Origin of the sequence: Enterococcus sp. DIV1083b (assembly GCF_051713705.1) — a bacterium.
Lineage (GTDB): Bacteria > Bacillota > Bacilli > Lactobacillales > Enterococcaceae > Enterococcus_D > Enterococcus_D casseliflavus.
This window is the reverse complement of the sequence record NZ_JBIOQJ010000001.1, coordinates 3,245,001-3,302,515: the sequence shown is the minus strand read 5'-3', so window position 1 is coordinate 3,302,515 and position 57,515 is coordinate 3,245,001. Positions and strand designations below refer to the sequence as shown.

Annotated in this window: 55 protein-coding genes, 1 rRNA gene and 1 pseudogene (2 of these 57 cut by a window edge); 44 read left to right on the top strand and 13 right to left on the bottom strand. The window is 44.8% G+C overall.

Annotated elements, in window-relative coordinates; genetic code table 11:
* From ribH to IGI69_RS15625, 4 genes are all read left to right on the top strand, one after another.
* Window positions 1-361: the 3' portion of a 6,7-dimethyl-8-ribityllumazine synthase gene (gene ribH / locus IGI69_RS15640; protein ID WP_086338767.1), read on the top strand. The gene continues 113 nt to the left of window position 1, outside the view; the window shows 361 of its 474 coding nt (coding positions 114-474); its start codon lies off the left edge, out of view; it ends in the stop codon at window positions 359-361.
* A 473-nt stretch (window positions 362-834) separates the two neighbouring features.
* Window positions 835-1,908 carry a FecCD family ABC transporter permease gene (locus tag IGI69_RS15635; RefSeq protein WP_005233272.1) on the top strand — a complete coding sequence of 358 codons (1,074 nt, stop codon included), beginning with the start codon at window positions 835-837 and terminating at the stop codon, window positions 1,906-1,908.
* A gap of 4 nt (window positions 1,909-1,912) precedes the next feature.
* Window positions 1,913-2,695, top strand: a complete 783-nt coding sequence (locus IGI69_RS15630; protein WP_010748955.1) for an ABC transporter ATP-binding protein — start codon at window positions 1,913-1,915, stop codon at window positions 2,693-2,695.
* Complete coding sequence (locus IGI69_RS15625; protein ID WP_010748956.1) at window positions 2,688-3,701, top strand: ABC transporter substrate-binding protein; 1,014 nt, start codon at window positions 2,688-2,690, stop codon at window positions 3,699-3,701. Before IGI69_RS15630 ends, IGI69_RS15625 begins: the two co-directional genes overlap by 8 nt.
* 149 nt (window positions 3,702-3,850) lie before the next feature.
* Here the strand turns inward: IGI69_RS15625 and IGI69_RS15620 are convergent, their stop codons facing one another.
* Window positions 3,851-4,192 carry a MazG nucleotide pyrophosphohydrolase domain-containing protein gene (locus IGI69_RS15620; RefSeq protein WP_015510530.1) on the bottom strand — a complete coding sequence of 114 codons (342 nt, stop codon included), beginning with the start codon at window positions 4,190-4,192 and terminating at the stop codon, window positions 3,851-3,853.
* Between the two features lie 86 nt (window positions 4,193-4,278).
* Between IGI69_RS15620 and IGI69_RS15615 the strand changes: the two genes are divergently transcribed.
* From IGI69_RS15615 to IGI69_RS15580, 8 genes are all read left to right on the top strand, one after another.
* A complete protein-coding gene (locus IGI69_RS15615; protein WP_176324005.1) occupies window positions 4,279-4,839 on the top strand; it encodes a TIGR00730 family Rossman fold protein in 561 nt (186 codons plus the stop codon).
* A 61-nt stretch (window positions 4,840-4,900) separates the two neighbouring features.
* Window positions 4,901-5,425, top strand: coding sequence for an SWIM zinc finger family protein (locus IGI69_RS15610; protein WP_074934166.1), 525 nt, complete (start codon window positions 4,901-4,903; stop codon window positions 5,423-5,425).
* A gap of 135 nt (window positions 5,426-5,560) precedes the next feature.
* A complete protein-coding gene (locus IGI69_RS15605) occupies window positions 5,561-6,547 on the top strand; it encodes a tRNA dihydrouridine synthase (RefSeq protein WP_005230648.1) in 987 nt (328 codons plus the stop codon).
* A 150-nt stretch (window positions 6,548-6,697) separates the two neighbouring features.
* Window positions 6,698-7,138 carry a MarR family winged helix-turn-helix transcriptional regulator gene (locus IGI69_RS15600; RefSeq protein ID WP_438741396.1) on the top strand — a complete coding sequence of 147 codons (441 nt, stop codon included), beginning with the start codon at window positions 6,698-6,700 and terminating at the stop codon, window positions 7,136-7,138.
* Entirely contained in the window at window positions 7,135-8,571 is a 1,437-nt protein-coding gene (locus IGI69_RS15595; RefSeq protein WP_254777721.1) for an MDR family MFS transporter, read from the top strand. Before IGI69_RS15600 ends, IGI69_RS15595 begins: the two co-directional genes overlap by 4 nt.
* Before the next feature lie 156 nt (window positions 8,572-8,727).
* Window positions 8,728-9,633, top strand: a complete 906-nt coding sequence (gene rarD / locus IGI69_RS15590; protein ID WP_005230654.1) for an EamA family transporter RarD — start codon at window positions 8,728-8,730, stop codon at window positions 9,631-9,633.
* Window positions 9,634-9,911: 278 nt separating this feature from the next.
* Window positions 9,912-10,754, top strand: a complete 843-nt coding sequence (licT, locus tag IGI69_RS15585) for a BglG family transcription antiterminator LicT (RefSeq protein ID WP_016608476.1) — start codon at window positions 9,912-9,914, stop codon at window positions 10,752-10,754.
* 138 nt (window positions 10,755-10,892) lie between these two features.
* Window positions 10,893-12,764 (top strand): beta-glucoside-specific PTS transporter subunit IIABC, encoded by a 1,872-nt coding sequence (locus IGI69_RS15580; protein WP_086338764.1) that lies wholly within the window; start codon window positions 10,893-10,895, stop codon window positions 12,762-12,764.
* A gap of 187 nt (window positions 12,765-12,951) precedes the next feature.
* Here the strand turns inward: IGI69_RS15580 and IGI69_RS15575 are convergent, their stop codons facing one another.
* A complete protein-coding gene (locus tag IGI69_RS15575; RefSeq protein ID WP_086338763.1) occupies window positions 12,952-13,623 on the bottom strand; it encodes a cyclic nucleotide-binding domain-containing protein in 672 nt (223 codons plus the stop codon).
* Between the two features lie 196 nt (window positions 13,624-13,819).
* Here IGI69_RS15575 and IGI69_RS15570 point away from each other — a divergent pair, with 196 nt between their 5' ends.
* The 5 genes from IGI69_RS15570 to IGI69_RS15550 all read left to right on the top strand — a co-directional run bounded on the left by IGI69_RS15570 (window position 13,820) and on the right by IGI69_RS15550 (window position 18,051).
* The gene (locus IGI69_RS15570) at window positions 13,820-14,752 is read left to right on the top strand and encodes a phosphate/phosphite/phosphonate ABC transporter substrate-binding protein (RefSeq protein WP_086338762.1); all 933 of its coding nucleotides are present in this window, start codon (window positions 13,820-13,822) and stop codon (window positions 14,750-14,752) included.
* A gap of 160 nt (window positions 14,753-14,912) precedes the next feature.
* Window positions 14,913-15,704, top strand: a complete 792-nt coding sequence (gene phnC, locus IGI69_RS15565; RefSeq protein ID WP_005230661.1) for a phosphonate ABC transporter ATP-binding protein — start codon at window positions 14,913-14,915, stop codon at window positions 15,702-15,704.
* Complete coding sequence (gene phnE / locus IGI69_RS15560) at window positions 15,676-16,455, top strand: phosphonate ABC transporter, permease protein PhnE (protein WP_438741391.1); 780 nt, start codon at window positions 15,676-15,678, stop codon at window positions 16,453-16,455. Before phnC ends, phnE (IGI69_RS15560) begins: the two co-directional genes overlap by 29 nt.
* Entirely contained in the window at window positions 16,452-17,234 is a 783-nt protein-coding gene (gene phnE / locus IGI69_RS15555) for a phosphonate ABC transporter, permease protein PhnE (RefSeq protein WP_438741388.1), read from the top strand. The genes phnE (IGI69_RS15560) and phnE (IGI69_RS15555) overlap by 4 nt, the downstream gene beginning before the upstream one ends.
* Window positions 17,235-17,238: 4 nt before the next feature.
* Entirely contained in the window at window positions 17,239-18,051 is an 813-nt protein-coding gene (locus tag IGI69_RS15550; RefSeq protein ID WP_086291559.1) for a metallophosphoesterase family protein, read from the top strand.
* Between the two features lie 69 nt (window positions 18,052-18,120).
* Here the strand turns inward: IGI69_RS15550 and IGI69_RS15545 are convergent, their stop codons facing one another.
* Window positions 18,121-18,597, bottom strand: a complete 477-nt coding sequence (locus IGI69_RS15545) for an ImmA/IrrE family metallo-endopeptidase (protein ID WP_010748974.1) — start codon at window positions 18,595-18,597, stop codon at window positions 18,121-18,123.
* A gap of 5 nt (window positions 18,598-18,602) precedes the next feature.
* Window positions 18,603-18,935 (bottom strand): helix-turn-helix domain-containing protein, encoded by a 333-nt coding sequence (locus tag IGI69_RS15540; protein WP_015510522.1) that lies wholly within the window; start codon window positions 18,933-18,935, stop codon window positions 18,603-18,605.
* Between the two features lie 163 nt (window positions 18,936-19,098).
* Here IGI69_RS15540 and IGI69_RS15535 point away from each other — a divergent pair, with 163 nt between their 5' ends.
* Window positions 19,099-19,464 carry a hypothetical protein gene (locus tag IGI69_RS15535; RefSeq protein ID WP_074934163.1) on the top strand — a complete coding sequence of 122 codons (366 nt, stop codon included), beginning with the start codon at window positions 19,099-19,101 and terminating at the stop codon, window positions 19,462-19,464.
* A gap of 42 nt (window positions 19,465-19,506) precedes the next feature.
* On the opposite strand, the gene IGI69_RS15530 is transcribed toward IGI69_RS15535, so the two are convergent.
* Both IGI69_RS15530 and IGI69_RS15525 read right to left on the bottom strand, forming a co-directional pair.
* Window positions 19,507-21,258, bottom strand: a complete 1,752-nt coding sequence (locus IGI69_RS15530; protein ID WP_438741385.1) for an ABC transporter ATP-binding protein — start codon at window positions 21,256-21,258, stop codon at window positions 19,507-19,509.
* A gap of 59 nt (window positions 21,259-21,317) precedes the next feature.
* Window positions 21,318-22,172 carry a MarR family transcriptional regulator gene (locus tag IGI69_RS15525; protein WP_010748989.1) on the bottom strand — a complete coding sequence of 285 codons (855 nt, stop codon included), beginning with the start codon at window positions 22,170-22,172 and terminating at the stop codon, window positions 21,318-21,320.
* A gap of 201 nt (window positions 22,173-22,373) precedes the next feature.
* On the opposite strand from IGI69_RS15525, the gene IGI69_RS15520 reads away from it, so the two are divergent.
* The 4 genes from IGI69_RS15520 to IGI69_RS15505 all read left to right on the top strand — a co-directional run bounded on the left by IGI69_RS15520 (window position 22,374) and on the right by IGI69_RS15505 (window position 25,202).
* Complete coding sequence (locus IGI69_RS15520) at window positions 22,374-22,979, top strand: NADPH-dependent FMN reductase (RefSeq protein WP_015510518.1); 606 nt, start codon at window positions 22,374-22,376, stop codon at window positions 22,977-22,979.
* Between the two features lie 36 nt (window positions 22,980-23,015).
* On the top strand, window positions 23,016-23,537 hold the full coding sequence (locus IGI69_RS15515; protein WP_201690511.1) for an NADPH-dependent FMN reductase: 522 nt from the start codon (window positions 23,016-23,018) through the stop codon (window positions 23,535-23,537).
* Between the two features lie 222 nt (window positions 23,538-23,759).
* Window positions 23,760-24,593, top strand: a complete 834-nt coding sequence (locus IGI69_RS15510; protein WP_438741382.1) for a glycosyltransferase family 8 protein — start codon at window positions 23,760-23,762, stop codon at window positions 24,591-24,593.
* A gap of 141 nt (window positions 24,594-24,734) precedes the next feature.
* Window positions 24,735-25,202, top strand: coding sequence for a TspO/MBR family protein (locus IGI69_RS15505; protein ID WP_438741380.1), 468 nt, complete (start codon window positions 24,735-24,737; stop codon window positions 25,200-25,202).
* Window positions 25,203-25,249: 47 nt separating this feature from the next.
* On the opposite strand, the gene IGI69_RS15500 is transcribed toward IGI69_RS15505, so the two are convergent.
* Window positions 25,250-27,055: a M3 family oligoendopeptidase gene (locus IGI69_RS15500; protein WP_010748984.1), complete on the bottom strand. Its 1,806-nt coding sequence runs from the start codon at window positions 27,053-27,055 to the stop codon at window positions 25,250-25,252.
* Between the two features lie 399 nt (window positions 27,056-27,454).
* Between IGI69_RS15500 and arcA the strand changes: the two genes are divergently transcribed.
* The 8 genes from arcA to IGI69_RS15460 all read left to right on the top strand — a co-directional run bounded on the left by arcA (window position 27,455) and on the right by IGI69_RS15460 (window position 34,989).
* On the top strand, window positions 27,455-28,678 hold the full coding sequence (gene arcA / locus IGI69_RS15495; protein WP_087628097.1) for an arginine deiminase: 1,224 nt from the start codon (window positions 27,455-27,457) through the stop codon (window positions 28,676-28,678).
* Between the two features lie 19 nt (window positions 28,679-28,697).
* Window positions 28,698-29,717 carry an ornithine carbamoyltransferase gene (gene argF / locus IGI69_RS15490; protein WP_438741378.1) on the top strand — a complete coding sequence of 340 codons (1,020 nt, stop codon included), beginning with the start codon at window positions 28,698-28,700 and terminating at the stop codon, window positions 29,715-29,717.
* Between the two features lie 17 nt (window positions 29,718-29,734).
* The gene (gene arcC, locus IGI69_RS15485; protein WP_005230702.1) at window positions 29,735-30,670 is read left to right on the top strand and encodes a carbamate kinase; all 936 of its coding nucleotides are present in this window, start codon (window positions 29,735-29,737) and stop codon (window positions 30,668-30,670) included.
* 41 nt (window positions 30,671-30,711) lie between these two features.
* Window positions 30,712-31,401, top strand: a complete 690-nt coding sequence (locus tag IGI69_RS15480; protein WP_005230704.1) for a Crp/Fnr family transcriptional regulator — start codon at window positions 30,712-30,714, stop codon at window positions 31,399-31,401.
* Between the two features lie 63 nt (window positions 31,402-31,464).
* Window positions 31,465-32,916 carry a YfcC family protein gene (locus IGI69_RS15475; protein ID WP_438741375.1) on the top strand — a complete coding sequence of 484 codons (1,452 nt, stop codon included), beginning with the start codon at window positions 31,465-31,467 and terminating at the stop codon, window positions 32,914-32,916.
* A 77-nt stretch (window positions 32,917-32,993) separates the two neighbouring features.
* Window positions 32,994-33,500 (top strand): arginine repressor, encoded by a 507-nt coding sequence (locus IGI69_RS15470; RefSeq protein ID WP_005230706.1) that lies wholly within the window; start codon window positions 32,994-32,996, stop codon window positions 33,498-33,500.
* Window positions 33,501-33,714: 214 nt separating this feature from the next.
* On the top strand, window positions 33,715-34,230 hold the full coding sequence (locus tag IGI69_RS15465; RefSeq protein WP_413159778.1) for a VanZ family protein: 516 nt from the start codon (window positions 33,715-33,717) through the stop codon (window positions 34,228-34,230).
* A 63-nt stretch (window positions 34,231-34,293) separates the two neighbouring features.
* Window positions 34,294-34,989 (top strand): YoaK family protein, encoded by a 696-nt coding sequence (locus IGI69_RS15460; RefSeq protein WP_015510508.1) that lies wholly within the window; start codon window positions 34,294-34,296, stop codon window positions 34,987-34,989.
* 33 nt (window positions 34,990-35,022) lie between these two features.
* On the opposite strand, the gene IGI69_RS15455 is transcribed toward IGI69_RS15460, so the two are convergent.
* From IGI69_RS15455 to IGI69_RS15445, 3 genes are all read right to left on the bottom strand, one after another.
* Window positions 35,023-35,199 (bottom strand): hypothetical protein, encoded by a 177-nt coding sequence (locus tag IGI69_RS15455; protein ID WP_438741373.1) that lies wholly within the window; start codon window positions 35,197-35,199, stop codon window positions 35,023-35,025.
* A 247-nt stretch (window positions 35,200-35,446) separates the two neighbouring features.
* Window positions 35,447-35,923: a VOC family protein gene (locus IGI69_RS15450; protein ID WP_275853779.1), complete on the bottom strand. Its 477-nt coding sequence runs from the start codon at window positions 35,921-35,923 to the stop codon at window positions 35,447-35,449.
* A gap of 39 nt (window positions 35,924-35,962) precedes the next feature.
* On the bottom strand, window positions 35,963-36,841 hold the full coding sequence (locus tag IGI69_RS15445; RefSeq protein ID WP_375837767.1) for an aldo/keto reductase: 879 nt from the start codon (window positions 36,839-36,841) through the stop codon (window positions 35,963-35,965).
* Window positions 36,842-36,938: 97 nt separating this feature from the next.
* Here IGI69_RS15445 and IGI69_RS15440 point away from each other — a divergent pair.
* Window positions 36,939-37,316: pseudogene (locus tag IGI69_RS15440) on the top strand (winged helix-turn-helix transcriptional regulator).
* A 53-nt stretch (window positions 37,317-37,369) separates the two neighbouring features.
* Here IGI69_RS15440 and IGI69_RS15435 read toward each other — a convergent pair.
* The 3 genes from IGI69_RS15435 to IGI69_RS15425 form a co-directional block, all read right to left on the bottom strand.
* Entirely contained in the window at window positions 37,370-37,669 is a 300-nt protein-coding gene (locus tag IGI69_RS15435) for a hypothetical protein (protein ID WP_275853782.1), read from the bottom strand.
* A gap of 154 nt (window positions 37,670-37,823) precedes the next feature.
* A complete protein-coding gene (locus tag IGI69_RS15430) occupies window positions 37,824-39,221 on the bottom strand; it encodes a L,D-transpeptidase family protein (RefSeq protein WP_438741370.1) in 1,398 nt (465 codons plus the stop codon).
* A gap of 284 nt (window positions 39,222-39,505) precedes the next feature.
* A complete protein-coding gene (locus tag IGI69_RS15425; protein ID WP_005230720.1) occupies window positions 39,506-40,489 on the bottom strand; it encodes an L-lactate dehydrogenase in 984 nt (327 codons plus the stop codon).
* Between the two features lie 355 nt (window positions 40,490-40,844).
* Here IGI69_RS15425 and pth point away from each other — a divergent pair, with 355 nt between their 5' ends.
* The 13 genes from pth to IGI69_RS15360 all read left to right on the top strand — a co-directional run.
* Window positions 40,845-41,405, top strand: coding sequence for an aminoacyl-tRNA hydrolase (pth, locus tag IGI69_RS15420; protein ID WP_015510502.1), 561 nt, complete (start codon window positions 40,845-40,847; stop codon window positions 41,403-41,405).
* An 11-nt stretch (window positions 41,406-41,416) separates the two neighbouring features.
* Window positions 41,417-44,935: a transcription-repair coupling factor gene (gene mfd, locus IGI69_RS15415; protein ID WP_438741367.1), complete on the top strand. Its 3,519-nt coding sequence runs from the start codon at window positions 41,417-41,419 to the stop codon at window positions 44,933-44,935.
* A 15-nt stretch (window positions 44,936-44,950) separates the two neighbouring features.
* Window positions 44,951-46,582: a polysaccharide biosynthesis protein gene (locus IGI69_RS15410; protein WP_010748997.1), complete on the top strand. Its 1,632-nt coding sequence runs from the start codon at window positions 44,951-44,953 to the stop codon at window positions 46,580-46,582.
* Window positions 46,569-46,835: an RNA-binding S4 domain-containing protein gene (locus IGI69_RS15405; protein WP_005230745.1), complete on the top strand. Its 267-nt coding sequence runs from the start codon at window positions 46,569-46,571 to the stop codon at window positions 46,833-46,835. The genes IGI69_RS15410 and IGI69_RS15405 overlap by 14 nt, the downstream gene beginning before the upstream one ends.
* 83 nt (window positions 46,836-46,918) lie before the next feature.
* The gene (locus IGI69_RS15400) at window positions 46,919-47,365 is read left to right on the top strand and encodes an FtsB family cell division protein (RefSeq protein WP_005230746.1); all 447 of its coding nucleotides are present in this window, start codon (window positions 46,919-46,921) and stop codon (window positions 47,363-47,365) included.
* 74 nt (window positions 47,366-47,439) lie between these two features.
* The gene (locus IGI69_RS15395; RefSeq protein ID WP_010748998.1) at window positions 47,440-47,883 is read left to right on the top strand and encodes a S1 domain-containing RNA-binding protein; all 444 of its coding nucleotides are present in this window, start codon (window positions 47,440-47,442) and stop codon (window positions 47,881-47,883) included.
* A gap of 100 nt (window positions 47,884-47,983) precedes the next feature.
* Complete coding sequence (tilS, locus tag IGI69_RS15390; RefSeq protein WP_438741365.1) at window positions 47,984-49,384, top strand: tRNA lysidine(34) synthetase TilS; 1,401 nt, start codon at window positions 47,984-47,986, stop codon at window positions 49,382-49,384.
* A gap of 19 nt (window positions 49,385-49,403) precedes the next feature.
* On the top strand, window positions 49,404-49,949 hold the full coding sequence (hpt, locus tag IGI69_RS15385) for a hypoxanthine phosphoribosyltransferase (RefSeq protein ID WP_005230750.1): 546 nt from the start codon (window positions 49,404-49,406) through the stop codon (window positions 49,947-49,949).
* A gap of 73 nt (window positions 49,950-50,022) precedes the next feature.
* Entirely contained in the window at window positions 50,023-52,131 is a 2,109-nt protein-coding gene (gene ftsH, locus IGI69_RS15380; RefSeq protein WP_010749000.1) for an ATP-dependent zinc metalloprotease FtsH, read from the top strand.
* Between the two features lie 142 nt (window positions 52,132-52,273).
* A complete protein-coding gene (gene hslO / locus IGI69_RS15375; RefSeq protein ID WP_005230756.1) occupies window positions 52,274-53,155 on the top strand; it encodes an Hsp33 family molecular chaperone HslO in 882 nt (293 codons plus the stop codon).
* The gene (gene dusB, locus IGI69_RS15370) at window positions 53,156-54,169 is read left to right on the top strand and encodes a tRNA dihydrouridine synthase DusB (protein WP_060791889.1); all 1,014 of its coding nucleotides are present in this window, start codon (window positions 53,156-53,158) and stop codon (window positions 54,167-54,169) included.
* 96 nt (window positions 54,170-54,265) lie between these two features.
* Window positions 54,266-55,759: a lysine--tRNA ligase gene (lysS, locus tag IGI69_RS15365; RefSeq protein ID WP_005230758.1), complete on the top strand. Its 1,494-nt coding sequence runs from the start codon at window positions 54,266-54,268 to the stop codon at window positions 55,757-55,759.
* Between the two features lie 661 nt (window positions 55,760-56,420).
* Window positions 56,421-57,515, top strand: a 16S ribosomal RNA gene (locus tag IGI69_RS15360) (it continues 464 nt past the right edge of the window).

The window sequence follows — 57,515 nt, the reverse complement described above, 5'->3', positions numbered from 1 at the left end:
GTTGCGTCATGGAGTCAAGTCAGAAAACATCGACGTGTATTGGGTACCAGGTGCTTATGAGATTCCGTATATTACCAAAAAAATCGTTGACCACAAGCAATACGATGGGATCGTGACATTAGGTGCCTTGATTCGCGGAGCAACGACCCACTATGAATTGATCTCAAATGAAGTGGCGAAAGGCGTAGCCCAAATTGGTCTGAATGCCGACATTCCGATCATGTTTGGTGTGTTGACGACTGAAACGATTGAACAAGCCATTGAACGGGCGGGAACCAAAGCTGGCAACAAAGGCAGCGAAGCCGCTCAAGGTCTTTTGGAGATGATTTCGTTGAATCAGCAAATCCTTGGCAACGCATAGGTTTCACGTTCGAACAAAGGGAAGCTAGCAAGAAAAAGCCTGCCTGAGCATAGGCATCAGACTGGAGACAGACTTCGTACAAAATGAAGTCTGTCTTTTTTTCATCATAAAAAAAACACTTGATTATTATGCCAAAGGATTCGCTTCTTCACGGGTACCGTATTTTCGATAGGTCAATGGAGAGGAAAACGCCCAATCAATCACGAACATTAGAATAACTCTTATTTAAGGAAATTTTCAGAAAATTATTTACATTTCACAAAAGGTTCCTTATAATGACTCTATTAATTGAGAGTGATTCTCATTTGCAAATAGATGTCAAAGCAGCACATGGCTTTGGCGCTTTTCATGAGAAGAACTGTTATAAGCGAAAAAACGCACAGATGCTTCTTTTATGATGGTGGCGAGGCAACAGTCAAGGTTGTTTTTGCTGTGAAATTAGGAGGGGGTCGTGCTGAATAAAGGAGAATCACATGTCGGTAGGGTTGATTAAATCAAATCGTTGGATGGTTTCGACAATCATTTGCTGTGTTTTAGTTGTCGCCATTCTCTTATCTGCAGGAGTTGCTTTGGCAAACGGTCAAGCCAATATCACCCTTGGCGAAGTTTACCAAATTCTCTTCTATAAAATCAGCCATGGATTGGTTGGTGATCTTTCAGGCATTTCAGACGCAAACATCAATATCGTCTGGTTTGTTCGGGCACCGCGGGTCTTGCTCTCTATTTTTGTGGGCATGGGGTTAGCGATCAGCGGGGCAGTGATGCAGGCAGTGGTCCAAAATCCGCTGGCAGATCCCTATATCCTTGGGATCTCTTCTGGCGCATCCTTAGGGGCGACCTTCGCCATCTTAGTCGGTTTTGGCGGCTCGGCGCTAGTCTTGCAGCTGGGCTTATCGTTTGGTGCCTTTGCAGGAGCGGGGATTGCCACCATTTTGGTGCTGCTGCTTGCTAGTATCGGTGGGAAAATGACTTCCACAAAACTCGTGCTGTCGGGGACGATCGTCAGTGCCTTATGCAGCTCTGTTTCAAACTTGATCATCTATCTGGCTAGCAATGCAGAAGGGATGAAGACTGTGGCGTTTTGGTCGATGGGCAGCTTAGCCTCGGCTTCTTGGAACAAATTAGGCTTTATCGTGGTTCTGGTTTCTTTGATCACGCTGTTCTTCCTGACGCAATACCGTGTTTTGAATACGCTTTTGCTGGGAGATGAAGTTGCTTCCACCTTAGGGGTCAAGCTGACTTTCTATCGTCGTTTTTACATGCTGCTAGCAGCGCTATTAACCAGTATCATCGTTGCGAATTCTGGTATGATCGGCTTTGTCGGCTTGATTATTCCTCATATCGTACGTGGAGTCAGCGGGTCGGATCATCGCCTGTTGATGCCTTTGACCGCTTTGACAGGCGCGTTGTTTTTGATTTGGGCGGATGTGATCGCCCGCTCGACTCTGCAAGGAGTCGAACTGCCGATCGGGATCATTACAGCGCTGATCGGTGCACCGATCTTTATCTATATCATTGTCAAACGGCAATACAACTTTGGGGGGTGACGGAATGAAATTAGCAGTTGAAAAGCTCAATCTGACGATCGGGGATCAGCAGATACTAAAAGACATCTCCGTCCAAACCGCACAGGGGCAATTTGTCGGCTTGATTGGTTCCAACGGCAGCGGCAAATCTACATTGTTAAAAGCTATCTACAAAACATTGAAACCTGACAGCGGCGACATTTATTTGGGTGAGATGAATATTTTGAAAAGTTCCGAAAAAAAAGTCGCCCAGCAAGTCAGCGTCGTCAGTCAGTTCAATGAGTTGAGCTTTGATTTAACAGTAGAACAGATGGTGCTTTTAGGCCGCACGCCCCACAAGGGTTTGTTGGAACAAGACACCAAAGCCGATCATGAGCTGGTCACTGAAGCCTTAGCCAAAACAGGGTTAAGTGCCTACAGAAAACGCAGCTATCTCTCATTATCAGGAGGCGAAAAACAGCGGGTCGTCCTTGCTCGTGCCATCACCCAAGAACCGAAATTTATGATTCTCGATGAGCCGACCAATCATTTGGATATCCGATATCAACTGGAGATCTTAGAAACCGTCAAGCATCTGAAGATTGGCTTGTTGGCGGCGCTGCACAATTTGGAACAAGCAGCTAACTATTGCGACATCATCTATGCCTTAAAAGATGGTCGGGTCGTAGGGTATGGCGAACCAGAAACGTTGCTGACAGAAGAACTGATCGAAGAAATCTATGGCGTGAAATGCAGTATTTACCATCATCCGATCACAGGCGGATTAGGGTTTCATTATTATTTTGAAAAGGAGCAAACAGATGAATAAATGGGGAAAAATGATTGGGGTAGGATTGGCAGTCTTTACATTAAGCGCTTGCGGCAATACGAAGGATGAAGGAACTTCGGCTTCTTCCTCACAGACAGAAAGTACGTATCCCTTAACCATCAGCAACTACACCAAAGCAGAGGGCGGCACGCAGTGGACTGCCAAGGACCAAACCTTTAATGAGGCACCAAAAAAAGTCGTAGCCAACACACGACCAGCAGCGGAATTGCTGCTGCATCTCGGCCTCAAGGATCAGATTGCGGGTGTCGGTGCAACCTTTGGTGCCGCCGATGAGGAAGTTGCTGCTGATTATGCAGAACTAAACGACCTTGGCAGTGACTATATCAGTAAAGAAACGGCGCTAAGTGTGGATCCAGATTTGATTTTTGGTCGCGGGGGACTTTTCGATAACCAAGATTGGGGCGTCGGCACCGTTGATTCCTTGAACGAGATGGGTATTCCGACTTACGTCCAAGAAACCTCTGTCACTGGGGCGACATTTGATTCCGTTTATCAAGACATTGAAAACCTTGGTAAGCTCTTCAATGTCCCTGAGGCAGCCGCTGCTTTTGAAAAAGAATTAAAGGATCGCCAGAGTGCCTTGGAAGAAAAAGTAGCAGACAAAGAAGAGCAAACCTTTGCCCATCTCTTTATGTCTGATCCAAGTGTGGTCAGTGTCTATGCCGCTCAAGATGAGTCTTTTTTCAACAGCAACTTTGACATGATCAAACTGAACAATGTGTTTCAAGACTATTCAGGAGAAGTCAGTGTCGAAACCTTGATCGAAACGGATCCCGATGTCTTGATCGTCGGCGACTGGTCAACGATCGAAGGCAGTGTTTCTGGTCAAGAAATCATTGAAGGCTTGTACAAAAATGACAAACTCTCCAGCATGAAAGCCATCAAAAACAAACAAGTCTACAGCATGGACTACAATTATCTCTTTGGCTACGGCTACCAAGCCTTGACTGGATTGGAAGAACTGGTAGAGCAAATGGCACAATAAGCACCTCCTACTGCATAAAAAGGAGAACCAACTTTTTATATAATAGAAGAAAACCAACGTTTCACTGGCCGATCGACCACAGAAACGTTGGTTTTTTGTATTTGGGAAAAGCAACCTTTGCCGCTGCCCGTTCCGCAACAAGTAGCCCGTTAGCTGTTTTTTTCTGTCACGTGGTCCATTTGATAGCGAGATAATAGCTTCTCTTTGTGTTTTTGCATGATCGTTTCTAGAGAAATATCATATTTATCGGCGAGAATAAATAAGTTATCCAGTACATCACCCAATTCTTCCGTCAGGTTTGCCAGTTTTTCTTCTGGCAAGCCTTCTTGTTCATCGGGACGGTCGCGACCGATCTCCAATGTCCGAATGGCACGGCTCACTTCACCGACTTCCTCTGCTAAAAAATTCGCCCGAATAAACGGATCGTACTGATACCAGTTGCGGGCTTTGTAGAAGTCACTGATAAATCGTTGATACTCCTCAATGTTCATAAATTTTTTTCCATCCTTTCCCAGAACCTTTATCAGAATCATGATATACTATTTCAAAATGATTGAGAAGGATGATGGAGAGTTTTATGAAAATTGCAGTCTATTGTGGTGCCAGTGTCGGTAATGAACCTAGTTTTGCAACAGCCGCCCAAGAATTGGGGCAGTGGATCGCCTCACGAAAAAATACGCTGGTTTATGGTGGCGGAAAAGCGGGCTTGATGGGCGTATTGGCAGATGCTGTCTTAGAAAATGGCGGTCAGGTGATCGGGGTGATCCCAATCTTTTTAAAAGATCGGGAACTAGCACATCCTAGATTGACCGAGCTCCATGTCGTCGAGACGATGTCAGAAAGAAAACGGAAAATGTTCGAATTATCTCAGGCCTTTGTCGCACTACCAGGCGGTCCTGGTACGCTGGAAGAAATCACGGAGATGATCTCATGGTCAAGAATCGGTCAGAACCCGAATCCGTGTGCTTTTTATGATGTGAACAATTTTTACCGCGCAACGAGAGCCTTGTATGACAATATGGTGGAAAATGAGTTCTTGACGCAGGCCGATCGCGAAAAAATTGGCTTTGCGCAAACAACGAAGGAGCTTGAAGCCTTTATTCAAGCCTACGAACCGCCAGTTATTCGGCAGTATTAATAAGCAATCGATTAAATCCTATCATAGTTCTCTAGTTTAATGAATGAGGAGGAGAGAAGTAATGCTAGAATGGCAAGATTATTTTGAATCCCATATTTTGGAAAGAGGAAAAGAGTATTATTTAAGCGGTTGTGTGGCGCGACTGAGAGCGGATGATCAGCTTATTCTGGCCGAAGTATTCGGCACAGAGCTTTATGAAGTAGAAATTGCGCTAAAACAGGGCAAGGTCGTGGAGGAATTTTGTAATTGTCCTCACTTTGCGGCTGGTTTTAATTGCAAACATCTTGCGGCTGTTTTATTCGCCTATACGAGAGCGAAAGAAAAGAATAAGCCGCTGACTCCCCCAAAACGTAAAGGACGCCGTGAGGTCTATCAGAAGCTGGTGGATCAGCTAGATGAAGCAGATATGCGGCAGATTTTACTCAGTTTGATGGTTGACGATACTTCTGTAGCCCTTTTTGTGAAGAACGTTGTATCGGATAGCGAAGATGATTTCGCTGAGGAGAAAGAAGTAGAAGCTTGGGATGACTGGGATGAAGAAGAGGAAGATTGGGAAGAAGAATGGGAGGATGACTGGGAAGCTTAAATGGAAATTTCGTACTAGGTCTGATACGCGTATCTTGCTCTTTTGCTTCTTTGACGCATTCTTAGTATAATGGGGTTTGTTTTGCAAGTGGGGTCATAAGATAAGATCCTTGGACAAAGAAATGGAGCGTAAATCATGACAACAAATTTTTGGGCTGAATTGCCGAAGCCTTTTTTTATCCTAGCACCAATGGAAGATGTCACCGATGTCGTTTTTCGGCATGTCGTTCAAGCTGCCGGCGCACCAGATGTTTTCTTTACGGAATTTACCAATTCCGATAGTTACTGCCATCCAGAAGGACGCGACAGTGTGCGAGGACGTTTAGTCTTCACCGAAGATGAGCAACCGATGGTGGCCCACATTTGGGGCGACAAGCCAGAGTATTTCCGTGAGATGAGTATCGGCTTAGCGGAGATGGGCTTTAAAGGGATCGACTTAAATATGGGCTGTCCAGTGCCGAACGTTGCTGGACGAGGCAAAGGTAGCGGCTTGATCTTGCGACCAGAAGTTGCTGCTGAGCTGATCCAAGCAGCCAAAGCTGGCGGTCTGCCGGTCAGTGTCAAGACTCGTCTGGGCTATACCGAACTAGGGGAGATGGAAGCTTGGTTGACCCATGTCCTGCAACAGGATATCGCCAACCTTTCGATCCATTTGCGAACCCGCAAAGAAATGAGCAAGGTCGATGCCCATTGGGAATTGATTCCTGAAGTGGTTGCCTTGCGGGATAGAATCGCCCCACAAACGAAGCTGACGATCAACGGCGATATCCCTGATCGTACCAAAGGTTTAGAGCTAGCAGAAAAATATGGCGTAGACGGAATCATGATCGGTCGGGGTATTTTCAAGAATCCCTATGCCTTTGAAAAAGAACCGAAAGAGCATACCTCAGAAGAGCTATTAGGCTTGTTGCAGCTGCAATTAGACTTGCAGGACCATTACGCCAAAATGGTGCCACGCTCGATCGCAGGATTGCATCGTTTCTTTAAAATCTATGTCAAAGGCTTCCCTGGAGCCAGTGATTTGCGGGCAAAATTGATGAATACTAAATCAACGGATGAAGTTCGGCAACTGCTGGCAGAGTTTGCTGAGAAAAAGAACCACGAGGAAAGTATTGAAGCGTAAGTTTCAATGCTTTTTTTGTTTTTGGTTGCTGTACCCGCTCTCATTGTCAATCCTTTCTTGACAATAGATAGGTACCTATGTAAAATGGAGAGCGGACTTTTAACTAGGTACCTATCTAAATAGTGAAGAGGCGAAAGGAGCTGAAGGTCGATGGTTTCCGAACAAGAAATCGTGGAACGATTGTTTGAAGTGTATAAATTAAATCGGCGGTATGCGGAACAAAAATATGGGCGTTTTATGCCAGGTCGGGGACAGTTCAATTGCCTACTGGTATTGGACGAAAAAGGGACGTTGACCCAAAAAGATCTCGCCGCGTATTTAGCGATTCGCTCGACATCCACTGGCGAGCTACTAAAAAAACTGGCTGAAAAAGGGCTGATCCAAAAAGAAGTCGATCCGACAGATAAACGCAGCCATCTGATTTCGCTGACGGAAGCAGGCAAGGAAGAGGCACAGCGAATGAAAGAAAAACGCAGTAAGGCGCACCAAGAAATGCTGACCTATTTGACGGCAGAAGAAAAACAAGCCTTTGGTCAAGCCTTAGCAAAAATCGAACAGTTTTATCTTGAGAAGGAGGCGGACGTTGATTGAGTGAAACAGTCCAACGAACGGAACGTCAGCGGACGCTGATTTTTATTAATTTAATGATTACATGTATTGCCGTATCCATGTTGGCGACTGCCTTGACGACGGCTTTACCCGCCATCGTCACTGACCTGCAGATTTCCGTCACTACGGGACAATGGCTGACTAGCGGTTATTCCTTGGCGATGGCGATCGTTATGCCCTTGACGGCATATCTTATGAATCGTGTGGCAACCAAAAAGCTGTATCTCGCTGCCTTAGGAATTGCGTTGGTGGGCTTGCTGCTTTGTGCTGCAGCTCCCAATTTTCTAGTCATGATGCTTGCTCGTATTTTGCAGGCCGTAGGCAATGGAATCTTGACCGCAATGGCGCAAGTGATCCTCTTATCGATCTATCCGATCAATCGTATCGGTGTCGTGATGGGCTGGTATGGACTATCGATCACCGCGGCACCCGTGATCGCACCGACTCTTGCTGGGGTGATCGTGGACCGCTTGAACTGGCATGCGATTTTTTATATCGTTGCCGTGATCGTTTTGATTTCACTGATTTGGGCCATAAAGGTTTTTGATGATGTGTTGCCAGTAAGCAACAGCAAATTTGATCAGACCTCTTTTGTTTTGAGTGCCTTCGCCTTTGGTGGGATTACTTTAGGTTTTGGCAATATCGGCAGCTATGGCTTTTTCAGCTTACCCGTTTTAGGAACCTTAGGGCTCGGTTTGGTAGCAGGGATCTTCTTTGTCTTCCGTCAGTTAAGAGCGGAAACTCCATTTTTGGATCTGCGGGTCTTAAAAACAAAAGAGTATGCCATCAGTGTCTTTGGCAGTATCATGCTTTACTTGGTCTTGATGGGTTCGGCGATGCTGATGCCGCTATACGTGCAGTCGATTTTAGGCAAATCAGCGACGATTTCGGGATTAGTCGTTTTGCCAGGCTCTCTGGTCTCGGCTTTCTTAAGTCCCGTGGCTGGGCGAATCTATGACAAAGTCGGCATCCGTTTGTTGACGCTTTTTGGCGGCGGCTCACTGGTCTTGAGCAACATCGGCATGTATTTTATCCATATGCACACGGGTATTTGGGTAGCAGTGGTTTTGAACATGCTGCGCTGTGCCGCCACAGGTTGTTTGTTGATGCCCTTCGTGACATGGGGAAATAAAAATATTCCGCCGCAGCTGACGGCGCATGGAACAGCGTTATTGACTTCTTTGCGGACTGTGGCAGGCGCCATCGGGACAGCACTATTTGTCGGGATCATGAATAGTGTGGCGCAAAAAAGCACGACCTTAACAGGAACAAGTGCACTGCTTCATGGGATGAATGTTTCTTTCTTATTGATGACGATCGCTTCTGGACTGCTGTTTGCAACGGGGCTATTCTTGATTCGTGATCAGAAGCCAGAAGCCGTTTGGCTAGAAGGGGCAGAAGAACCACTGGAATAAAGAGGGGCACCTTTCTTTGAAGGGTGCTTTTCTTGATTTATTTCATGAAACTCTATGAAAAACCAAAAAATTCGATATAATAAGATAACTTATGGTTTAGGAGGAGTATTTTTTTTCATTAAAGGCTTGCTTTAATGGAAAAAAATCAGGGAGAAAATGAAGAATAAAGGCGTTTATTTTGGATTGTCTGCCTATGTCTTGTGGGGCTTGGTCACACTATATTGGAAAATAATCGTTGGGGTTTCGCCATTAGCAACGATGTGCTACCGAATCGTGTGGTCCTTTGTTTTTATGGTGTTGTTTATCGTGCTTTCTGGGAAGAAAACGCAATTTTTACAAGAAGCGCGTCTGCTGTGGAAGAACAAAGCATTTGCTGGACTGATCGTTTTAGCTTCTGTGCTGATCTCCATCAACTGGTTCACCTTTATCTTCGCGGTGAGTGCGGGCCACGTGATGCAAGCCAGCTTAGGCTATTATATTAATCCGCTTGTCAATGTCTTGTTAGCGACCGTTTTTTTGAAGGAACGTCTTAGTCGTACTGGCATGCTGGCGTGTCTGCTGGCAAGTATCGGGGTGATCTTATTATCGATCCAAACAGGAACGATTCCTTATGCCTCACTGATCATGGCCTTTTCCTTTAGTACGTATGGCTTGATCAAAAAAAGGATCCCCATTAGTTCGGTTACTGGGTTAACGATCGAAACGATGGTGATTTTCCCCTTTGCGCTCGTGTATATTTTAGGATTTTCAACCGTCGGCTTTATGAATTATCCCTTGCAAACCAATCTCTTATTGATGGGTGCTGGGATCGTGACGGCTATTCCGCTGCTTCTGTTTGCGGAAGCCGCGAAAAATGTTTCTTACATTACGCTTGGGTTTATTCAATACGTCAACCCGACAATCATGCTTTTGTTAGCCATCTTTTTGTTTCACGAAACCTATTCACTGGCCCAATTTTCCGCCTTTGCGTTTATTTGGCTGGGGATCGCTGTCTTCACCTATGGTACGTTAGGAACGGCGATGAAAGAGCGGCGCATGGGACAGCAAAGAAAGCAACTTTGATACATCAGGAATGGCTGCAGCTGGGCCGTTCCTTTTTTTATTAAAAAACAAAGCATTTTAGGTAGTGAAGGATGTTGCAAGGAGAACCCTTCAATGGTATAACAAAGGAAAAACCCGTTGTAGAAATTCTGCTTGAAAAGGGTTGCATCTGCCACAGGGGTGTGTTATTATTCTTTCAGTTACAAGGATTGTTACTGTTCGGCAGGCAAAACCAGAATTGACCGCAGCGCGCTAACGGGGAGATTCTAGGTTTTTTTATTTTGGAGTGAGGGAAAGCGATGATTATTGGAAAAATTTTAAATAATAATGTCGTCATCTCGACCAATGATGCCGGTCAGGAAGTGATCTATATGGGTCGCGGCATTGCGTTTAAGAAAAAAGTCGGCGATCCAGTGGATGAAGCCTTTGTCGAAAAAGAATTTGTGTTAAAGGATACCTTTACTGCAAATCAGTTTCAGCAATTGTTTTCAGACATTCCTGTGGAAGAAGTCGAAGCTGTCAAGCAAGTGGTGGATGATGCGGAAGCATCCTTGGGGATCGAGCTGTCGCCAAATATTTATTTGACCCTGACCGACCATATCCATTATGCGCTGGTTCGGGCACGTGAAGGCATTGAGCTGCCGAATCCATTGTTGTTTGAGACCCGCAAGTTTTATCCGAAAGAGTATGCGGTTGCAGCAGATGCCGTTGCTTATTTTGAAAAAGTCTTCGGGATTACATTGCCAGAATCGGAGATCGGCTTTATCGCCTTTCATATCGTCAATAGCGAACAAGCCAATGGCACGATGGAAACCACGATGCAAGCGGTAGAAATCGTACGTGACGTACTGGCGATCATCAGTCGCTTTTATGGACGAGTCTTTAACCCAGATTCCTTGAATTATCAACGGATCACCACGCATTTGCAGTATTTTGCGCAGCGTTATTTAAGCGATGAACTTTCAGGGGAAAAAGATGAGTTTTTATTTGCCCTTGTGCAATCGAAGTACCCTAAAGCGTTTCAAACGGTCCAACGGATCAACGAGTACTTGATCAAAACCTACGACAAATCGATCGGTGAATCAGAAATGATCTACTTAACGATCCACATCGAACGTGTCGTCAATGATCAAACCAATTAACATTCAATCATTAACGGATTGTTACTGTCAGGCAGGCAATACCCAGATTGAAAAGACAACAGTCAGCGAGGAAAAAACTCGTTAGACGGTCGTTTTTTCAATCTGGGTTTTTTTATAAAAAAAAGGAGTGTTGAAAAAATGAGTTCAAATAAAGAAATTGCCGTTCGCGTCCTTGATGCGGTGGGCGGCAAAGAAAATGTCAACAGCGTGGTGCATTGTGCGACCCGCTTGCGTTTCAAATTAAAAGATGAGCACAAAGCGGATACGGCACGCTTGAATCAAGACGACGATGTGATCCAAGTCGTTCAAAGCGGCGGACAATACCAAGTGGTGATCGGCAGTCATGTCAGTGACGTTTACCGTGAATTGAATGGAGTAGCGAACTTTGATGGCGAAGCAGACAGCAAAGGCGACAAAGGCAATTTGTTGAATCAACTGGTGGATATTATTTCGTCGATCTTTACGCCATTTTTAGGCGCAATGGCAGGTGCCGGGGTCTTAAAAGGATTCTTGACGCTGGCAGTCACCTTGAATTGGTTAGCGGCTGATTCTGGGGTCTACACCGTATTGTATGCGATTGCCGATGGGTTATTTACCTATTTACCAGTGATGTTGGCTTTTACTGCAGCGAAGAAGTTTCGTACCAATGAATTTCTAGCGGTTTCCTTAGCGATGGCGTTGGTTCATCCAGACATCACCGCTTTAGCTGGGCAAACCTTGAGTTTCTTAGGCCTTCCGGTCATTATTGGTGCGAGTGCTTATACGTCTTCCGTCATTCCGATTATATTAGCGGTCTTTTTACAAAGCTATGTGGAGCGTTTCTTTAAAAAAGTCATTCCTAGCTTCTTACAGATCATCTGTGTGCCTTTAGCGGTCTTCTTGATCATGGCGCCATTGACCTTTATTGTCGTCGGTCCACTAGGAACGATTTTAGGAAACTTGTTAGGTAGTGCCTATGACAGCATTTACCACTTCAGCCCACTGATCGCTGGGGCTGTCATGGGTGGTTTATGGCAAGTCTTTGTGATGTTTGGCATGCACTGGGGCTTTGTACCGATCATCATGTTGAATCTCAGCCAAACTGGTGTCGATACCATGGTACCAATGCTATTGCCAGCTGTCCTTTCTCAAGGGGGTGCAGCGCTAGCAGTGTTCTTTATGACAAAAAATGTGAAATTGAAAGGCTTGGCCCTTTCTTCAACAATCACCTCAATTTTTGGGATCACAGAACCGACGGTGTACGGGGTGACTTTGCCATTGAAAAAACCATTTATCGCCGCGTGTATCAGTGGTGCCCTCGGTGGTGCCTTCATTGGCTTCAGCCAAGTCGAAAACTATACCTTTGGGTTAGTCAGCTTACTAAGTCTGCCGTCCTTTATCCCACAAGATACGAAAGATCTAAGTGGTCTGATCGCAGCTTCGATCGGCACGGCTATCGCTTTTGGCGCAGCGTTTGTCTTGACCTTCTTCTTACGTTTTGAAGATCAGCCAGCAACTGATGCCAGTGCAGCACCAGCAAAAGAGCCAGCAGCACCCACAGAGAGTTCGTCTAAAGAACGAGTGATCCTCAGCAGTCCGTTAGAAGGCAAAGTGGTTCCCTTAGCAGAAGTCAAAGACCAAGTCTTTTCTTCTGGTGCATTAGGAAAAGGTATCGCTATCGAACCGACCGTCGGGGCTTTATATGCGCCAGCAGATGGCACCATCACGACGCTCTTTCCTACTGGCCATGCCGTTGGTTTGACCACCACGGATGGAGCCGAAGTCTTGATGCATATTGGTATGGATACTGTGGAACTAGACGGCAAAGGCTTTGAGGTCTTTGTTAAACAAGACGATCAAGTCAAACGCGGCGATTTGTTAGTGAAGTTTGATCTAGATACGATCAAAGCAGCTGGCTTATCCACGATCACACCGATCGTTGTGACGAACACCCCGCAATATTTAGATGTGATGGATATGAACCAAACCGATGTCTTGCAAGGAGAAGACTTCTTAGCCATCGTGAAATAAGCAAAAGAAACCCGATCCTCGACTGAATATCAGCAAGGATCGGGTTTTTTGTAAGAAAATAAGGCGCAGTTGCCCTTCTCGCTTGCCTGACACGGTGGCAAACGCTTGTCACAGCGCGAGTTAAGAGCAAGACCAACATCAGGAATGCCTACTCAGGGAAAACCCGAACATTCTTGGGAACTGATCCTTACACATGGCTTAAATTTTCGGCAAGCGACTCTAAAGCGGGGAAATCGAGAATTGCATAGCCCTGTTTTTGTTTTTCAATCAGCTTGTCTTCTCGAAAGCTGGTAAAGGTTCGCAGCAGGTGGCGATAGCTGACATTCAAGATCGCCGCACAGGTGGTCAACTGGAAGGAGAAGTGTTGATTTTCTTGATGCGCAAGAATAAATTTGGCCAACCGTGTCTCTACAGGTTCCGTCAATGAATTCGCTAAGTTGATCCCCGAATTCAAGCGGGAACTGAGCAACTGACAGATGGTTTGCAAAAAGCGGACGTCTTGTTGCAAGGTGTTGCGGTAGCGATTCAAAGGGATGCAGACACAGACGCAAGCAGAAGCGGCTTTGACACTGCTTTTCGGCAAGAGTTCCCATAAAGAGGAAGCTTCTCCTAAAGGTGCAGCTGGCTTGGCGTAATCAATACAAATCGTTTGGGTATCCGAAGAGAAGGAATAGACCATCACGGTTCCTTCTACGAGAAAATACAAGTATTCAGAAGGCGTACCCGTTCGAATCAGGTGCTCTTCTTTTTCAAAGGAATGCAAAGTGGCCATCGCTAACAAATCATTGTCCATATAAGATTGCAGATCGAAGGTGTCAATGTAATTACTGAGGCGTACGGTATCATCGATTTTTTTCATGGAAATCAGCCACTCCTGAATGGTTTTCTTTAAGTATAGCTTAGTTCCCCTTTCGACTCAACACGAACGATAAATAAAATCTAATGTAAATTGTATGTAAAAATAAGGTAAAATAGGACATGTGTCACTTCATTTTGATGGGATACTTGGTATGATTTGAATGTAAGAAAGCGTCAAACCATTAGGAGGAGAAAAAATGCCATTGAAACGAATTGTTAAAGGAATGTTAGGAATTGCGTTAGTTGCCGCATTGACCGGCTGTGGGAATGGGAGCAGCAGCAGCGACAGCAGTGCCGCAGCCGAAAAAGAAAAGCTGGTGGTACAATTCGTACCGACCAATAATGACGGCTCGATGCAAGCCCAAGCAAAACCGTTTGCTGAGTATTTATCAAAAAAATTAGACCGTGAAGTAGAAGTAACGTTAGCAACGGATTATTCGACGATCGTAGAAGCGATGGCTTCTGGACAAGTTGATTTAGGGATCATGCCGCCAGCCGCTTATGTTCAAGCCAAAGACATGGATGCAGCTGAAGCGATTTTGACTTCTCAATTAGGTGCTTATGATCCAGAGACGGGCTTGCCATTAGAAGGGGAAAAAACCAATACCTTCAAAGGGGAAATCTTGGTCCGTGCGGATAGCGACATGACAGAATTGACGGACTTAAAAGGGAAAAAAATCGCCACATTGAGTCCAAACTCTGCCAGCGGCTATATTTACCCAGTTGCCGAGTTGAAAGATGCAGGAGTTGATCCAACGACGGATGCTACATTAACGACGGTGAATGATATTCCAAGTGAGATCACTGCAGTCTTGAATGGTCAGATGGATGCCGCCTTTGTGTTCCAAGGGGCACGAAATGTCTTTGCATCAAGCTTTCCAGACAACGATTTATTCAAAGACCTAAAAGTCCTTTACTTGACTGAAGGGGATATTCCAAATGACGCCATTGCCGTCCAACCATCAATGGATGCTGAACTAAAAGAGCAGATCAAAGAAGTGTTCTTGAACATGGCAGATGATGAAGAGGGTGCCGAAGCAATGAGCTTGTGGGGACACCAAGGGTATGAAGAAGCAGCAGATTCTGCTTACGATACCATTCGCGATTATACACAACGAGCAGCAGAGTAAAAAATCAGGGATTGCGGTAGAAGGATAACGGGACACGGAGATGTGCAGCGATTTACTAGGGGAATAGGTGGAATACGCAGTACCAGTGCATTTTTTAGTGAAATAGACCGTGACCGATTGGGGAAACTTTGCCGCGGTCCCTACATAATGGAGAAAACAGATGATAACTTTTGAGAATGTATCCAAAGTCTACCCAAATGGGGTCAAAGGATTACAGAACATAGATGTGACGATTGAGCAAGGTGAATTTGTGGCCATCATTGGCTTGAGCGGTGCTGGTAAGAGTACCTTTTTACGCTCGATCAATCGCTTAGTGCCAATCACTGAAGGAGATATCCGGGTAGACGGCAAATCAGTCACGAAAGCCAATAAAAAAGAATTGCGCTTGATTCGTCGACAAATCGGATTGATCTCGCAAAGCTTCAATTTGGTCAAACGCAGTACCGTTCAAAAAAATGTTTTGTCTGGGCGTTTGGGGTATTACGGGACCTGGAAAAGTATTTTAGGGTTGTTTACGAAAGAAGACTACGAAAGAACGAAAGAAGCGCTAGCGACTGTCGGCTTGTCAGACAAACTGCAAACGAGAAGCGACCAGTTGAGTGGGGGGCAACAGCAGCGGGTATCCATCGCCCGTGCCTTGGTCCAACAAGCGCCGGTGATTTTAGCAGATGAACCTGTGGCATCACTAGATCCCATCACGACAGAGAAAGTGATGGAGGATCTGAAGAAGATCAATCAAGAAATGGGCAAAACGATTGTCATCAATCTGCATTCGATTCCCTTGGCTCGTCAGTATGCGACAAGGATCATTGCCTTAAAAGCAGGTGCGATCGTTTTTGACGGCAACGCAGCCGCTTTGACAGATCAGCGTTTAGAACAAATCTATGGCAAAGCAATTTTTGAAGAAAAGGCAGGAGAAATCGATGAAACTGAAAGAAACAGTTCATTTTAATTGGTACAAACACCTGCTGCTGGTTCTTTTATTGCTGCTCTTTTTTCAAAGTAGTGCCTGGATCACAGGGGCTGATTTTGCACAAGTGTGGTCGAATCGCAGCCAGATGACGGCTTTCATGGCTCGCTTTTTGCACCCAGACTTTAGTTATCTACCGCAACTGATGATGCCCTTGATCAAGACATTGCAGATGTCCTTTTTAGGCACCGTTTTAGGAGTAGTCGCAGCGATACCGGTGAGTCTGTTGGCGACAACAGTCGTGACAGAAAGCCGTTGGGTCTCGGTGCCGATGCGTTTTCTCTTAGGGCTGGTGCGGACGATCCCCAATCTATTGTTGGCGGCATTGTTCGTAGCGATTTTTGGGATCGGTGAAGCCACTGGTGTTTTGACCATCGCGGTCTTTACCTTTGGTATGGTTTCACAGCTGATGTTCCAAGCGATCGAAACCATTGATTTTGCGCCGATCGAAGCAGCAGCGGCGGTAGGAGCGAATAAATTTCAAGTGACCGTTTGGGCGATCATTCCCCAAGTCATCAGCCAGTTTGCCAGCTATACTTTTTATGCCTTTGAAGTCAATGTTCGAGCTTCGACGGTGTTAGGGTATGTGGGTGCCGGCGGGATCGGGGTCATCTTGAACGCCTCATTGGCATTGTTGAATTATGAGCGGGTCTCGATCATTATCTTGACGATTTTGCTGACGATAGCGATCGTTGATTTTCTCAGTGAGCGGGTAAGGAGGTCTTTCCTATGATGATCAGAGAAGTGAAGAAAACGACTTGGCTGTTATGGGGGCTCTTTGCTGTTTTATTAGCTTTATCTGCTGCGACGCTGGATTATTCTGGATTAAGCACCTTTTCCTTAGCGATGGGAAGAGATGTCTTGCAAGGGCTGAGTCAGCCAGACTGGACCTTCTTTTATGACGGCAGTGGGGAAGATCTGTGGAGCTTGTTGTTACTGACGATCGGGATCGCTTGTCTAGGAACGATGATCGCAACAGTCTGCGCGATTCCAGTGACCTTGCTGAGTGCCGCCAACCTATGGACCTCGACACCCTGGGTCGCAAAAATCGGCAAAATGATCTGCAATATCTTGCGGGCATTTCCCGAGCTGGTTTATGCGATTATTTTTGTCCGTGTGGTAGGTCCAGGACCTTTTGCTGGAGTTATGGCGATCGGTGTCCACCAGATCGGTATGCTGGGCAAGTTGTTTACCGAAGAAATGGAAGCCATGGATGAGCGCTTGACGGAAGAGATGCAAGCAGTCGGTGCCAATTTTTGGCAGACGATGTTTTTCGTGCGGGTCCCTTACTTAGCACCCATCTATAGTTCCTTTGCATTGAATCATTTTGAAATTGCGGTCCGCAGTGCGGCAACATTAGGGTTAGTCGGTGCTGGCGGGATCGGTGCACCATTGATTTTTGCTATTCAAACCAGAACCTGGAGCAAGGTAAGTATTATTTTGTTGGGCGTCGTTGTGACCGTCTTCTTATTAGACCAGTTGACTGGAATCATCAGAAAGAAATTGAGATAAACCTATGAATGTATTGCATATATCAGATATCCATTTTCGAGAAAGTTACCTGCCTTGTGAAGAAGGGTATCAAGGAATGCTGGCAGCCATGCAAAATCCTTTGATTCCTCTTGAAGAGTGTATCCAAGATGCCAAGGCGCGAGGGGCGATCGATTTGGTGGTGATCAGCGGCGATTTGACCGAAGATGGCGCGCCTGCCGATTATGCCTCTTTGAAGCAATATTTAGAAAAAGCCTTTGGCTCAGTGCCCATCGTAGTAACGCTAGGTAATCATGATATCAAACGGCATTTTCGCCAAGGCTGGCAAGGCAAGTCAGTAGAAACCGCCAGTGATACACCTTTTAATCAAGTCTATGAAACGGAGACATTGGCGATCGTGACTTTCGATAATTCCTGCTATGGCTATGCCGACGGTATCGTAGATGAGCGACAGTTTGAATGGCTGCAAGCCACGCTGGCGCAGCTCAAAGAGAAAAAGATCGTTTTTGTGACGCACCATCATTTGTTGCCCGACCAAGCAAGCACGCCGGCATGGGCCGGTGCCAATCGTTTGGTGGCATTATTGCAGCAGTATCAAATCTCTTGTATTCTCAGTGGACATACCCATCATGCGTTTACGGGAACGATCGCAGGGATTCCTTACTATACTGTGGCAAGTATGTCGTTTGTCGGGGAAGATGAAGGCGATGGGATGGTCCGTTTTGAAGAACGCTATGGATACAATTTGTATCGTTTTGAGGAAGGTGCATTGGTTCATCAATCCTCAGAAAACTATCGACCGAACCGTGTATTGATGCGGGTCAACATGCAAGGATAAAAAACAGACGTTCCGTCAACGCTGCCTTTAGCAGCAGGAAAGGAACGTCTGTTTTTGTGTGAAAAAGGCTTAACTTTGATTGCCAAAGGTTTTGACAACTTCAATCGTGCCGTCGATATGAAAAAACAAGGTATAATTTTCTTCGGTTTTGATACCGTCAAAGCGGCGGGCATAATAGGTGACCGCGTCTTTGAAGGTTTGTGGGGGAACCCCTAAAAAATCAGCGCATGCCGCCAATGTTTTGCAGCCTTCTTCAAAACAAGCGATGATATCATAGGGCGTGACCACGATCGCAGAACCAATGTCGCGGGCTTTGCGTTCTTGTTTGCGTTTTTCGTTGGTGTCTTGGGCGGTAATGTCGCCAGCACTGGTCAGATAATGACCGATTTCTTCACCGATGGTGCTCAAGAGGTCTTCTTGTGATTGGTCAGGGTTCAAGTAAATATGGTGATCGATGTACAATCCTTGCTGACCATCAGGCATATTTTTATCGAAAATAAAGTGCAAGTCTGGGTAGGCGGCCATCAGTTCTTCTACTTTATCCATTTCCATCATTCCTTTTGGGCGTGCCGCTGTTTTATAAATTCAATATAGCTGAGGATATCTTCCATCTGCTCATCGGTGACGTCATCATCAATATGGGCCGCAACGGTTTGAACTTTTGCAGAGGGCTGCGTAAAGCCTGCCGGGACTTGTCTGCCTAATAAAAAATCGGTGGATACTTGAAAAATCTCCGCGAGTTTGACGATGGTCTCGCCATCGGGTTCGTTACGATCATTTTCGAAATGAGAATACGCTGCGCGGGTGATTCCCAGCTGATCTGCGATCTGCTGTTGGGTTTGATTGGTTCGTAGTCTGAGTGTTCTTAGCCGTTCGCCAAGCATGAGTGATCGCCTCCTTTTTTGTAGTATAGCATGTTAGATATAATTTGTATCTATTTTTGTATTATTTGATATAAAAAATATCACATTAGTTGACGATACGAATCGTATCTTTTATACTGGAAACAGATGATATGAATCGTATCGAAAAGAATGGGGGAGGATCATGGATACATCGATCGTAACAGTTGTCTTGCCGTCACTCATTACTGGTGTACTTACTTATTTGGCTACCCGAGTATCCAGCAAAGCGAATTTGGAACAAACGAATATCGAAAATGCCCAGAAGCTTTACCTAAAATATGAACAGATCAATCAAGAATTGACCCATAAAATCGATCAGTTAGAAGAAGAAGTCCAAAAGACCACTAAAACCTACCAAGAAGAAGTCTTAGTTTATCAAGGAAAACTTGCTACTGCCCAAAGCGAACGGGATTTTTTGCGGGCAGAAAATCAGGTGCTGAAAGAATTACAGCGAGTAAATCAAGTGCCTGGCACGCGTGAAGAGAAGCAACATTCAGCCGTTGGCTAATCGAAAAAAACTGCTTATCCGTCAATAGGCAGTTTTTTTCGATTAGTTGATCATTTGTTCATTGACATAGGCAGCATAAAGCGGGTGGTTGTTGATCAATTGTGCATGGGTACCTTGACCGGTAATGGTGCCTTTTTCTATAAAGTAGATTTGGTCGGCATCCACGATGGTCGATAAGCGATGAGCGATCACTAATGTCGTACGTCCTTCCATCAGATGATCCAACGCCCGCTGGACTTTTTCTTCTGACTGAGAATCTAGGCTGGCAGTCGCTTCATCCAGCATCAGCAGCTTGGAATCCCGCAAGAATGCTCGAGCGATGGCGATCCGTTGTTTTTGACCACCAGATAGTTTGACGCCGCGTTCACCGATTTGTGTTTCTAGTTTTTCGGGGAACTCTTGGACGAACTGATCGGCATAAGCCAATGCCAGTCCTTGCCACAATTCCTCCTCTGACAGTGTTCGGCCCAATCCGTATTGCAAGTTTTCCCGAATCGTACCAGCAAAGACCGCACTGTCTTGGGAAACATAGCCGATCTGTGCCCGCCAGTTTTGCAGATCAATGTCAGCTATCGGCTGATCTCCAATCAGCAAGCGCCCGCTGGTGGGCTCATAAAAGCGTTCCAGTAAAGCAAAAATTGTGGATTTTCCGCCGCCGCTTGGTCCTGCAAAAGCAATCACGGTGTTGGGTTTGGCTTCAAAAGAAATGTTTTGCAAAATCGGCCGTTTGGGATCGTAACTGAAATCGATTTGTTCTGCTCGTAAGACTGCGCCATCGATGGCGGCTTTGGGTGCTGCCTGGATCGGCTCCAGCGGCGTATCCAAAATTTCTTGGATCCGTTCCGTAGCACCCATCGCTTTTTGGACTTGTGAAAAGAACATCGCAAAGGTCGTTACAGGCGCAATAATATTAAAGAGATACAGTAGAAAAGCGATCAATGCGCCGCTCGTCAAGGTGCCGGCTTGCACACGGATCGCGCCATAACCGAGGATTCCTACGAGTAAGCCCAGCATGGCCGTCGTCATGATTGGCTGCAAAATCGCACTGACTTTCGCATCCTTGACCCCGAGGGTAAAAATTGCCCCAATGTTGCGCCGACCGTTTTCTTGTTCACTGGCTTCTCCGTTGCTGGCTTTGATCAAACGGATCTCTGAGAGCTTTTCGCTGGCATCCGCATTGAAATCGGCGGTCGCTGCTTGCAACTGGCGTCCCAGTTTTGACATGATCTTGCCGATTGGCCACATGATCAAGGTGATCAAAGGCACCGCACTGAACATGATCGCAGCCATCTTCCAGTCCATCAAAAACAAGATGATCATCGAACCGATCAATTGGATCAAGCCAGTGACAAAGCTGGGAAATTGCGAGGTGACTAGTTCTTTGATCACTGACGTATCATTGACGAGTCGCGAACTGCTTTCCCCCGACTTGTGGTCATCAAAATAGCTGACTGGCAAATGCAGCAGATGTTTCCAAAGACGTTCCCGCAACGTTTTCACAGCACTTTCTCCCACATAGCGCAAGAGAAAGCCGCCTAAAGTCCCTACGCCTAATTGCAGCACAAAGGCTAGGATCAAAACGACCAGCATGGAGGTGCTGAACGTGGGGGTGCCGCTGGCATCGACCAGTGTTTTCGTCAGCTGCGGCACGACCAAACTGGCGGCACTTGTGATCAGGCTAAAGAGCATCCCTAAAAGAAACAAGCCTTTTTTAGGATTGACACTGACGATCAGGTGGATAAAGTCTTTCATTTTAAATTTGTTTTTGTTCACTGTTGGTGTCGTTGTTTCCATTCGTTTTCCTCCGCAGCAAGCAAGATGGCTCACCGCTTTTTCTTTTTAATTAGGTGTTATTAGAAATCCTGCCAATCCTCCTCGGCTGCTTCGTCTTTAGAAGCGGAAGTCGGTCTTGCTTTGCGGTCTTGTCCAAACCCGTAGGCATCAAAAAAGTTGCCTTTTACCCATGTGTACCGTGGATCATTCGCCTCGCTATTATCAAACGGCCCAAACGGCCCAAACGGCTCAAATGGTCGATTGCCAACCATGCCGCGATGTCCAGGAAACGGCATTTGCCGCATGGCTTCCTCGATCTGTTTTTTCATTTTGCGTCGCTCATCAACGCCCATTTCTTGCCAAGTATCTTTCATTTGTTGCCTCATTTTTCGGCGCTCGTCATTCGACATTTCCTGCCAATTTCCGCCCCATTGCTTCACCATTTCTTCCCGAATCTCTTGCATGGCTTGCAAACGATCCATTGGGTCAATAAAGCGTTGTGCCTGCTGTTGGAAGTCCGTCTCCCACCCAGCGGCAATGTTTTCAAGCAGACGAGCAAATTCGGTTTGTTCCTCCTCTGAGAGCCCTGCAAAAAACGACTGACTGCTGGTGGCTTCTTTTTGTGCCAGTAATTTTTCTGCTTTTTTTCGGCCAGTTTCTGTCAGGTAGATTCGTTTGATCCGTTTGTCAGCAGCATCTTCTTTGCGCTGAATATCGCCACTATTTTCCATTTTCTTCAATAGTTCCGCTAGAGAGCTTGGCCGTAGGTCTAAGACTTCTGCAAGATAACTTTGCACCAAGCCGTCTTCTAAATTTAAAACGGCCAGGACACGTTGCTGTCCCGAAAGGCGCTGGTTGTTTTGACTCATAAAGGCATTGCTGGCTTCGCTGATAAAACGAAGCTGTTTCATTAAGTGGTCGGTCATTGTACTCATGGTGTACACTCCTTTTGGTTTATCGTTCGGTACCTAACGATATCGATGAGTTGATTATAGTTCGGTACCGAACGAATGTCAATAAGAAGCAGCTGAGAGTTTTTTCTAACAAAAAGTAAGCAGAATGATTGACTTACTAAAAGTAAGCTTGGTATGCTGAGTCCATCGTTAAAGAAACCACAACAAAAGGAGTACAAAAGAATGGTCTTTGGATTTGGGAAAAAAGAACAAATAATTGAAAAAGAAGTAATGAAAGAGGTGTATCGCACCCCTGAAAAGAAAAAAGCGCAAAAAATCGGGATCATCGTTGGCAGTACGAGAGAAGGCCGCGTGAGTCCGCAAGTAGCCAATTATGTTTTACAAACAGCACGCGCGCATAGCGACCGCTCGTTTGAAATCATTGATATCAAAGACTATGACTTGCCATTTATGGGTACAGGTGAAGTGAACCAAGCGTGGAACGAAAAAATCGCTGAGTTAGACGGCTACCTCTTCATCGTACAAGAATACAATCATGGCATATCAGCTTCCTTGAAAAATGCGTTGGACAGCGCTCGAGAGGAATGGTTCAACAAAGCAGCAGCGATCGTCAGCTATGGTTCGGCAGGAGGGATTCGTGCCGCTGAGCAAGTTCGCTTGATTTTGGCGGAACAAAAAGTAGCCACGGTGCGCACCAATCCTGCCTTCAACTTATTTACTGATTTTGAAAACTTTGCCACCTTTACCCCTGGCGAGCATATGACTGCAGGAATGAACGACATGTTGACGGAATTATTGGACTGGGCAGACACATTTGCCAATCGTTAAAAAAACAAACGAAAACAATCTTAGGAGGAACCTATCATGAAATTTGGTATTATTTTAGGCAGTACAAGAGAAGGACGCGTAAGTCCGCAAGTCGGAGCATATATTCAAGAAATTGCTAATCAACGGTCAGAGCATCAGTTTGAGATCGTTGATGTAAAGGCATTTGATCTACCGTTTATGGGAACAGCTGAGCCAAACCTGGCATGGAACAAAAAAATTTCTGAATTAGATGGCTATATCTTCATCGTGCAAGAATACAACCACGGTTTTGCAGCTTCCTTGAAAAATGCCGTAGATTCTGCTCGGGAAGAATGGTTTGATAAAGCTGCTGGGATCGTCAGCTACGGTTCTGGCGGTGGGATTCGGGCCGCTGAACAATTGCGCAACGTATTAGCTGAACAAAAAGTTGCCACCGTGCGGACTAACCCAGCCTTCAATCTCTTCACAGATTTTGAAAATTTCAGTACCTTCAAACCCGGTGCGCACATGGCTGCAGGTGTCAATGACATGCTGGATGAATTGTTGTTGTGGTCAAAAGCTTTTGCCACGATTCGCTGATCTGTTTTAGGAGGTCACCATTTATCATCGATCATTTGCTGTTTCATTCATTGAATGGAGCAGCATTTTTTTGCGTTTCCAAGGAATGGTTTTCACTGGAAAGGCTATTTCACTGAAAGAATGACTAAAAATCGGGTATACTAGAAGAACAGAAGATGCGGGCAACTGCGTTCGATTTTTTGCCCAACGAGTGCATCCAGCAACAGAGGAGTGAACAAGAGCATGAATCTACTTTTTGCGATTGATGATCGATTCAGTGAACAATTAAAAACAACGTTATATTCAATCAAACGTCATACGACAGCAGCATCTTTCGATGTCTATGTCTTACAAGAAAAAGAATTGAAACAAGGTGCAGAGCTCAAGGCCTTTTGTCAAAAATTGGCGATGACCTATCATCCCGTCATCATCGGTTCTGGCTCGATTTTTAAAACCGCGCCTGTCAGTGATCGCTACCCTGAGTCGATCTACTATCGATTATTGGCACAAAATTACTTGCCGCAGCAGGTGGAAAAAATCTTGTATCTGGATGCGGATATTTTGTGCATCAATGATTTGCGCCCCTTGTATGAGCTGACGTTAGGGAATTTTCTGTATGCCGCCGCCAGCCATTCTAAGCTGACAGAAGTGACGACGGTCATCAATAAAGTCCGGTTGCGCAATTATGAGTCGGAAGGCTACTATAATTCAGGCGTTTTGCTGATGAACGTGCACCAGCTACGGCAAGAGGTCAAAGAAACAGAGATCGCTGCGTTCATTGAGAAAAATCATTTGAACCTCTTTTTGCCAGATCAAGACATTTTGAATGGGTTGTACGGCGATCGGGTGCTGGCGATCCCTGATCAGCTCTATAACTATGATGTACGGAAAAACCGTACGTATGAGACGATTAGCCTAGGGGAATGGAGTTTGGATTGGGTCATCGAGCATACCGTTTTGTTACATTTTTGCGGCAAAGAGAAGCCATGGAAAAAAGGCTACCGCAGCCGCTACGGGGCGCTATACAAGTATGTAGAAAATGAACGACGGAAGTTTGAAGAGGAACAATCAAAGTAGCTGTCATTGAATATAATCAAAATTACCTTGAAAGAAACGTCCACACGGCCGTTTCTTTTTTTAAGCGTTCTATTCTGCTTTTTTTCGATTCGATGGTACGATGAAATGAGAGAGTCATGAAAAAAAGAAGGAGTGGAGAACATGAAATTTTTGATTTGGCTGGTCTGTGTGATCGGCATCGAAGCAACAGGAATCATCTCGAGTTTGTTTGCAGGAGACATCGCTGAAACGTATGCGCAAATGGAAAAACCCTTTTTAGCCCCTCCTGGTGGGATCATTGGGATCGTTTGGACGATTTTGTATGCCTTTATGGGAACAGCATTGTATCTGTTGATCGTAGCCAAAGTCAATCCAGCGCTTAAAAAGAATGCCTATATCTTCTTTGCGATCCAGCAAGTACTAAACTTCTTGTGGAGTATCGTTTTCTTTGGCTGGAATGCTTACTGGGCAGGAACGGTCATTATTGTCTTGTTAGTCCTATCAGTGATTATTTGTATGATCCTCTTTGCTCGCATCGACAAAAAAGCAATGTACTTGTTTATTCCTTATTTGATTTGGTGTCTGTACGCAGGCTACTTAACGATTGGCTTAACTTTATTGAATGCCTGATAGAAAAACCCTCTTCCAAGCGTCGTGTTGGAAGAGGGTTTTTTCTTTTAGATATAGTCTTCAGTCAATTCCATAAAGCTGGCAACATCTTTTAGGACCATATCGATCCCTGCTTGCCAGAAGTCTGGTTTTGTTAAATCAACACCAAGGTGTTTTTGCGCCAGTTCTTCCGTCGTCATTGAAGCAGTATCTTGCAATAAAGCAATGTATTCTTCTTCAAAGCTAGACCCTTTTTCATTGGCATACGCATAGATCCCCATGCTAAAGAGGTAACCAAAGGTGTAAGGGAAGTTGTAAAACGGCACATCATCAATAAAGAAGTGCAATTTGGCTGCCCAGAAATGTGGATGATAAGTCGCTAACCCATCTGCATAGCTTTCTTTTTGCGCCGCTGTCATCATTTCCGTGATTTGCTCCGCTGAAACTAAGCCGTTTTGACGGGCTTGGTAGAAGCTGTTTTCAAAAATAAAGCGTGCGTGGATGTTCATGAACATCGCGATCGCATTTTGCATTTTGGCATCCAATAGATTGATTTTTTCTTCCTTCGTTGTCGCTTCTTTGAGGGTTGCATCAGCAACGATCAATTCAGCAAAGGTACTTGCTGTTTCGGCGACGTTCATGGCATAGTTGCGGTTTAATTCTGGTAGCTCCCAAAGAACGCTGCTGTGAAACGCGTGACCTAACTCATGGGCAAGCGTCGCTACTTCGTTGACTGAATTGCTGTAGGTCATGAATATACGTGACTCTTTGGTTTCTGGCAAGCTGGTGCAATAGCCGCCAGGACGTTTGCCAGGACGATCTTCTGCTTCGATCCAGCTTTTTTCAAAAGCAACTTGGGCAAAGTCAGCCATTTTCGGACTGAACTTACGGAAGTTTGTCAAAATAAAGTCAGCTGCTTCATCAAAGGTGTAGGTTCTTTCTTCCATGTCCCCAAGGATGATCGGCGCATCTTGATCTTGCCATTCCATTTTTTCTTTGCCGAAAAGCTGGGCTTTGCGGGTCAAGAAATCAACGATCGGCTGTTTGTTCTTTTGGATCGTGCCCCACATAGCATCCAATGTCGCTTTTTGCAGACGATTGTATTCTAATGGTTCTTTCAAGTAATCAGTGACCCCGTGAAGCTTGAAGGTAGAAAGGCGGAAGCCGTCTAAATGGTTCAAGGTATCTGCAAAGAGGTCTTCTTTTTCTGCCCAAGTCTTTTCCCAAGTGTCAAATAAACGTGCACGAACTTCTGGATCTGGATCACCCATCATTTTATTGAAGGCTTGACCAGCGGACAAGTTGATCGTCGTGCCGTCTTCTTGAAGGAAAGGAATTTCGATCGAGGCAACGATCGTATCGTAATGTTGGCTCCAAGCATTTAAGCCATCTAAATTTAACGTGTTGATGATGGTTTCTTCTGCTTCAGATAACAATTCTTTGCCGTCGCGACGAATCTCGCTTAGACGAAAAGCGATTGGTGCTAAGTTTTCCGCTGTAAGTAACGCAGTCCAATCATCCTCAGAAATTTCTGTCAATTTTTTCGAGAAAACGGTTTGTGCTGCTTGCAATGCTGGCAGTTTTGCGTAGAGGTCGCCTGTCAGGATTTTGGCTTTGCTGTCGTTGACATTCGCTGAAAGCAAGGCATTGATAAAGCTGCCACATTGTGAAAATCCCTGATTGATTGTGCCAGAAAGTTCGATTAATTCCTCTAATTTTGTCGCATTGTCTGTAGCGTTTGGTGCCCAAGCGTCAACTTTTTCACGGTAAGTTTTGATTTCTTCTTCCAGCTGGCTCATGCGTTCTTTTAATTGAACAGAATCACTGCCTCCTGGAAAAATTGTTTCTAGATCCCAATTGATTGAATAGGTCATTCCTATCAAACCCCTTTCTTTTCCTACGATCTTATTAAGTATAGCATAGCCACATTTAGTCGCAACCATCGGATTTTTTTAATCAAAAAGGAAAGCTGTTGGTTGAAAAAGTTCTTTTCTTTCGTAAACTTTGCCTGCATTGGTCGGGGACGTCAAAATTAAAGAAAAGAACAAAATCGATCATTTTTTCATTCTCATCAAATTCTTATTTAAAAATTGCTGAATAAATATTACATAAAAAAAAATAACAACGAGTTAAAAAACGCTCGCAAGAAGATATTCACTCTTTATTGCATAATGACAAATGCTTTGCATAATGAAGGCGAAATACGTCGCTTGGTAAGCGCATACATTCTTGTACTATGTAGGCGTAATCAAAACAAAGGAGGATGTAAAGAAATGTCAAATGCTATTCATGTTTTTTCAGAAATCGGCCGCTTGAAGCAAGTCATGCTCCATCGCCCTGGTCGAGAATTAGAAAACCTCGTGCCCGATCATTTAAATCGCTTGTTATTTGATGATATTCCCTTTTTGGAACAAGCAAGGGCTGAACATGATCAATTTGCCGATGTATTGCGTAATAATAATGTGGAGGTGTTGTATTTAGAAGATTTAGCAGCAGAAGCGTTAACTAGTCAAGAAATCAAAGAGCAGTTTATCAAGGAATATTTAGAAGAAACAACGTTACAAAGTCCAGAAATCATTGCTGAAATTACCGATTATTTCTTATCTTTTGAAGATAACCGTCAATTCATCGATAAAACGATGGCAGGTCTAGCGAAAAATGAACTGAAATTGCCCCATAGTCAAAGCTTAGCTGGTGCTGTGGATGACCAGTATCCGTTTTTGATCGATCCAATGCCGAATTTGTATTTCACTCGTGATCCGTTTGCGACGATCGGTAACGGGGTTTCCTTGAATCGCATGTATTCAGAAACAAGACGTCGTGAAACATTGTATGGCAAATACATTTTTGCTCATCATCCAATGTTCCAACAACAGCCACCGCACTTGCTTTATGACCGTGATCAGCCAACACGAATTGAAGGTGGCGATGAATTGGTTCTGTCAAAACGAGTGTTAGCGATCGGGATCTCCCAACGAACAGATGCCACTTCCATTGAACAGTTGGCTCGTAATGTGTTCCACCATGAACCAAGTTTTGAGTACGTCTTAGCTTTTGATATTGGTCAAGAACGCAAATTCATGCATTTAGATACGGTATTTACAATGGTTGATTATGACAAATTTACGATCCATCCAGAAATTGAAGGCGAACTGACCGTTTATTCAATCTCACGTGACGGGGATGGCGTAACCATCAAAGAAGAAAAAGATACGTTAGAAAACATTTTGTGCCGCTACTTAGAATTAGATGCAGTGGAATTGATTCGCTGTGGGGGTAACGATTTGGTCGCTGCAGCTCGGGAACAATGGAATGACGGTTCCAATACCTTGACGATCGCACCTGGTGAAGTCGTGGTCTATGACCGTAACACGATCACCAATCAAAAGTTAACTGAAGCCGGCATCAAATTGCATAAAATCTCCGGCAGTGAATTGGTTCGCGGCCGTGGCGGCCCTCGCTGCATGAGCATGCCATTTATCAGAGAAGATATTTAATCTAGAGGAGGAATTACTAATGAAACAAGTATTTAAAGGAAGAAGCTTCTTAGCAGAAAAAGATTTTACGAAAGCCGAGTTAGAATACCTTATTGATTTTTCCATCTATTTGAAACAGTTGAAAAAGCAAAATATTTCTCATCGCTATTTGGAAGGCAAGAACATCGCCCTCTTATTTGAAAGAACGTCGACTCGGACACGGGCGGCATTTACGACGGCTGCCATCGATCTTGGTGCCCATCCAGAATTTTTAGGTGCGAATGATATCCAGCTAGGCAAAAAAGAATCCGTTGAAGATACCGCCAGAGTTTTAGGCAGTATGTTTGATGGCATTGAGTTCCGCGGGTTCAGCCAACAAGTCGTTGAAGATTTAGCCAAATTCTCTGGCGTTCCTGTTTGGAATGGCTTGACCGATGAATGGCATCCAACCCAAATGATCGCTGACTTCATGACGATCAAAGAAAACTTCGGTACATTAGAAAACATTACGTTAGTCTATGTGGGCGATGGCCGAAACAATATGGCGAATAGTTTGTTAGTGACGGGGGCGATTTTAGGTGTCAATGTTCGCATCTGTGCACCAAAAGAACTTTTCCCAGCTGAAGAAGTGACAGACTATGCCAACAAATTTGCCAAAGAATCTGGCAGTCAGCTGATGGTAACAGACGATATTCAAAAAGGCGTCAAAGATGCCGATGTTCTGTATACCGATGTTTGGGTTTCAATGGGGGAAGAAGACCAGTTTGAAGAACGGGTGAAGCTGTTGAAAGATTACCAAATCAACCGCGAAATGGTAATGGCGACTGGAAAACAAGACGATGGCTTGATCGTGCTTCACTGCTTGCCAGCGTTCCATGATACGAATACGACGTATGGAAAAATGATCGAAGAAAAATTCGGCATTTCTGAAATGGAGATCACAGACGACATTTTCCGCAGTCAATGGGGCCGTCAATTTGAAGAGGCTGAAAACCGAATGCACTCGATCAAAGCAATCATGGCAGTAACCTTAGGCGATCTCTTTATTCCTAGAGTGTAAGAAGGAGCAGTGAGCAGATGAGTGAAAAGAAACCAACGATCGTTGTCGCCCTTGGCGGCAACGCTATCCTAGCAGATGATGCCAGTGCCAAAGGGCAAAAAGAACGGCTTAAACAGACCGTCGAGTATTTAATTCCCCTGATCCAAAAAGACGTTCATTTGATCATTACCCATGGGAATGGGCCTCAAGTGGGAAATTTGGTTTTGCAGCAACAAGCCAGTGATTCTAGCAAAAACCCAGCGATGCCTTTAGATACCTGTGTGGCAATGACGCAAGGCAGTATTGGCTATTGGTTACAAAATGAGCTGAGAATCCAGTTGAAAGAAGCCCAAATGGCTAAGCCGGTAGTGACAGTGGTGACGGAAATTACAGTCGATGCCCAAGATCCAGCATTTGCCCATCCGACCAAACCGATCGGTCCTTTCTTAACGGAAACAGCTGCCAAAGAAGCCATGGCGGCAACAGATGCCATCTATCGTGAAGATGCTGGTCGTGGTTGGCGGAAAGTCGTTGCCAGTCCAGCGCCACAAGCGATTCAAGAAGTTGCCAGCATCAAGGCGCTGATTGAACAAAACACGATCGTTATTTGCGCAGGCGGCGGGGGCATTCCCGTGTTAGATAATGGGCTGGGGGTTGAAGCCGTGATCGATAAAGATTTTGCTTCTGAAAAATTGGCTCGTTTAGTCGATGCGGATCAGCTGATCATTTTGACGGGCGTGGAAAAAATCGCTTTGAACTTTGGCAAGGAAAATGAGCAGTGGTTGGATCATGTGACCGCCGCTGAATTGGAAACCTATGTCGATGAAGGACATTTTTCACCGGGAAGCATGTTACCGAAAGTACAAGCAGCTTTGAATTTTGTCAAAATGGGCACAGAGAAACGGGCAGTGATTACTTCCTTAGATAAGCTGGCAGAAATTGAAGACGCTGGTACACAGATCACCTGGAAATAAGCGAAGTAGCAAAGCAAGTCCAAAACATTGGAGTGAGAGAAATGATCGACTACCAAATAAAAGATCCATCAACAAGAGCGAATAGCTTTCAATGGCTGGAAGAAGAAAATCAACAGCGATTGAAGGAGCATATTTACTGCCGTACGTACAAAAAAGGCCAAGTGCTTTTTTATGAAGGCGACGTAAGAGATCGGATATTCCATGTGATCGAAGGTCTCGTACGGATCGAAAAAACCGACGGAACTGATTCCTATTGTTATGTAGATTTTGTTGGGCCTGATCAGTTATTTCCTTTGATTGGCTTGTTTGAAAGAGACAACTATGATGTATCGGCATTCGCTGCAACAGACATTGTCGTGCAGTTTGCAGCGATGTCGCTGTTTGAACCGCTGGTTGTTTCATCTACAAGTCAGTTGCTGTGGCTGAATCAGCAAATGAGCCAGCAGTTGGAGAAGCAAAGACGCCGAGTGGAGTACTGTGTCACCTCTAGCGCGCAGACAAGAGTCGTCAATACGATTGGTCTCTTGATGATTGAGCACGGACAGTCACAAGGAGAGCAGATTCGCATTCCTTTTCCAGTTTTTATCAATGATATTGCTAAATACAGTGGAACGACGCGAGAGACGGTCAGTCAAACCATCAAGGCGCTCGTGCATAAAAGAAAGATTTATTATCGTTACAAAGAACTCATTATTTATGACAAAGATTATTTTTCCCATGTTGCGAATTGACCACAGACAGACTAGCTGTTGGCAATTTGCACCTAAGACTGATTCAATAGAGGAGGAACGAAGATGAAAAAAAAGCAAAAAGAAAAAAAGTCGCTGACATCGTTCAGTATCTTATTTCTGATCATTATTGCGTTGACGGTCGCTTCTTGGCTACTAGCTGGTCAGCCCTTTGCACCTTCATTACCAGCAGGCCAAGAAGAGATGGTCAGCCAAGTCGTCGGTGCCAAGTTTTCTGATTTCTTTATGGCGCCTTTTAACGGATTTCGTGATGCGATCGAGATCTGTGTGTTTATTCTTTGTTTGGGTGGCTTTTTGAATATTGTCACACGAACAGGCGCTTTAGAAGCTGGTATTCAGCATTTAGTCAAAAAACTCAAAGGCAACGAGTTGATATTGATCCCGATTTTGATGGTGTTGTTTTCAATTGGTGGCTCAACTTATGGAATGGCGGAAGAAACGATTCCGTTCTATTCCTTATTAGCAATCACAATGGTGGCATCGGGCTTTGATACGATCGTCGCAGCAGGAACCGTCATGCTGGGGGCGGGTGCCGGTGTGATCGGCTCCACCGTTAACCCTTTCGCTACTGGGGTGGCAATGGATGCCTTACGAAGCATCGATATTGCTCCGAATAATGGCACGATCCTAGTAGTTGGCGCATTGCTTTGGCTAGTCACGACCGGGTATTGTATCTTTGTGGTGATGTCTTATGCCAAAAAAGTTAAAGCCGACAAAGGCTCCACGATCTTATCGCTGCAAGAGCAAAAAGAAATGGAAGAGCATTTTGTCAAAGACACGAACGAAGCCTTGGCGTTTACGCAAAAGCATCGCCTGATTTTGACGATTTTTGGCTTATCCTTTGTGATCATGGTGGTTTCCTTGATTCCTTGGGGCGACTTTGATATCCATGTGTTTGACGGTTGGACCGCCTTTTTGACCGGGAATAGCTTCGGTGAATGGTATTTTGGTGATTTGGCTATGTGGTTCTTCTACGTCAGTATCATCATTGCATTGATTCAAGGATTCTCAGAAAAAGAAATCGTGACCAACTTTATCGATGGGGTCAAAGACATTTTATCCGTTGTCTTGATCATCGTTGTGGCACGGGGGGCTTCCTACATTATGCAAACGACGTACTTGGATCTGTTTATTTTGGATCGGGCTTCCCATCTTTTAGAAGGGTTATCACCTGTCCTGTTCGTAATTGGCGCCTATATTTTGTATCTGCTCTTATCGTTCTTGATTCCATCGACTTCAGGACTGGCATATGTATCGATCCCTATCATGGGTGCCTTGGCGCAAAGCATCGGACTCAATCCGAACGTCATGGTCATGATCTTTACTGCTGGTTGCGGATTAGTGAATTTGATCACACCAACTTCTGGCGTCGTGATGGGCGGATTGGAGCTTGCGCGGGTCAACTATTCTACTTGGACTCGCTTTATGCGCAAACCGTTACTGGTTATCGGAATTTCCAATCTTGCCATTTTAATCTTCTCGATGTTGTTCTTGTAAGCTGCGTTTCAAGAAGTGAACGAGACGGATCAACTATTTCAGTAAGCGAGGCGACTTGAGAGGAGCGGATCAAGTAAATGAAAAAAAAAGAGCGACAAGCAATTATCAAAAAACTTTTTGTCCTACATCGGATTGAGTCTCAAGAAGAATTGATGAATTTATTAAAAAAAGAAAATGTTTCAGCTACCCAAGCCACGATTTCTAGAGACATGCGGGAAATGAACATCGCTAAAACGTATGCCAAAAATGGGCGACCGTATTATTCAATTTTTGAATCCAAAGAGCAGGATCTAGAAGACAGAATTGCGTTTTCGATGTATGAGTATCTAAAAAAGATTACGCAGATTGACTTTTTAGTTGTCGTTCATACGGCTGAAAATGGCGCCGATGTGATCGCCAATTATCTTGATGAAATGGAGCTGCCAGAAATTGTCGGCACGATTGCAGGGTTTGATATTTTATTGATCATCACGCCGTCACAAGAAGCGGCAGCAGAGGTCGTCGAGCGGTTGAATCATTATGTAGAAGGCTACGAGATGGGTTCGTCATTATTTACTGGAGAAAAAAACGCAAAACAGCCCTGAGAATCGTTGAGGAAGCTGAACGTCACAAGCCCAAAGATCTCACAACCAAACGGGTGACGGCTTTTCATACCGATGGCTATTTTTAAAAAGAAAGAGTGCTTCTAATCTTGACGGAAGCACTCTTTTTTTGTGTGCAATGTCTCCATGGTTTGCTGGAAAAACAGTTGCATCACCAAATGAAAATGGTAAGATAGGAAAATGAGGAGTGAAAACTATGAAAAAATTACTGAAAGAACCGAATTTTTACTTTTGTATCGCAGTTGCGGTAATGGTCATCCTCTTTATCAGTTCTTCACAAACCTATGAGCAGCAATCGCAAATTGGGTTGCTTTCACGAATCTTAAAAAACGAACCATTGAAAGAGTGGCTAGAGAAGATTTCTTTTTCCTATGCTGGTTCGGAGATCAGCATTGCGGAAAAAGGCTATTTCTCATTTGTGGAATTTTTCATTCGTAAAGGCGCGCATTTCTTTACCTATTTTGTCCTAGGTGGCAGTTTGTTCTTAACGCTTGTTTTTCGAAAACAGCCGTATTGGCTAGCCGCTTTTTTTGCTTGGTTAGCAGCTACCGGCTACGCTGGGATCGATGAATACCATCAAATGCTGACGGGAGGACGGACGCCGCTTTTTCAAGATGTCATGCTGGATTCAGCTGGAGCACTGACCGCCGTTCTTTTGGGGTGGTTGATTTGTCAGCTATCGAAAAAGTCACCTAAACGCCGCAAAACATAACGAGTTGTCGGCGTTTTTAAGCAGTAAGCTGGCAGAAAGTATAAAAAACAAGAGGCGAAACCAATGGAAAAAAGTTTGAGCAGTGTCAAAAGCAAATCGGAGTTTGTCGTGCATGAAAGTTTACCAGTGGGGATTCTTCTTGCTATGGCGGGCGGTTTTTTAGATGCGTATACCTACTTGTTTCACGGGGAAGTGTTTGCAAGTATGCAGTCGGGGAATGTCATTTTGTTAGGGATCAATCTTTCAACGGGGCAGTTTGAACAAGCCTTTCGATATCTGCCACCAATCTTCATGTTTTTAGTGGGGATCGTAGTGACGAATTATCTGCAGCATCATTTTCCGACAGGGGGCTGGATCGTTTGGCAAAATGCCGCATTGATCTTTGAAGCAATCGGTATTTTGGTTCTGGGCTTTTTTGCTCGATCATTACCCAATGTCATGATCGATTCGGGGTTATCTTTTTTTGCAGCGATTCAATATGCCGCCTATCGTCGATTGGCAGGGATGCCCTATGCCACCACGATGACCACCGGCAACTTACGTTCACTGGCTGATTATTTGTACATGCGCTGGTTTAAGAAGGACCGATCAGTGACACCCAAGATCATTTCTATTTCCTTGATCATCGGCGGCTTCTTTTTTGGTGCAGTCTTAAGCAGCTTGCTAGGGATTTTCTTATTCCACCGCACCATCTGGGTGGTTTCAGGGATTTTAGCCTTGGTGTTGGGGATCACGATCCATCATCAAAATAAACAATAGAAAAAAGACATTCGCTGGAATGTCTTTTTTGTCTTACTTTTTGGTGCTTGTGCGTGAATCTTTGAGATACAGTGCCGTTTCTACGAGTAGCGCTGCTAGAAGATAGCTGCCAAAAACGGCTACTTGGTAAAAAGCCTCTGCGATCAGCTCGTTGCGCTGCAATAAAACGACCCCGCCTAGAAAGAGCATCGCTAACAAGGAGAACCACATTGGGTTCTTCTCGGTAAAAGCACCAGAAGACGATGAAAAAAATACCCGTAAAAATCAACAACAAAAGTCCAATATCGATCGAGATCACTACCTTTCACGTGCGATTTGTTGGATAAGTAAGTGAAGCCGCTAAAGATGAGTACATACTTATTGTATCCGCTATGAACGCTTCTATGAAGGGGAACAATCGAAAAATACGTGCTTCTAGCAAAAAAATGGATGGCGATTTGCAGCGCCATCCATTTTTTTATCCCCGTTGAAAAGGGCCTTTTGGTGCAATCAATTCAAGATTGGTGCCGTCTGGATCTGTAAAGTAGGCGACGCCTGTCCCAAAGCCGCTTTTCAAACCGTCTTGTGCTTCAAAAACGATGGGGGTGCCGTCAGGCTCAACGCCAATGGCTTTTAGACGAGCAACGGCTTCATCGATCGCTTCTACTTCAAAACAAAGATGCATCGCGCTGATTTGCTCATTGGAATAGCTAGCTTTGTTGGATCTTGGTTCGACGTATTCTAAAAGATCGATGTTGAGATTGTCTAAATGAAGATTGGCATATTTGATCAGTGTATCTGCTAATCCTTGCGTTTGCGCCATGCGTTTGCCGCCGATCGTATCTTGATTGGCGATTTTCTTTCCAGTTAATGCTTCATAAAATTGGATGGAACGTTCGAGATTGCTGACGGTGATTCCAACGTGATTGACCATTGAAAAGCCTGTGTTTGTCATTATACTTCCTCCTAAGGTTTTGTTTAGTATATCGTTTGGTTAATGAAAATCGAATGTGTCTGGATCTGGACCCACTCGTAAGTCTTCATTTAATGCGTTCAAGCGGGCTATGTCAGCTTCTGATAAATGGAAATCAAAAATCGCTGCATTGGCGATCATTCGCTCAGGGTGTGTCGATTTGACATTGACTAAGATCCCTTGTTGAATAGCCCAGCGTAAAAGCACTTGTGCCGCTGATTTTTGCTGTGCATCGGCGATCGCCAAGACGGTGTCATCTTTCAGCAGTTTGCCTTGCATCAATGGCGACCAAGCTTGGATCGCAATTGCTTTTTCGCCACAAAAAGCCCGCAGGTCTTGTTGCGTCAGTTTGGGGTGCAGCTCGATCTGATTGATAACAGGAACGACCTTAGCAATGGCCAATAATTGCTCCAGATGATGGATCTGGAAGTTGCTGACCCCGATCGCTTTGATTTTTCCTGCCGCATAGAGATCTTCCAAGGCACGCCAGGACTCTTGAAATGCTTGATTTCCTGGCCAATGGATCAAGTACAAGTCGAGATACTCGAGGTTTAAGCGGGCCAGACTTTCATTGAAGGCGTGGATCGTTTCATCATAAGTTAAATGATCGTTCCAAAGTTTGGAAGTGACAAAGAGTTCTTCACGAGCCAACCCCGTTTCTTGTAAGCCTTGTTTGATTCCTGCCCCTGTTCCTGTTTCATTGCCGTAAATCGCTGCTGTATCAATCAGGCGATAGCCATTGATAATCGCTTGCTTCACGACCTCTGCTGTGTCAGCTTCAGGGATTTGAAAGACACCTAACCCCAACCCGGGGATTTCACTGCCGTTGTTCAGGGTGACGGTATCTGATAATTTTTCGATCATAAAAACATCTCCTTTATTTTTTTCTGGTATCATCATATAATGAGGTGGTAATACTGTATAGTACGTACTTTTTTGTTTGATACCCACCTTTTGGTAACCTTTGTGTGATATCAAGCGTAATGAGGTGAAAAAAATGGCAGAAAAAATTTATAATATCGGTGTTGAAGCAACCATGGATGTCATCGGCGGGAAGTGGAAACCAATCATTCTTTGTAATTTACGCCATGGGGCATTACGTCCCAGTGATTTACGGCGGAAGATCCCTGGCATCAGTCAAAAAATGTTGACCCAGCAATTGCGGGAATTAGAAGAGTCTGACATCGTTACTCGCAAGTCCTATAATCAAGTACCACCTAAAGTTGAGTATTCCTTGAGTGAATAAGGAGAAACCTTAGGCGGCTTATTGGATACTCTTTGCCAGTGGGGCACGATGCACGTTGCTGCACTGCAAGACAAAGGGGAACCCGTTGTTTTGCTGGAACAAGAAGAGACACTTGTCTCGCAGAGCTGAGTTTGAGTGAGAAAAAGCATGCAGAAACGCTTGGTTTCTGCACGCTTTTTTTGTTATGCTTGTTGGATCAATTCTAGAATGGCTTCAGTATTCATCCCGCTGTAATGATTGACGGGAAACGAAAGGCGCTTGATGCGTGGTGGGATGGCCTGCTTGATCATCGGATCTGTTAAAGAAATCAAGGGATCGACCAAAACGAGTTTTTCTTGCGCAAAACGATAATTCGCCAGACGTTCTGGTGTCACAACAGTTACACTGATTTGATCCTCGGACAGCAGCTGGATGTTGCGGGCGAAAATTTTGATCAAACTTCCAGCCAAAGTAGAACGATCAATAAAAACGACTTTTTCCAAAATGATTCTCCTTATTAATTAAAGTGGTTAATTAAGTATATTAATTAAAGAGATCTTTGTAAATAGGAACATTTGGGAGACAACAAAAAAGCCGCAAAAGATCTTTCTTTTGCAGCTTTTGGTTCGTCTATAAAAAGGTTTGATTCTTTTTCGATTAAATCACGATCACGGGTGTCCCGACTTCGGCTTTGCTGTACAATTCTTTCATCACGCCTGGCGGAGTATTGATACAGCCGTGAGAACCACGGGTTTTCCAAAGATCGCCACCGTATTCCGTTTGCCAATCAGAATCATGGATACCGACACCAGTCCAATCGATGGGCATCCAGTAATCAACAGGGGACGCATAATCTTCACCAGTCAAGGTTGCATCTTCTTCTTTGTTCCAGACATAGAAGACGCCAGTTGGCGTTGGTGTGGCTGGTTTCCCAGAGATAATTTTCGTATCCAACACTAACTCGCCATCTTTGTAATACCACATGTGTTGGTTTTTTAGATCAACTTCGATATAGGTGTTGCCAAACAGCGGGCTGCCTGCATCGGTGCTTCCTTGAGCGATCGGTGTGCGGGTGAAGTCTTCGCCTGCTTTTAACGCCTCGATCAATGCTTCTGTTTCCGCATCGGTTTGGATCGTCCAGCTAAGAGTACCAGCTGGGACTGTCACTTCGCCTTGCTTGGTACTTTGGAAGGTCGAAGAATTGGTGCTAGTATTGTATTGTTCGCCGATCGATGTGACATAGTTTCGTACTTTGTCTTCGTCGATCGTTGTGTTGCCGTCTTTATAAGAGAGCCAATCCATGATCGTTTCTCTTGGGATTTGAAACGTATTTCCGTTGATCGTATAATTGCCGGTTACTTTGGCGATTTTATTCAACGAATCCATTTCTTTCGTTAAGTCTGGATCATCGGCGGTCACACTTGGTTTTGTGACGTAATCAACGAGATTCAGTTCCTGTTCGCCGCTGACAATGGCTTCTTGCAAGTCTGCCACTGCTTTGTCAACATCGATGGCATCGCCGTCAACTTCTGGTTTGATAGAAAAGCCGTCTTCGCCTTTTTCCAACGTGGCATCAGCCGATTTGGTACGATCTTCATTTAAGGTTTCGAGTTCTTTTTGGATCGTGTTGGTCTCGCTAGTCAAGGTGTCTTGGTCTACTGAGAGATTGTCTAGCTTCTTTTCTTCGGCAGCCGAAACATAAGCCATTCCCCAGCTCCACTGGTTTTGTTCATCTTTTAACGATTGCAGCTCATCGGTGAAATCCGTCTGCAAACCAAATTGAGCAAGGTTGACTGTTTTCCATTCGCTATCACCATCTTTGATGGTAAAGTCTTCTTGGGAATAGCGATCATGCAGCAGGGCGTTGGCCTCGGCAACGGTTTTGTTGCTGATGTCGATCCCATCGATTTCAGTCTTTGGTAGAAAACGGTTTGCATAATATGTACTTCGGTAGGTATAGCCGCCAGCGATCACGACGAGTAAAGCAGCCACAACGATCAGAACAATTTTCTTCGTATTATTCTTGGCGTCAGTATGTTTGTTTGAACGAGTCATTCAACTACTCCTTTTTTCTAATGGCATAATAGATAATAACGCTTAAATCATACCATATTCCCACGGGAAAGCGAATATGGCAAATGAAACTTCCATGAAAAATAGAAAATTCTTAAACTATCTTTAGGCAAGCTGTAGAAACGCATTTCTTACGATAAAAAAACTGAACGAATCGGCAGCAAGCCATCTTGATCAAAGGATTCTGAAAAAGAGTGAGCTGGAGGATTCGTTCAGTCGCATAATTGACTAACTAAAATTGACTATTTAACACGAGGGAAAAGAAATTATTGATTGTCTTCCGCATCTAATTTTGCAAAAGCTTCATCAAGAATATCTTTTAATTGTTTTGCCGAAGCGGCCATCCGGTCTTTTTCACCATCTGTTAATGGGATCTCAATTACTTTTTGAATCCCTTGGGCATTGATGACTGCAGGCGCACCGATGTACAAGTCGTTTAAGCCGTATTCGCCGTTCATGTACACAGATAATGGGAGAACAGCATTTTCATCGTCTAAGATCGCACGAGTGATCCGTGCTAAGGCTACTGCGATCCCGTAGAAGGTCGCACCTTTTTTCTCGATGATGGTGTAGGCTGCATCACGAACACTAAAGAAAATGTTGACCATTGCTTCTTCATCGATGTCTGGGTTGTTTTTGACCCATTCATAGATTTGTAGGCCAGCTACGTTGGCATGAGACCAAACAGGGAATTCTGAATCGCCGTGTTCCCCTAAGATATAGGCATGGACGTTACGGGCATCGACATCGACCAATTCAGCCAATGCTTGACGGAAACGGGCAGAGTCTAATGAGGTACCTGAACCGATAACGCGTTCTTTCGGGAAGCCTGAGAATTTCCAAGTAGAATAAGTCAAAATATCGACTGGGTTTGCTGCAACTAAGAAAATTCCGTTAAAGCCTGAATCAACGATTTGGGTAACTACTTCACGGTTGATTTTCAAGTTTTTATGAACTAAGTCTAAACGGGTTTCGCCTGGTTTTTGAGGCGCACCAGCAGTAATAACGACTAAATCAGCATCATGTGCATCTTCATAAGAAGCGGCATAGATTTTTTTAGGGGAAGTAAATGCCAAAGCATGGGACAAGTCAATTGCGTCGCCTTCTGTTTTTGCTGTATTTATATCAATGATTCCGACTTCTTGCGCAATGTTTTGGGTCACCAGCGCAAACGCGTAACTAGAACCAACCGCACCGTCTCCAACAAGAATTACCTTTTGGTGATCTTTTTTGTTCGTTTTTGCAGTCATCTGTGTATCATTCCTTCCGCATAATTGTTTTACTCGCTATCATCCTACCATTTTCAAGTATGTTTGTCATGTGATTTGCACAACAATATTACACAAAATATCGCTGTTTCAGTTGTAAATGCTTTCTTTGTTATTACGTCAAAAAGAAGATATATCAAGGTTTTATTAAGATTCGTTAAGAAAGATAAAAACTGAGCAAGAGGGTGCCACCATAACAGTCCATTTCGTGTTATAATTACCTAAGCAAAAGAACTGGGCGCATTTGTGTGCCCAGTATTTTGTGTTTGGATAAGAAAACCGATAAAATAGATGAAGAATCAGCTTGAAACTAGAAATAATGGAGCGTAAATAAAAAATGAAAATGATTGTAGGCTTGGGAAATCCTGGCAAAAAATATGAAAAAACCAAACATAATGTTGGCTTTATGGTAGTGGATGCGTTGGCACAAAAGTACCAAGCAACCTTTAAAAAGTCGGCTTTTGAAGCAGAGGTGGCAGAGTTTTTCTTGAAGGGTGAAAAAATCCTTTTGGTCAAACCACAAACCTTCATGAATGAATCCGGTCGTGCGGTAGGCCCGTTGATGACCTATTTTGGCATCTACCAAGAAGAACTAGTGGTGGTCTATGATGACCTCGATTTAGCGTTAGGGAAAATTCGTTTGCGCCAAAAAGGCAGTGCAGGTGGCCACAATGGAATCAAGAGTTTGATCGCTCATTTGGATTCAACAGTCTTTGACCGTATCAAAATCGGGATCGATCGTCCACGTCCAGGACAAACCGTGGTCAATCATGTCCTGAGTCCTTTTGCAAAAGACGATCTGCCCATCGTTTTACAAAGTATTGATAAAGCGGTCGAGGCAAGTAGTGATTACTTGACCAACGGCGACTTTCTTGCCACAATGAATCGATTTAACTAAGGAGGGCCGAGATGGATTTAATTGAATTAATAAATAAAGTGCCGACAGTGGCGGCTTGGCATACAGGTTTACGTGAACAGGCCCCCCGGCAATTACTGACCGGTCTAGCTGGATCGGCAAAAACATTAGCGATCACTGGTATGTATCAGGCATTTCAAAAACAAGTGATCGTCGTGACACCTAATCTCTATTATACAAATCAACTAGCCGAAGATCTGCGCAATGTGACGGAAGATGTCTACGTTTTTCCAGTGGATGAAGTGTTGTCAGCCGAAATGGCTTTTTCTTCACCAGAAGCCAGAGAAGAACGCGTGGCAGCGCTGAATGCTGTTTCTCAAGGGAAAACGGGGATCTATGTGTTGCCGGTGGCGGCTTTGCGAAAGTATTTGCCTGAAAAGAAAACCTGGTTAGCCAATCAATTTCAATGGCAGATCGGCGATGAGATCGATTTAGAGCGTTTGCCGCAACAATTGATCTTGATGGGTTACGAACGTCAGTCAATGATTGGCAAACCTGGCGAATTCAGTATTCGTGGGAGCATCCTCGATATTTATCCATTAAACGCCGAATATCCCGTACGGATCGAGTTATTCGATGTAGAAATCGACTCGATGCGTTCTTTCAACGTGGAAACGCAACGCTCAGTGGAAACGCTGCAGCAAGTGGCTATTTTACCCACTACCGAATTGGTTTTCTCAGCGGAAGATTTAGCTGCGGGGCAAAAGCAGCTGCAAGAATTATTGAACAAACGGTTGGCAGTCACCAAAGAAGCAACCGATCGCGCCTTTTTAGAAGATTATTTTGGCCAGTTGGCTTCTCAATGGCAAGCGGGGATTCCTGGTGAAAGTGCCCGTTATTACACGGATTTACTGTATCGTCAGCAAACGAGTGTCTTAGATTATTTTTCTGAAGATGCCTTTTTGATGATCGATGATTATGCTCGGATCATGGAGACCAATCGTGAGATCGAACGGGAAGAGGCGGAGTGGCATACCCAAAAATTAGCGGAGCTGCGGGTCTTTTCTGAACAGCAATTCGGGATTGATGTCCATCAGCTGCTGCAAAAAGAAACCTTTGTGACCAGCTTCTTTTCTTTATTCCAAAAAGGAATGGGGAACATTCGCTTCCAAGCGATCCATCAATTCCAATACCGGCCGATGCAGCAGTTTTTCAGCCAAATGGGTCTCTTGAAAGTTGAAATCGATCGCTGGGAGAAGCAGCAGCAGACGGTGATTTTTCTGGTCAGTGACCAAGAGCGGGCCAAGAAGTTAGAGCAAGATCTGCGAGATCATGATATCTATGCCGTGCAGACGCAACAAGACCGCCTGTTTACAGGACGCACCCAAATCGTGGTGGAACGTTTGCAAAGCGGCTTTGAAATGCCGCAAGACAAGCTAGTGGTGGTTACGGAAAAAGAAATTTTCCAAAAGATGAACAAAAAAAGAGCCCGCAGGCAAAATGTCACCAATGCGGAACGGCTCAAAAGCTACAATGAGTTAAAAGCGGGCGATTATGTCGTCCATGCGAATCATGGGATCGGGAAGTACATCGGCATGGAAACCTTAGAAGTCGATGGCGTCCACCAAGATTACATGACGATCTTGTACCAAAACGAAGACAAGCTCTTTATTCCAGTCACCCAACTGAATTTGATTCAAAAATATGTGGCTTCCGAATCGAAAACACCGAAAATCAATAAATTAGGTGGCAGCGAGTGGGCGAAGACCAAGCGCAAAGTGACGGCTAAAATTGAAGACATTGCAGATGATTTGATTTTATTGTATGCCAAACGCGAATCAGAAAAAGGCTATGCCTTTCAACCAGACGATGCCTATCAAAAAGAGTTTGAAGATGCCTTTCCGTATTCGGAAACCGATGATCAGCTGCGCAGTACGGCAGAGATCAAGCGGGATATGGAAAAAGAAAAGCCGATGGACCGCTTGTTAGTCGGGGATGTCGGTTTTGGGAAAACAGAAGTGGCGCTGCGGGCTGCTTTTAAAGCGATCAAAGAAAGCAAACAAGTGGCTTTCTTAGTACCGACAACGATCTTGGCGCAGCAGCACTATGAAACGATGGTCGATCGTTTTGAAGGATTCCCCGTCAATGTTGGGGTACTGAGTCGTTTTCGGACGAAAAAACAGCAGAATGAAACGATCGAGCAAGTGCGCAAAGGGCAAGTCGATATTTTGGTGGGGACCCACCGATTATTGTCAAAAGATGTCGAGTTTGCTGATTTGGGCTTATTGGTGATCGATGAAGAACAACGGTTTGGGGTCAAACACAAAGAGCGCTTGAAACAACTGCGTTCGCAAGTCGATGTGTTGACGTTGACGGCAACGCCGATCCCACGAACATTGCATATGTCGATGCTGGGGGTACGGGACCTATCTGTGATCGAAACACCACCAGAAAATCGTTACCCGATCCAAACCTATGTGATGGAGATGAATCCAGGAGCAGTGCGAGAAGCGATCCAACGGGAGATGGCACGGGGAGGTCAAGTGTTTTATCTCTATAATCGTGTCGATACGATCGAGCGAAAAGTCGAAGAACTGCAGGCGTTAGTGCCAGACGCACGAATCGCGTATGCCCACGGGCAAATGACCGAGATTCAATTGGAAAATACCCTGTTTGACTTTATTGAAGGGCAATACGATGTGTTGGTGACGACGACGATCATTGAAACCGGTGTGGATATTCCCAATGCCAATACGTTGTTTGTGGAAAATGCCGATTACATGGGGCTTTCGACGTTGTATCAGCTGCGCGGCCGTGTCGGTCGGAGCAATCGGGTCGCCTATGCGTATTTCATGTACGAACAGCAAAAAGTGTTGAATGAAGTCAGTGAAAAACGGCTGCAAGCCATTAAGGACTTTACCGAGTTGGGGTCAGGTTTCAAAATCGCGATGCGAGATCTTTCGATTCGTGGAGCGGGTAATCTATTGGGGGCGCAGCAGCACGGCTTTATCGATGCAGTCGGGTTTGACATGTACTCGCAAATGCTGTCTGAAGCAGTCACTCGGAAACAAGGGAAAAATACCCAAACAGAAAAAACGACCGTCGAGATCGATCTGGGGATCGATGCCTACTTACCGACTTCGTATATTGAAGACGAACGGCAAAAAATCGAGATCTACAAACGAATTCGTGAGCTGGAATCCCAAGAAGCAGTTGATGAACTTCAAGATGATCTGTTAGACCGTTTCGGTGAATACCCTGTAGAAGTGGCGCATCTCTTAACGGTGGGCGAGATCAAGATGAACGGCGATCGTGCCTTGTTAGAAACTATCCGTAAGCAGCAGCAGACGGTGTCGTTTATTTTGAGTAAAGTCGGCACGAAAAATTATTCGGTGGAGCAGCTGTTTGAAGCATTGAAAGCTACTAAATTAAAAGCCACGATGGGTGTCGATCATGAGCAAATGACCATCAAATTACAGATTCCGCCAGTGATGAAGGAAAGCACCTGGCTATTAGAAATCCAAGATTTTGTCAAAGCGTTACGGGAACAAAAATACGCCAGCCAAGGCTAGAAAGGAACCAGAGGGATGCCGAAATCACAATTGAAGCGTACGATGGAAGGGGCGTTTATTTTAACGATCGCTTCCTTTATCGCAAAAATCTTAAGTGCCGTTTATCGGGTCCCTTTTCAGAACCTGGTAGGGGACGAAGGGTTTTATGTGTATCAACAAGTCTATCCGATTTATGGATTGGCGATGACGTTAGCGTTGTCAGGGTTGCCACAGTTTATCTCCCGCATCGTCGCTGAAGAACCCGATCCTTTGAAAAGCAAGGAACGGCTGCAAGCGTTGACGCCTTTCGTGCTTTGGTCTGCGATCAGTTTATGGGCGGTGACCTTTTTATTTGCTGGTCCGATCGCGCAAGTGATGGGGGACCACCAACTGGCGGGCTTGATTCGAGTCGTTTCTTTTACCTTCTTATTTGTCCCGCCTTTGACCTTTTATCGAGGAATGTTTCAAGGAAATTTGCAAATGGTGCCGACAGCAGTTTCCCAAGTCGTAGAGCAGCTGCTTAGAGTTGGTGTGATTTTAGGTGCTGCGGCAGCTTTCCAGCAATTGGGCTGGACGATTTATCAAACGGGGACTGTCGCCATGATGGGTGCCTTAGTCGGGGGCCTTGCGGCGTGGTGGATCTTAAGTTATTATAGCCGACAAATCAACGGCAAACGCTTATCGCTATGGCATAAACCAGTCACCAGTACAGGAGAAAATCCCGCTGGTTTATCCGCCTCGTTGAAGAAACGCTTCTTCTTAGAAGGCGGTCTGTTGACGATTTATAGCGGCTATTTGATCTTGTTCCAGTTAGCGGATTCGTTTTTATTGACCAATGCGCTAGAAGCGGGGGGGATGACGGCACAAGCAGCCCGAATTTCAAAAGGGATCTATGATCGCGGACAACCCCTCGTCCAACTAGGTCTTGTGGTGGCGATGGCGTTAAGCTCGACGTTTTTGCCAACGTTGACCAAGTATTTGACGGTAAAAAATCAGCAGCTGTTTGAAAAGTCGGCAAAAATGTATTTGCGCCTAACGATCGGGATTGCTTCGGCTTCTGCCGTGGGCTTAGCGATTTTGCTGCCTTATATTAACTTTGCCTTATTCAAAGACGGTTCTGGCAATGCGGCGCTGGTATTGTTTGTCTTTTCTATCGCTCTGATGGCGACGATCCAAGCCTATCAAAGCATTCAACAAAGTCGCAATACCTATACCTTCGGCTTGCTCGCTGCGGGGATCGGTCTTTTGATCAAATGTCTATCGATGTGGCCGCTGACTGCTTCGTATGGGACTGCAGGAGCGAGTATCAGTACACTGTTGGGGTTAGGCGCGACCTTATGCTGTTTTGTGGTTTCCGAACAGCGTCGAGCACAAAGCAGCATCAATCACTTTTGGCATGAAGGAAATTATGGAAAAAAACTATTTATTTGTTTAGGGATCATGGCAAGCGTGCTATTCTTATATTATAGCTTCGTTGCGATCTTATTGAACGGTCCTTTGACCCATCGACTACAGGCACTGCTTTTTTGCCTAGGCGGTGTCGGTCTGGGAGGCGCAGCCTTTATCGGGGCAGCGATCAAAATCAAATTGTTAACGATTCGCGAATGGCTGTTAGTTCCATTTGGAAAGAAACTATTAAGAAGAGGTGAAAAACATGAGATTAGATAAATTTCTTAAAATCTCCCGCATCATCAAGCGTCGCTCTGTGGCCAAAGAAGTGGCAGACAAGGGACGCATTCAGATCAACGGCAAATTAGCCAAGTCAAGCAGTGACGTCAAAGTAGGCGATACCATGCGCATTCAATTCGGGAATAAGGTCTTGGAAGTAAAAGTCAATGAATTGCATGAATCGACGAAAAAAGAAGACGCTGCAAAAATGTATGAGATCGTTTCAGAGGAAAGAATCTCAGAAAATGCTTGATTTTTACGGCATTTTCAGTTAGACAAGCTTTGCGGATGTTGGTATAATGTAAAAAACAAAGACAGCGACGGGAGCGAGTTCAGGTGGCAAAAGAATCAAATAAAAAAATAGAACTATTGCAGACCGATTATGCGAAAGAGCAATTTGCCAAGTTTGAAAAAGAGCGGCGGCAAGTCGTGTTTCGCCGACGTCGGCTGGTGGCGTTTTTCGTGGCGGCATTAGCGATATTTGCGATCGTAGGGATTCAAATGTTCAACGATCAAATGCGCCTGCAAAAGCTAAAGGAATATAAGGCGGAAACAGTCGCCGAACAAAAAGAAGCAGAACAAAAGGTGGCTTCACTGGAGCGAGACGTTGCCTTGCTGCAAGACGATGAGTATGTGGCAAAATTGGCCCGCAGCCGATTCTTCTACTCAAAAGATGGCGAAAAAATCTATCCAGTCTTGCCAGATGGGACGGATTCTCAAAACACCAATGAGCGTTCTTCGCAAAGCGGACAAGAATCATCATCCACAGAGTCACAAGATTAAGCAATGTCATACCTACTCAGCGCAGTAGTTTGAATTATTTTAAATGGGTAAAAATTAGGAGGAACATTTTTTATATGTCAATCGAAGTTGGAGCGAAACTAAAGGGCAAAGTGTCTGGTATTACAAATTTTGGTGCGTTCATTGATCTTGGTGAAGGGAAAACTGGTTTGGTGCATATCAGTGAAGTATCAAACGGATTCGTCAAAGACATTCACGACGTGTTGTCTGTTGGGGATGAAGTGACAGTACTTGTTACGGCAATCGGCAACGATGGAAAAATCGGCCTATCGATCCGCAAAGCAGAAGATAAACCGGAAGAAAAACGTGAATACCCGAAAAAAGAATTCAATCGACCAAATCCGAAAAAATCTTTTTCACGCAATCAAAATACGAATGTAAATAAACAAGACTTCGATTCATTGATGAGTTCTTTTCTAAAAGATAGTGATGATCGTCTTTCGTCATTACGTCGAAATACAGAAGGAAAACGCGGTGGCCGCGGCGGACGCCGTAACTAAACATGAATAGCAAGTTGGAAAAAGCTGGAACAAAACTGTTGGTTCGTTTTGTTTCAGCTTTCTTTCTTGTGGGATTACCAAATGAGAAGGAGGTCAAACGATGGTCATTCAAACCGTTCGAGGGCAACTCACTGCCATCGATCCTGAAAAAAAACGCCGCTTTTTGCTGGCGGTATCGACGGGCGTCGATTCGATGGTCTTGTTGCAGATCTTTTGTCAGTTGTTTCCTGAAATGCAAAAAGAGCCATGTTTTGGTGTGGCACATGTGAACCATCAATTGCGTCCAGCATCTGCCAAGGAAGCGGCTTTTTTACGGCAGTACTGCCAAGAATGCGGCATTCCTTTTTATGAACGGTGTTGGGAAAACCCGCCAGAAACCGGCGTAGAAGCTAGCGCTCGAAACTTTCGCTATACGTTTTTTGCCGACGTCATGTCTCAAGAAGGCTATGATGTTTTGCTGACTGCTCACCACAGTGATGACCAAGTAGAAACGATGTTGATGAAGATGATGCGAGAAGGTCGCTTGCGATCGGCTGGCGGGATGAAACAGCAGCAGCCTTTTCACACAGGGATCTTGTTGCGTCCACTGCTTACTGTCAGTAAGGCAGCGATTTACGACTATGCGCAAGCACAGCAGATTCCCTACTTTGAAGACGAAAGCAATCACGAACCGCTGTATTTGCGAAACCGACTACGCCAGCAAGTAGTGCCAGCCTTAAAAGCGGAAAATCCGCAGCTGCTGCCGCATTTTCAACAGCTTTCTGAAGAAGTACAGTTCGCCAATCAGCTGATCCAACAAGAGCAGCAGCAATGGTTGTCTGCGTTCGTTCAACAGCAAGCTGCTCGCTTAGTGATCAATCTGCAGCAGCTGCCGACGTTTTCGCCAGCGCAACGCTATTTTTTCTATGCGGGTTTTTTACAGCAAGCAGAGGCTTTTACGAAACAGCCCCTCAATCAAAAACAGCTGCCGCAGGTATTGCGTCTGCTAGATGAAAAGAAAGGGCAATGGCAATTGGCGTTGCACAAACAGTGGCAGCTACGGCGCAGTTATGACCAATTGTTATTGGAACCTGTTACTGTTCCCCAAAAGCCTGCAGCGCCGTTGACAGAAGTCAGTCAGCGACTGGTTTTAGGGGAGGGGATCTATCTTTCTGAAAAGGAATGGATTGGGTATTTTCCGATAAATGAACAGCATATTCCCAAAAAAATCACAAATTGGTCAGAGTTTTCCCAAGATTTACCGCTAAACTATTCCTCTGAGCTGGTGGTGCGTAAGCGCCAGCCGGGAGACCGAATCCGCTTGGCGCGTGGTCTGACCAAAAAGATCAGTCGTTTTTTTATCGATTCAAAAATTCCTAATGAAGTGCGAGAAAAAAGTTGGGTCGTCACAAACCTTGAAAAAGAGGTGATTGCCTTACTACCTCATACATTTTCCTATTTGAGTATTGCGCCAGAAACTGATAAAATACACTACATACTTCTTTATAAATACCAGGAGTAAGAGTTGGAAGGAGAACTTTATGCTAGATAAAGATATTGAGAAAATTTTGATTTCCCGTGACGAAATCAAAAATCGTTGTGTGGAACTTGGTCAAGAATTAACGGCGGCTTATGCGGATAAAAATCCTCTAGTCGTAGGTGTGCTGAAAGGTGCCGTTCCTTTCATGGCAGACATCGTTCGTGAGATGGATTGTTACTTGGAGTTAGACTTCATGGATGTCTCAAGTTATGGCAATGCCATGATTTCATCTGGGGAAGTCAAGATCATCAAAGATTTAGATACAAATGTTGAGGGCCGTGATCTCTTGATCGTTGAAGACATCATTGACAGCGGTCGCACATTGGCTTATCTGGTGGATCTATTCAAATACCGTAAAGCGAAATCAGTGAAAATCGTAACGTTATTAGATAAGCCAGAAGGTCGTGTCGTTGAGATCGATGCAGATTATGTCGGCTTCGATGTGCCAAATGAGTTTGTTGTTGGATATGGACTGGACTATGCAGAGCAATATCGAAACTTACCTTACGTTGGCGTCTTAAAACCTAGTGTTTATCAGTCAAATTAGTGACTGTTCTAAATCAATTGTGATACAATTAAATGGTCAGGATTGATAAAACAAAATAGCCAGGGAGGTACGCATGAATAAGAAAAATAACGGTATGGTAAAAAATACCTTATATTATGTACTTGTCTTGTTGGCGATGGTCATGGTCGTATATTTCATTTTTGGAAATGGCAATCAGCAGACCCCAACGATCGAGTACTCCACGTTTACAGAGCAGCTGAAAGACGGGAAGATCAAACAGTTTACTGTTCAACCCGCTAACGGTGTGTATCGAATCGTGGGTGAATACAATGAAGAACAAACCGTCAGCAATGACAACAGCTTGTCTGTTTTAGGTAATACACAGGCGAGTTCGACCCGCTTTTCAACGATCATTTTACCGAATGATTCCACACTAAGCGAAGTCACCAGTTTGGCCTCGGCAGAAGGGGTCAAAACCACGATCGAAGAAGAATCCAACAGCGGCATTTGGTTATCGCTTTTGGTTAGCTTCTTACCACTTGTGATCATCATTTTCTTCTTCTACATGATGATGAGCCAACAAGGTGGCGGCGGTGGCGGTGGCGGCCGTGTGATGAACTTTGGCAAATCAAAAGCCAAAGAAGCGGATAAAAAAGCCAACCGCGTGCGTTTTTCAGACGTAGCCGGTGCAGAAGAAGAAAAACAAGAGCTTGTCGAAGTCGTGGAATTCTTGAAAGATCCTCGACGCTTCGTTGAATTAGGTGCTCGTATCCCAGCAGGTGTCTTACTTGAGGGGCCTCCAGGAACCGGGAAAACGTTACTAGCCAAAGCCGTTGCTGGTGAAGCTGGCGTACCGTTTTACTCGATCTCTGGTTCAGATTTCGTTGAAATGTTTGTCGGTGTCGGTGCAAGCCGGGTGCGTGACTTATTTGAAACAGCGAAGAAAAATGCACCAGCCATCATCTTTATCGATGAAATCGATGCAGTCGGTCGCCAACGTGGTGCCGGTATGGGTGGCGGACATGATGAGCGGGAACAAACATTGAACCAGTTGTTGGTTGAAATGGATGGTTTTGATGGGAATGAAGGCGTGATCGTCATTGCCGCAACGAACCGTTCGGATGTTTTAGATCCAGCGTTGCTACGTCCAGGTCGTTTTGACCGTCAGATTTTGGTTGGTCGTCCAGACGTGAAAGGTCGTGAAGCGATCCTCCGTGTCCATGCCCGCAACAAACCTTTATCAGATGATGTTGATTTGAAAGTCGTTGCCCAACAAACACCAGGCTTTGCCGGTGCGGATCTGGAAAACGTCTTGAACGAAGCGGCATTAGTTGCTGCTCGTCGTAACAAGAAAAAAATCGATGCTTCAGATATCGATGAAGCAGAAGACCGCGTGATCGCTGGTCCAGCGAAGAAAGACCGGGTCATCAACAAACGCGAACGTGAAATGGTTGCTTACCATGAAGCAGGACATACCATTGTTGGGTTAGTCTTGAGTCGTGCCCGTGTGGTACACAAAGTAACGATCATCCCTCGGGGACGTGCAGGTGGTTACATGATCGCCTTGCCGAAAGAAGATCAATTCTTGATGACCAAAGAAGATATGTTTGAACAAATCGTTGGGTTGCTTGGTGGTCGTACGGCTGAAGAAATCATCTTCGGTGTACAATCAACGGGTGCTTCCAATGACTTTGAACAAGCAACTGCGCTTGCAAGAAGCATGGTGACAGAATATGGAATGAGTGACAAGTTAGGTCCAGTTCAATATGAAGGAAACCATCAAGTCTTTGTTGGTCGTGATTATGGTCAAACAAAAGCTTACTCTGAACAAGTTGCCTTTGAAATCGATCAAGAAGTTCGCAAGATTTTAATGGATGCTCATCAAAAAGCCCATGAAATCATTGAAGAACACCGTGCACAGCACAAATTGATCGCTGAAAAACTGCTTGAACATGAAACATTAGATGCCAAAGCAATCAAATCCTTGTTTGAAGAAGGCAAAATGCCTGAAGGAACCGAAAGCTCTGAGTATCCTAGTGAAAAAGCTCAAACGTTTGAAGAAGCGAAACGTGCGCTGGAAGAAAAAGATGCAGAGAAGCAAGCTGCAGAAAAACACAGCGAAGATGCACCATCAAACGATTTTGATCAACAATTGGAAGACGTTCGCCGCAATAGCGAAAGCCAACCGACTGATCAAGAAAACAAAGATGATAACGCCTAAAACAAGACGTATCAAGGCACCGAGGGAACTCGGTGCCTTTTTGTTTCTATTTAAGAAGACTTTCCTTAAATTCAAACACATTCAGTTGAAAAAAGCGGCGCTTCCTAGTATGATTCATTAATGAATAAAAAGGAGAATCAAGATGAAGGATTATTTAGTAAAAGCACTAGCATATGACGGCTTCGTCCGAGCATATGCAGTATCGGCAACAGAAACGATCGCCGAAGCACAACGACGCCATGAAACATGGAATACGGCATCCGCTGCTTTAGGGCGAGCGATGGTGGGAAGTTTGTTATTAGGCAGTACCTTAAAAGGGGAAGACAAATTGACCGTCAAAATTCAAGGAAATGGTCCTGCTGGGGCAATCGTCGTAGACAGCAATGGCCGTGGGGACGTAAAAGGATACATAAAAAATCCGCAGATCAGTCTGCCGTTGAACCCTCAAGGAAAATTGGACGTTCGGGGCGCAGTGGGTGACCAAGGGATCTTTACCGTGATCAAAGACTTAGGGCTAAAAGAACCCTTCTCTGGACAAACACCGATCGTCTCTGGGGAGCTTGGGGAAGACTTTACTTATTATTTAGCAGTGTCAGAACAGATTCCTTCTGCTGTTGGTCTGAGTGTATTAGTAGAAACCGATGATTCAATTCGGGCAGCCGGTGGGTTTATGCTGCAGATCATGCCTGGTGCCAGTGAAGAGATCATTGATGCCATCGAAAAACGTTTGGGAGAATTGCCTCGAGTATCAACCTTGATCGATGAAGGACAATCACCAGAAGAGATCTTAGCGACATTGTTGCCAGACACGACGATCGAAGTACTAGAAAAAATGCCAGTCCAGTTCCATTGTGATTGCACGAAAGAAAAATTTGCGACGGCGATCATTACCTTGGGGGCTGATGAGATCCAAGCGATGATCGATGAAGACCACGGGGCAGAGGCAGTCTGCTCGTTTTGTGGCAACAAGTATCATTTTGATGAAACGGAATTGGCGGCATTGAAGAAAGAGGCGGAAGCGTAAGTGAAAGATAGACAAACATGGCAGATCGGCTCGGTTGAGATTCCCAACCGCGTCGTCGTTGCGCCAATGGCAGGGATCACCAATTCTGCGTTTCGTGTGACAGTCAAAGAATTTGGCGCGGGTTTAGTCGTCTGTGAGATGATCAGTGATCGAGGGATTCAACTGCGGAACAAGAAGACCCTTGAGATGCTATTTATTGACGAGACCGAGCATCCTCTTAGTATTCAGATTTTTGGTGGGAATAAAGCATCCTTAGTAGAAGCAGCGCAATTTGTCGCAGAAAACACAACTGCCGATATCATTGATATCAACATGGGGTGTCCTGTAAACAAAATCATCAAAGCAGAAGCTGGTGCGAAGTGGCTTTTAGATCCCGACAAGGTTTATGAAATGGTCCATGCTGTTTCCAGTGCGATCGACAAGCCCGTTACCGTAAAAATGCGGATCGGCTGGGATGAGCAGCATATCTTTGCGGTTGAAAATGCCCAAGCCGCAGAAGCAGCGGGTGCCGCAGCGATCGGTATGCATGGCAGAACCCGTGTACAGATGTATGAAGGATCGGCTGATTGGGACGTGTTGAAACAAGTGAAGCAAAGTATCACGATTCCCTTTATGGGCAACGGCGATGTCAAAACCCCTGAAGATGCCAAGCGAATGTTGGAAGAAGTCGGTGCAGATGCAGTGATGATCGGACGGGCAGCGTTAGGCAATCCATGGATGATCCACCGCACCAAGCAATACTTGGAGACAGGCGAGTTATTGCCAGAACCAACACCGCGAGAAAAAATTTCGACAGCGAAACTTCATTTAGAACGTTTGGCTGATCTAAAAGGGGAAAAAATCGCTTCGCGAGAATTTCGTCAACATGCTGCGTACTACTTAAAAGGTATTTCGCGGGCAGCCAAAGTGAAGGCAGCTATCAACCAAGCGGAAGATAAGCAGACGATTTTTGATTTATTAGATGCATTTGTGGAAAAGACCGAAAAACAGCCGCTAGCAACTCTTAAGGAATAAGAAACAAATCAAGTCGATTCGAAAGTTCGGCTTGATTTTTTGCGTCATCATTGGCATTATAAGAAGGAAACCCAAGTTAAGAATGGAGGAAAACTCGTGACAGAGGAACGACAAACACAAGAAGAATTGAATGATCAAATGTTGGTTCGCCGTGAAAAGATGGAAAAACTACGGGAAGAAGGCATTGATCCTTTTGGCAAGCGATTCGAACGCACCCATAATTCTGCCGAGTTACATGAGTTATTTGATCAAAGAACCAAAGAAGAATTAGCCGAAATGAATCTTTCAGCAAGCATTGCAGGAAGAATCGTTACAAAACGTGGAAAAGGTAAGGCTGGTTTTGCGCATTTACAAGACCGCGAAGGCCGTATTCAAATATATGTACGTAAAGACCAAGTAGGGGATGAACCTTACGAAGTATTCAAACACGCAGACTTAGGTGATTTCTTCGGCGTATCTGGTGAAATCATGAAGACCGATACCGGTGAAGTGACCATCAAAGCCAAAGAAATCGTGATCTTATCAAAAGCATTGCGTCCATTGCCTGACAAATACCATGGCTTGACGAACGTAGAACAACGCTACCGTCAACGTTACTTGGATTTGATCAGTAATAAAGAAAGCTTTGATCGTTTCATGAAACGAAGCCAAATCATCAGCGAAATTCGTCGTTACCTTGACGGTCATGGGTATATCGAAGTCGAAACGCCAGTATTGCATAATCAAGCAGGTGGTGCAGCGGCTCGTCCCTTCATTACCCACCACAATGCCTTAGACATGGATCTGTATTTACGGATCGCTCTTGAGCTTCACTTAAAACGATTGATCGTGGGCGGCATGGAAAAAGTCTATGAGATCGGTCGCGTTTTCCGAAATGAAGGGATCGATACGACCCATAATCCTGAGTTTACAATGCTAGAAGCGTATACGGCATATACAGATTTCAAAGATGTGATGGATCTGACCGAAGGCATTATCCGTAATGCTGCTGAAAAAGTCTTGCATACAGCAACGATCCAATACGATGGACAAGAAGTCGATCTAGCTAGCGACTTTGCACGAATCCATATGGTCGATGCAATCAAAAATCAAACAGGTGTTGATTTCTGGCAACCAATGTCCGTTGAAGAAGCCCGCAGCTTAGCGAAAGAACATCATGTTGAAATCACTGATGCCATGACTGTTGGCCATATCATCAATGAATTCTTTGAGACATTTGTTGAAGAAACGTTACAGCAGCCAACCTTTGTCTTCGGTCATCCAGTGGAAGTTTCGCCATTAGCGAAAAAGAATCCAGAAGATGAACGCTTTACCGACCGCTTTGAATTATTTATCGTTGGTCGTGAATTTGCGAATGCCTTCACGGAACTAAATGATCCAATCGATCAAAGAGAACGTTTTGAAGGGCAAGAAAAAGAGCGCGAAGCAGGAAATGATGAAGCCCATGGGGTGGATGAAGATTTCTTAGAAGCACTTGAATACGGTATGCCGCCAACTGGTGGATTAGGGATCGGGATCGATCGCTTAGTGATGCTGTTGACAGATGCGCAATCGATTCGCGACGTTTTATTATTCCCAACAATGAGATAAAAAAACTCCGTCCACTCGCAAGAGATGGGCGGCTTTTTTTCTTGTCTGCTGGATCAGGGTGAAAAACAGCGAGGAATTAGAGGAAAAAACGCCACGATAGTTGCCAGAAAACGGATTAAATGCGAACGATAAAAGCTGGATCCAATGCGATTAGACGGGTTTGTAAAAATTGAAAAAAGCCATAGAAAATGATTGACCGCAAGGGATTTAGTTGGTATATTATTACATGTGCCAAATGACTAAATGAATTCCTAAAAAGAATTGAAAAAAGTAGTTGACGCACAGCTCGACAGATGATATTATAACGAAGTCGCAATTTTAAAATAGTTAATTGATGTTGATAGATCAACAAAATTAATTGAAAAAAGTTGTTGACAAATAACAAATCATTTGTTATTCTAATTAAGTCGCTGAGACAGCCGCTACGAAGTTGAAAAACAACGAGCGAAAAAAACTTTTAAAAAAGAGTTGACAATTAAATGTCACTCTGATATGATATAAAAGTTGCTAACGCAGCACGGTAGACCTTTGAAAACTGAACAAAGCAAGCAAACGAACCAATGTGTAGGACGTTTCAATTTATTGGAACAAATACATGCAAGCAATAGCTAGCAAAGTTAATTTTTATGAGCTTAATGACCGTATGGTCATTCAAACAAATCATTATGAGAGTTTGATCCTGGCTCAGGACGAACGCTGGCGGCGTGCCTAATACATGCAAGTCGAACGCTTTTTCTTTCACCGGAGCTTGCTCCACCGAAAGAAAAAGAGTGGCGAACGGGTGAGTAACACGTGGGTAACCTGCCCATCAGAAGGGGATAACACTTGGAAACAGGTGCTAATACCGTATAACACTATTTTCCGCATGGAAGAAAGTTGAAAGGCGCTTTTGCGTCACTGATGGATGGACCCGCGGTGCATTAGCTAGTTGGTGAGGTAACGGCTCACCAAGGCAACGATGCATAGCCGACCTGAGAGGGTGATCGGCCACACTGGGACTGAGACACGGCCCAGACTCCTACGGGAGGCAGCAGTAGGGAATCTTCGGCAATGGACGAAAGTCTGACCGAGCAACGCCGCGTGAGTGAAGAAGGTTTTCGGATCGTAAAACTCTGTTGTTAGAGAAGAACAAGGATGAGAGTAAAATGTTCATCCCTTGACGGTATCTAACCAGAAAGCCACGGCTAACTACGTGCCAGCAGCCGCGGTAATACGTAGGTGGCAAGCGTTGTCCGGATTTATTGGGCGTAAAGCGAGCGCAGGCGGTTTCTTAAGTCTGATGTGAAAGCCCCCGGCTCAACCGGGGAGGGTCATTGGAAACTGGGAGACTTGAGTGCAGAAGAGGAGAGTGGAATTCCATGTGTAGCGGTGAAATGCGTAGATATATGGAGGAACACCAGTGGCGAAGGCGGCTCTCTGGTCTGTAACTGACGCTGAGGCTCGAAAGCGTGGGGAGCGAACAGGATTAGATACCCTGGTAGTCCACGCCGTAAACGATGAGTGCTAAGTGTTGGAGGGTTTCCGCCCTTCAGTGCTGCAGCAAACGCATTAAGCACTCCGCCTGGGGAGTACGACCGCAAGGTTGAAACTCAAAGGAATTGACGGGGGCCCGCACAAGCGGTGGAGCATGTGGTTTAATTCGAAGCAACGCGAAGAACCTTACCAGGTCTTGACATCCTTTGACCACTCTAGAGATAGAGCTTCCCCTTCGGGGGCAAAGTGACAGGTGGTGCATGGTTGTCGTCAGCTCGTGTCG

Excerpts from the sequence above, each read along its gene's own strand:
- tilS (WP_438741365.1), top strand. The coding sequence starts at position 47,984 with ATGGTCATTCAAACCGTTCGAGGGCAACTCACTGCCATCGATCCTGAA.
- IGI69_RS15470 (WP_005230706.1), top strand. The coding sequence starts at position 32,994 with ATGAAAAAAAAAGAGCGACAAGCAATTATCAAAAAACTTTTTGTCCTA.
- arcC (WP_005230702.1), top strand. The coding sequence starts at position 29,735 with ATGAGTGAAAAGAAACCAACGATCGTTGTCGCCCTTGGCGGCAACGCT.
- IGI69_RS15615 (WP_176324005.1), top strand. The coding sequence starts at position 4,279 with ATGAAAATTGCAGTCTATTGTGGTGCCAGTGTCGGTAATGAACCTAGT.
- IGI69_RS15630 (WP_010748955.1), top strand. The coding sequence starts at position 1,913 with ATGAAATTAGCAGTTGAAAAGCTCAATCTGACGATCGGGGATCAGCAG.
- IGI69_RS15460 (WP_015510508.1), top strand. The coding sequence starts at position 34,294 with ATGGAAAAAAGTTTGAGCAGTGTCAAAAGCAAATCGGAGTTTGTCGTG.
- IGI69_RS15580 (WP_086338764.1), top strand. The coding sequence starts at position 10,893 with ATGAGTTCAAATAAAGAAATTGCCGTTCGCGTCCTTGATGCGGTGGGC.
- IGI69_RS15430 (WP_438741370.1), bottom strand. The coding sequence starts at position 39,221 with ATGACTCGTTCAAACAAACATACTGACGCCAAGAATAATACGAAGAAA.
- IGI69_RS15445 (WP_375837767.1), bottom strand. The coding sequence starts at position 36,841 with ATGATGATACCAGAAAAAAATAAAGGAGATGTTTTTATGATCGAAAAA.
- IGI69_RS15455 (WP_438741373.1), bottom strand. The coding sequence starts at position 35,199 with ATGTGGTTCTCCTTGTTAGCGATGCTCTTTCTAGGCGGGGTCGTTTTA.
- IGI69_RS15525 (WP_010748989.1), bottom strand. The coding sequence starts at position 22,172 with ATGAGTACAATGACCGACCACTTAATGAAACAGCTTCGTTTTATCAGC.
- IGI69_RS15395 (WP_010748998.1), top strand. The coding sequence starts at position 47,440 with ATGTCAATCGAAGTTGGAGCGAAACTAAAGGGCAAAGTGTCTGGTATT.
- argF (WP_438741378.1), top strand. The coding sequence starts at position 28,698 with ATGAAACAAGTATTTAAAGGAAGAAGCTTCTTAGCAGAAAAAGATTTT.
- IGI69_RS15540 (WP_015510522.1), bottom strand. The coding sequence starts at position 18,935 with ATGCTTGGCGAACGGCTAAGAACACTCAGACTACGAACCAATCAAACC.
- licT (WP_016608476.1), top strand. The coding sequence starts at position 9,912 with ATGATTATTGGAAAAATTTTAAATAATAATGTCGTCATCTCGACCAAT.
- IGI69_RS15570 (WP_086338762.1), top strand. The coding sequence starts at position 13,820 with ATGCCATTGAAACGAATTGTTAAAGGAATGTTAGGAATTGCGTTAGTT.
- IGI69_RS15620 (WP_015510530.1), bottom strand. The coding sequence starts at position 4,192 with ATGAACATTGAGGAGTATCAACGATTTATCAGTGACTTCTACAAAGCC.
- IGI69_RS15550 (WP_086291559.1), top strand. The coding sequence starts at position 17,239 with ATGAATGTATTGCATATATCAGATATCCATTTTCGAGAAAGTTACCTG.
- phnC (WP_005230661.1), top strand. The coding sequence starts at position 14,913 with ATGATAACTTTTGAGAATGTATCCAAAGTCTACCCAAATGGGGTCAAA.
- IGI69_RS15535 (WP_074934163.1), top strand. The coding sequence starts at position 19,099 with ATGGATACATCGATCGTAACAGTTGTCTTGCCGTCACTCATTACTGGT.
- IGI69_RS15425 (WP_005230720.1), bottom strand. The coding sequence starts at position 40,489 with ATGACTGCAAAAACGAACAAAAAAGATCACCAAAAGGTAATTCTTGTT.
- IGI69_RS15500 (WP_010748984.1), bottom strand. The coding sequence starts at position 27,055 with ATGACCTATTCAATCAATTGGGATCTAGAAACAATTTTTCCAGGAGGC.
- IGI69_RS15475 (WP_438741375.1), top strand. The coding sequence starts at position 31,465 with ATGAAAAAAAAGCAAAAAGAAAAAAAGTCGCTGACATCGTTCAGTATC.
- IGI69_RS15530 (WP_438741385.1), bottom strand. The coding sequence starts at position 21,258 with ATGGAAACAACGACACCAACAGTGAACAAAAACAAATTTAAAATGAAA.
- phnE (WP_438741388.1), top strand. The coding sequence starts at position 16,452 with ATGATGATCAGAGAAGTGAAGAAAACGACTTGGCTGTTATGGGGGCTC.
- IGI69_RS15610 (WP_074934166.1), top strand. The coding sequence starts at position 4,901 with ATGCTAGAATGGCAAGATTATTTTGAATCCCATATTTTGGAAAGAGGA.
- IGI69_RS15480 (WP_005230704.1), top strand. The coding sequence starts at position 30,712 with ATGATCGACTACCAAATAAAAGATCCATCAACAAGAGCGAATAGCTTT.
- IGI69_RS15515 (WP_201690511.1), top strand. The coding sequence starts at position 23,016 with ATGAAATTTGGTATTATTTTAGGCAGTACAAGAGAAGGACGCGTAAGT.
- IGI69_RS15635 (WP_005233272.1), top strand. The coding sequence starts at position 835 with ATGTCGGTAGGGTTGATTAAATCAAATCGTTGGATGGTTTCGACAATC.
- IGI69_RS15545 (WP_010748974.1), bottom strand. The coding sequence starts at position 18,597 with ATGGATAAAGTAGAAGAACTGATGGCCGCCTACCCAGACTTGCACTTT.
- ftsH (WP_010749000.1), top strand. The coding sequence starts at position 50,023 with ATGAATAAGAAAAATAACGGTATGGTAAAAAATACCTTATATTATGTA.
- IGI69_RS15600 (WP_438741396.1), top strand. The coding sequence starts at position 6,698 with ATGGTTTCCGAACAAGAAATCGTGGAACGATTGTTTGAAGTGTATAAA.
- IGI69_RS15465 (WP_413159778.1), top strand. The coding sequence starts at position 33,715 with ATGAAAAAATTACTGAAAGAACCGAATTTTTACTTTTGTATCGCAGTT.
- IGI69_RS15410 (WP_010748997.1), top strand. The coding sequence starts at position 44,951 with ATGCCGAAATCACAATTGAAGCGTACGATGGAAGGGGCGTTTATTTTA.
- IGI69_RS15625 (WP_010748956.1), top strand. The coding sequence starts at position 2,688 with ATGAATAAATGGGGAAAAATGATTGGGGTAGGATTGGCAGTCTTTACA.
- IGI69_RS15505 (WP_438741380.1), top strand. The coding sequence starts at position 24,735 with ATGAAATTTTTGATTTGGCTGGTCTGTGTGATCGGCATCGAAGCAACA.
- hpt (WP_005230750.1), top strand. The coding sequence starts at position 49,404 with ATGCTAGATAAAGATATTGAGAAAATTTTGATTTCCCGTGACGAAATC.
- mfd (WP_438741367.1), top strand. The coding sequence starts at position 41,417 with ATGGATTTAATTGAATTAATAAATAAAGTGCCGACAGTGGCGGCTTGG.
- IGI69_RS15520 (WP_015510518.1), top strand. The coding sequence starts at position 22,374 with ATGGTCTTTGGATTTGGGAAAAAAGAACAAATAATTGAAAAAGAAGTA.
- IGI69_RS15405 (WP_005230745.1), top strand. The coding sequence starts at position 46,569 with ATGAGATTAGATAAATTTCTTAAAATCTCCCGCATCATCAAGCGTCGC.
- IGI69_RS15450 (WP_275853779.1), bottom strand. The coding sequence starts at position 35,923 with ATGACAAACACAGGCTTTTCAATGGTCAATCACGTTGGAATCACCGTC.
- IGI69_RS15510 (WP_438741382.1), top strand. The coding sequence starts at position 23,760 with ATGAATCTACTTTTTGCGATTGATGATCGATTCAGTGAACAATTAAAA.
- pth (WP_015510502.1), top strand. The coding sequence starts at position 40,845 with ATGAAAATGATTGTAGGCTTGGGAAATCCTGGCAAAAAATATGAAAAA.
- phnE (WP_438741391.1), top strand. The coding sequence starts at position 15,676 with ATGAAACTGAAAGAAACAGTTCATTTTAATTGGTACAAACACCTGCTG.
- arcA (WP_087628097.1), top strand. The coding sequence starts at position 27,455 with ATGTCAAATGCTATTCATGTTTTTTCAGAAATCGGCCGCTTGAAGCAA.
- IGI69_RS15575 (WP_086338763.1), bottom strand. The coding sequence starts at position 13,623 with ATGAAAAAAATCGATGATACCGTACGCCTCAGTAATTACATTGACACC.
- hslO (WP_005230756.1), top strand. The coding sequence starts at position 52,274 with ATGAAGGATTATTTAGTAAAAGCACTAGCATATGACGGCTTCGTCCGA.
- rarD (WP_005230654.1), top strand. The coding sequence starts at position 8,728 with ATGAAGAATAAAGGCGTTTATTTTGGATTGTCTGCCTATGTCTTGTGG.
- IGI69_RS15605 (WP_005230648.1), top strand. The coding sequence starts at position 5,561 with ATGACAACAAATTTTTGGGCTGAATTGCCGAAGCCTTTTTTTATCCTA.